Origin of the sequence: Corallococcus interemptor (assembly GCF_003668875.1) — a bacterium.
GTDB lineage: Bacteria > Myxococcota > Myxococcia > Myxococcales > Myxococcaceae > Corallococcus > Corallococcus interemptor.
Genome location: NZ_RAWM01000062.1, coordinates 1 through 48,882, shown reverse-complemented (window position 1 = coordinate 48,882; position 48,882 = coordinate 1). Strand labels below are relative to the sequence as shown.

The window sequence follows — 48,882 nt, the reverse complement described above, 5'->3', positions numbered from 1 at the left end:
CCCCTCTCCCCCCGTCCGACGCCACCCCCGAGGACCTGCGCGCCGTCGAGGAGCTTGCCCAGGCCCGCAACGCCATCGTCGAGCAGATTGAAAAGCGCGTCGTCGGCCAGCGGGACGTGGTGGAGCACCTGCTCATCTCGCTCTTCAGCCGCGGCCACTGCCTCTTCGTGGGCGTGCCGGGCCTGGCGAAGACGCTGCTCATCTCCACGCTGGCGGACGTGCTCAACCTGTCCTTCAACCGCATCCAGTTCACGCCGGACCTGATGCCGTCGGACATCACCGGCACGGACATCCTGGAAGAGGACAAGACGACGGGCCGCCGCTCCTTCCGCTTCATGCAGGGCCCCCTGTTCGCGAACATCATCCTCGCGGACGAGGTGAACCGCACGCCGCCCAAGACGCAGGCCGCGCTGCTGCAGGCCATGCAGGAGTACCGCGTCACCGCCGGTGGCCGCACGTACCCGCTGGAGCTGCCCTTCCTCGTCTTCGCGACGCAGAACCCCATTGAACAGGAGGGCACCTATCCCCTCCCGGAAGCGCAGTTGGACCGCTTCATGTTCCTGGTGGACGTGGGCTACCCCACGGCGGAAGAAGAGGTGCAGATCGTCAAGAGCACCACCGCCGGCGCGCCGCCGAAGCTGGAGAAGATTTTGTCCCCCGAGCGCATCCTCGCCCTGCAGGAGCTGGTGCGCCGCGTGCCGGTGCCGGACCACGTGGTGCGCTTCGCCGTGGAGCTGGTGCGCCACACGCGTCCCAAGGAGCCCGGCGCGCTGGACTTCGTGGCGAAGAACGTGGGCTGGGGCGCGGGGCCTCGCGCGAGCCAGTACCTGGTGCTCGCGGCCAAGGCGCGCGCCATCCTCAACGGCCGCTTCGTGGCCACGGTGGAGGACGTGCGCGCGCTGGCGCGGCCCGTGCTGCGCCACCGCGTGCTGCCCAACTTCACCGCGGAGAGCGAAGGCATCACGTCCGTGAAGCTCATCGACCAGCTCCTCACGGTGGTGAAGGGCTAGGGACCTCCATCCCATGTCGCTGCTCGACGCCCAGACGCTGTCCCGCCTCCAGGGCGTGAAGCTGCGCGCCCGCGCCGTGATGGAGGGCGTGCTGTCCGGCCTCCACAAGAGCCCCCATCAGGGCCAGAGCGTGGAGTTCGCCGAGCACAAGGAGTACGCCCCCGGCGACGAGCTGCGCCACCTGGACTGGAAGGCCTACGGCAAGTTCGACAAGTACTACGTCAAGCGCTTCGAGCACGAGACGAACCTGCGCTCGGTGATGGTCGTGGATGCGTCCGCGTCCATGGGCTACCAGAGCGGCCCCCTGTCCAAGCTGGACGTGGCCAAGACGCTCGCGGGCGCGCTCAGCTACCTGCTCGTGCGCCAGCAGGACGCGGCGGGCCTGGCCGTCATGGTGGGCGGCGCGTTCAAGGACGTGCCGCCCCGCGCCTCCGCCGGTCACCTCAACGTGCTGCTGGACGCGCTGGAGCACACGCAGCCCAAGGGCCCCACGGACCTGGGCAGCGCGGCGGATCATCTGGCCGAAGTCCTGCCCCGGCGCTCCACGGTCATCGTGCTGTCGGACCTGCTGGATGAACGGCAGGAGGCGCTCAAGCGCATCCTCGCGCTGCGGCAGCGCAAGAACGACGTGGCGGTGTTCCACCTGGTGGACCCGGCGGAGCTGACGTTCCCCTTTGACGACCCCACGCTCTTCCTGGACATGGAGGGCGAGGGCCGCATCGAGGTGAACCCGCGCGAAATCAAGCAGAGCTACCTGGAGGAGTTCGGCGCGTTCCTCGCGGACGTGAAGGCGAAGTGCGCGGAGGCCGACGTGGACTACGAGTTGGTGCGCACCGACGAGCGGCTGGATGAGGTGCTGCTGCGCTTCCTGGGCCGCCGAGGGAGGCGCCGGTGACGTTCGGCAATCCGTGGTTCCTCCTGGGCGCGCTGGGTGCGCTCATCCCCGTGCTGGTGCACCTGTTCGACCGGCGCCGGCCGAGGGCGCATCCCTTCGGGCCGCTCGCGTTCGTGCTGCGCAGCCAGAAGCGCACGGCGAGCCGGCTCAAGCTGAAGCGGCTGCTGCTCTACACGCTGCGCACGCTCATCCTGCTGGCCATTCCCATCGCGCTGGCGCGGCCGGAGTTCACCCGCGACGCGCAGGCGGCCACGGTGACGCGCGGGCCGGCGGCCACGGCGGTCATCCTGGATGCGTCGCTGTCCATGCGCTGGTCGGACGGCACGTCCAACTTCGAGAAGGGCCGCGACGAGGCCCGCGACGCGCTCAAGGACCTGCTGCCGGAGGAGCCCGCCACGGTGATGGTGTGCACGGGCTCGCCGGAAGAGCCTCCGCCGCCGGGCTTCGACCGGGCGCGGTTGCGCGCGCTGGTGGACGAGGCGAAGCCCACCTACGGCACGGCGGACCTGTCGCGCTGCCTGGACATGGCCGCGCGGTCACTGGAGGAGAACCCGATGCCGGGCAAGCGCCTGGTGGTGGTCTCCGACATGACGGTCTCTGGCTTCCGGCTGGAAGCGCCGCCGCCCACGGTGAAGGGGCCCACGGGCGCCATGGTGAAGCCGGAGGTCGTGCTGCGCGACGTGGCGTCCGGGCGCGAGTCGCTGGACAACCACGCGCTGGTGGACATGCGGGTGGAGCCCGCGCTGCAGGCGGGGCCGCGCGCGTACCAGTTCACGTTCACGGTGCGGAACTTCGGCACGAAGCCGGCGAAGGACCTGGAGGCCGCGGTGCGCGTGGGCGAGTCCACGCTGGCCAAGGGCTTCGTGGACGTGCCCGCGGGCGGCACGACGCAGAAGACGCTGACGGTGCGCTTCCCGCAGGGCGGCACGGTGGTGGGCCAGGTGACGCTCGCGCCGGACGCGCTGGCGGAGGATGACCGGCGGTCGTTCGTGCTGCCGGTGCCGCGCGGGTTGAAGGCGCTGGTGGTGAACGGCTCGCCGCATGCGACGCGCTACCGGGACGAGGCGTTCTTCGTGGACGCGGCGCTCACGTCGCCGGGCTCGCCGGTGGACGTGGCGGTGCGCGACGCGGAGGTGGGGCTGCGCGAGGACTTCAGCGCGTACGACCTGGTGCTGCTGCTCAACACGGCGGCGCCGTCGGAGGACGAGGCGCGCAAGCTGGCGACCTTCGTGGAGAACGGCGGAGGCCTCTTCGTGAGCGTGGGCGACCACGTGAACCCGGAGGCGTACAACTCACGGCTGGGCACGCTCCTGCCGCGTCCGCTGCGCCTGGTGCGCACGAGCGCCGAGCGCGAGGACCCGGACGCGGAGACGAAGACGGCGAAGCTGGCGCAGGTGAAGGTGGACCATCCGCTGTTCGCGCCGTTCACGGGCCGCGCGGAGGAGGGGCTCATCGGGGCGCGCTTCTACAAGTACATGCTGCTGGAGGCGGACAGCCCGTCCGCGCCGGGCACCAGCCAGGTGCTGGCCACGTACGAGGACGGAGCGCCCGCGGTGGCGGTGGCGCGCCGGGGCAAGGGGCGCGTGGCGCTGTTCACCAGCACGGTGGACCGCGACTGGAGCGACTTCGCCATCCGCACCAGCTTCCTGCCGCTGATGCAGCGCTTCGCCGCGTACCTCACGGGCTCGCTGGAGGAGCGCGAGGAGGTGCGCGTGCGAGTGGGCGAGTCCGTGACGCTGCGCCCGGAGGGCACGCAGAAGGTGGCGGGAGTGCGCGCGCCGGACGGCAGCGAGTTGCCGGTGAAGGCACAGCCGGACGGTTCGTTCGTGGCGGGCCCCACGGTGGAGCCGGGCGTGCATTCCGTGCTGGGCGCGGACGGGAAGCCCGTGGCCGCGCTGGACTTCGCGGCCACGCTGGACCCTGCGGAGAGCGACCTGACGCGCGTGCCGCAGGACACGCTGACGGCCTACTTCGGTGAGGACACGGTGAAGGCCTCCACGGGAGACGCGGACAAGCCCTCGGTGCCACTGTGGACGTGGCTCATCCTGGCCGCATGCCTGGCGTTCTTCTTCGAAGGCACCCTGCTCCGGAAGTAGCCCCGCCCCGGGCGCGCTTTTCCAAAACCTGTCCGACTGTCGGACAGGTTTCCACAGCTCGGCTCGGCTGGAGCCCCATCCCCGCCGCGGCCTCTCAACCTGTCCAACTGCCCGACAGGTTTCCGACGCCCGGCCGTGACGAGCGCGGTCTCAGCCACGGTCCTCCTAACCGGGCCGACTGTCCGACAGGTTTCCGCAGCCCAGCTGGACCGGCCGTCCATCCCGGCTTCGGTCCATCAAGACCTGTCCGACTGTCCGACAGGTTTCCGCAGCCCAGTCGGACCGGCGTCGGTCCTTCAAAACCTGTCCGAGTGTCGGACAGGTTTCCGCAGCTCGGCTGGACCGGGCTGCCCACCCGGCCATCGGCCTCCACCAACCGGTCCGGCTGTCGGACAGATTCGGGTGGTGTGCCGCGGGCGGGGGCTCTGCCTGGAAGACCGGGAGCCGGCCCGCTTCGCGCCCTGACAGGCAGCCGACGCTCGGGATGCGCTCGCAGTGCCCCATGGGCGGCGGGCTCTGCCACACTGCGCGGCCGTGAGCCCTGCTTCCGCCCTCTATCGCGACTGCGCCCGCCTCTTCATGGTGGGCTTTCCTGGCACCCGCATCGACGCCGACCTCGCGTCGCTGATGGACGACGGCATCTACGGCGCCATCCTCTTCAAGCGCAACGTGGGCACCGCGGCGGAGACCGCGGCGCTGTGCCGTGACATCAAGACGCGCGCGGGCCGCCCTTTCATCCTGTCCGTGGACCAGGAAGGCGGCCGCGTGGCGCGCCTTCGCGGTGAGCCCTTCACGTCCCTGCCTCCCATGCGCGAGCTGGGACAGCGCGGCGACGAAGCCCTGGCGGAGCGCGTGGGCCGGCTGCTCGCGCACGAGCTGCGCGCCGTGGGCTTCGACTGGGACTTCGCGCCCGTGCTCGACGTGGACACCAACCCGGCCAACCCCGTGATTGGCGACCGCAGCTTCAGCCGTGACCCGGTGGAGGTGGGCCGTCTGGGCGTGGCGCTCGCGAAGGGCCTGGAGGCCGGTGGCGTGGCGTCGTGCGGAAAGCACTTCCCCGGCCACGGCGACACGACGACGGACAGCCACCTCACCCTGCCGAAGCTGCCGCACGACCTGGAGCGCCTGCGCCGCGTGGAGCTGGTGCCGTTCCAGGCCTTCGCGAAGGCGGGCCTCGCGTCACTGATGACCGCGCACGTGCTCTTCGACGCGCTGGAGCAGGGCGTCCCGGCCACCATGAGTCACCGCGCGCTGCACGACCTCTTGCGCAAGGAGCTGGGCTTCGACGGCGTGGTCGTCTCCGACGACCTGGAGATGAAGGCCATCGCGGACCACTACTCCGTGGCGGAGGCCGCGGTGCAGGGCACGCTCGCGGGCGTGGACCTCTTCCTCGTGTGCCACAAGGCGGACGTGCAGCGCGCCGCCATCGAAGCGCTGGTGAAGGCGGTGGAGTCCGGCCGCGTCCCGCGCGAGCGCATCACCGAAGCGCACCGGCGCCTGGACGCGCTCGCCGCCCGCTTCGCGCACCCCGCCGAGGACCGGCTCGCCACGCTGGGCGACGCGGAGCACCGCTCGCTGGCCGAGGGCCTCGCCAGTGCCTTCACCGACAAGGACCCCACGGAGGTCATGCTCGCGTCGCGCTAATCGACGGCGTGCCTGGAGCCCAGCTGGGAGCCCTGCCCCATGGGGCCCTGGAAGCGGTCCGCGCCGCCCCGGTCTCCGGGCACTGGCTCCTGCGGCGTGGTGAAGCCCGGCGCGCCAATCTGGTTCTGCTGGCCCTGGTGGGCTCCGCGAGCCTCCGCCTCCGGCTTCAGCGGCAAGCCCTTCGCGTCCGTGGGCGTGGCCGCTCCGGAGCCACCCGTTCCCGGCGGCGCGGGCTGCTGCGTGTTGGCGACGCCTTCGTAGGCGCCTCCCGTGCGCGGCATCGTGGGCTTGTCGCGGTTGCAGCCGGGGCCGACCAACGCGGCCGTCGCGGCGCACACCGCCACCAGCGTCCAGTGATGAAGTCTCTTTGAGTGCATGGCCTGCTCCCTCCAGAAGCCGTCATGGCCTCGACAGAAGGAGTGGCCACCCCAACGCCCCACCGGGAGTGGCGGGGCTGGAGCACGGACGCCCGCTGGCACGCTGGCCGGCGAGCGTCCCTGTACCGCCGTCCAACTACCGGTTCTGCAGGTAGATGGGCGGGCTGACGTAGGCGTAGGGCGCGTCGAAGCCGCGCGTGCCCTCGTTCGCCGTGGAGACGTTCCAGCCGCCCAGGCCGTCCGCCGCGGGCGAGTACATCGCCCCGCCCAGCACGCCATAGCGGTGCGCCATCATGCCGCCCGAGTCGTCCCACTTGGAGTTGTTGGACTTGCCCGCCGTGGCCGGCGTGCGCGGGTCGATGCTGGAGCCGATCTTCCCGATGGTGGAGTTGTAGCCCCGGTCCACCGTCAGCACGTGGGCGGGCAGCTTCGCGGCCGCGTCGCCGTGGTGCGCGTCAGCGGGGTTCTCATGCCCCTGCTGCTCGGCCACGTTGTAGACGGCCTCCGGCTGCGTCCCACGCTGCGCGAAGGCATTGCCTCGCGGCTCATCCGGCTGCCTGCCACCCGTCTCCGGCAGCCCACCACAGGCCGTGCCCAGCAGCACGCCCGCCGTCAGCGCCGCCGTCGCCATCCACCGCTGAATGCCTCGCTCGCGCATGTTCATCGTCTCCGCCATTCCTGAGGAATGGTCATGCCGTCCTCGCCAACCACCGGGCATCCACCCGGGGGCTGGCCCTGCCGGCCGCCCGATGTCCGGCCCGGAGGCCGGCAGGGCTTCATGGTGAACGGCCAGCCCCGCTCGGGGAGAGAGAGGCCAGCCACGGGCGCAGGCATACACGGTCCCGGCCTCCCTGTCCTGCCAGGAGTGCACCGGCGCCCGCCACCCACGCTCCCCGTCAGGCGCGAGTCCCCTTCCGGGCCGCGCTCTTCGCCGCCGGGGCCTTCTTCGCCGCCGGTTTCTTGACAGCCGCCGGCTTCGGCTCGGCCGCGGGGCCGCCCTGGAGCGTGGACAGCACCTCCGCGACGTGGCCGGCCACCTTCACCTTGGGCCACACGCGGACGACCTTGCCGTCCGGGCCAATGAGGAAGGTCGCGCGGATGAGCCCCATGAACTTGCGGCCATAGAGCGACTTCTCCCCCCACACGCCGTACGCGTCCGCCAGCGCGTGGTCCGGGTCCGCCAGGAGGGAGAACGGCAGCCCCTGTTTCGTGGCGAACTTCTGGTGGGACGCGACGCTGTCCGGCGACACGCCCAGCACCACCGCGCCAGCCTTCACCAGCGCGGAGTGCTCGTCGCGGAAGTCGCACGCCTCCGTGGTGCAGCCGGGGGTCGCGTCCTTCGGGTAGAAGTAGAGGACGACGTGCCGCCCCTTGAACTGCGAGAGGGAGACGGTGGCGCCGCTCTGGTCGGGGAGCGAGAAGCCGGGGGCCTTGTCACCTGCTTGGGGCATGGGCATGCGTCGGCTCCATACCCAGACCCCGAGGGCTTCTCAACTCCACGCGCGCCGCGGGGACGTCAGTGCGCGGCCTCGCCCGGCGGATGGACCTCTTCGCCCGGCGGGTGACTGTTGGCCTCCAGCTTCACGAGCTCCGCCTGGCACTCATCCAGCGCGCCGCGCAGCAGCTTGCGCGTGGGCTCCGAGCGGGACTCGCCCATCTTCTTCGCGAGCGCTTCACACGCGGCGCGCTTGGCCTCCACGTCGCTGGCGCCCTTCCCCGTCGCGCCGGGCCGGGCCAGGGGCCGGGGCGGAATCTCCTCGCGCGCGGCCTTCAGCGCGGCCAGGCGCTTCTCGGCCTCCGGGCGGGCCTTGGAGTCCTTGGGGACGGCCTCGAACTGGGCGGAGACCTCCGTCCACGCCGGGTCCTGGGCGGAGAGCTTCTGGTTGATCAGCTCCTGGTAGCGGTCCTCGGCCTTCTTCAGCTGCTCCGGACCGGGGTCATTGGAGCAGCCCGACAGGGCGAGCAGTCCCGCGAGCAAGAGCGCGGCGGAGTGTCGGCGATGGGCAATGCGCATGGTGTAGGACGTCCTCCTGCTGGCCACAGGGTTAAACCACGGCTAGGGTGCGCCGTCGTGGCTCCCATCCTGCTCGCCTTCCTGCTCGGTCTGACCCAAGGCATGCTCCATGCGTTGGGGCCGGACCACTGCGCCGCCATGGCCACGCTCGGCACCCTGGGCGGCGGCAGGCGCCGTGTCGCCCTCATGACGGCGCTGCGCTTCGCGCTGGGTCACGCGGCCATGCTGGGCGGCATCGCGGCGGTGTGCCTCTTCGCGGGCGTGGGCCTGTCGGAGACCTTCGAGCGGTGGGCGGAGGTGTTCGGCGGCGCGGTGCTGGTGGCGCTGGCCGTCACCGCCCTGCTCTTCCCGCACAGCCTGGACCACGGCCACCCGCACCTGCCCGGCCACGACCGCGAGCCGCACGAGCACGTGCACACCGTGAGCACCGCCGCCGGCGCCTTCATGGCCGTGAGCGGTGTGCGGTCGCTGCTCATCGCGCTGCCGCCGCTCCTGGTGGGCGGAAGCATGAGCCTGTCCGCGTGGACGTACCTGCCCGGCTTCGCGCTGGGCATCCTCATCGGCATGGGCGCGGTGGGCCTGCTCTTCGCCGAGGGGCTGTCCCGCGCCAACGCGCGCATCAGCCTGTGGATCCAGCGCGGCGTGGCGCTGGGCTCCGGCGCGCTGGGCCTGTTCTGGATTGGCTCGCGGCTCGTCTGAAGTGACGCCGCGGCGCTCGTGCTACGAGCGCTTGTCCAGGATGCCCAGCGCCATCATGGACACCAGGAAGCCGTAGACGACGTGCTCCGGGCGGTTGGCGAACGCGAGCAACTCCGCCACCACGCGGTTGCCGTCAATCTTGGGCAGCAGCTCCGCCTCCCAGCGCTCCAGCTCCACCTCGTTGAGGCCATAGGCGGGGGCGACGGCGGGGATGAGCCGGTCCTCGGGCTGGAGCAGGCGGCGCAGGCGCTCCGGCTTGTAGAGCTTCTTGATGCCCCGGACGATGAGGTTCGCCGGGTGCACGTCCAGCTTGATGGACTCCGCGGAGGCCTTCTCCTTGAAGCTCATCACGTACGTGCCCTCCTCCCAGGAGAAGACCGAGTAGATGATGGCCTTCACCTGCTGGCCCACGTAGTACAGCCGCTCCGTGTCCTTGAGCAGGCCGCGCTCCACCAGCACGTCGCCGGTGCGCCGGTGGCTCTGCGCGGCGACGGCGGACGCGTCCTGGAGCTGCTCGGGTTTGATCTTCCCCACGCGCACCAGGAACTGCCCGAAGCGGTCCGCCAGCAGGTTGGAGAGCGCGAACACCGGGGTGCCGTTCTCGAAGTAGACGACCTTCTTCACCTTGCCGCGCTGCACGCCCAATTCGCCCGTCTCGCGGGACAGGTAGAAGGCGGTGAGCAGCGACGGGAGGTTGTCCCTCAGCTCACCCCGGCGGCTGCCCGGAGCGCCCGCGCCCACGGGCAGCGGATCCGGCGGGCGGCCCGGCGTGGGGGGCCGCACCTGGGTGGTGGACACCTTCTGCATGGGCGTGGCGGTGAGGTTGGCGCCGCGGATTTCGGCCGTGAGGTTGCCGCCGCCGGTGACCTTGATGCGGCCGGTCAGCTCCATGACGTCCTGCGGGCCCTCCTCCTCCACGTCGATGTCCAGCTCCACCTCGAAGGCGTCCTGCATGGAGGCGGCGGGGACCTTCTTCTCCGCGGGCAGCACCTTGGCCACCGCTTCCAGCAGCTTCTGGGCCTCGAAGGGTTTCTCGAAGTAGCCGGCGGCCTGGTACTTCTGGCGCGCCTCGGTGGCGTGCTTGCCGCCCTTGAAGACGCCGGTGATGAAGAGCAGCGGCAGCTGGGGGTTGTCCTTCCGCAGCGTGTCCGCCAGGTGGTAGCCCATCATGTCCGGCAGCAGGATGTCCAAAACGGCACAGCCGGGCGGCTGGGCGCGGGCCGCCTCGATGGCCTGCTTGCCACGGCTGGCGCCCACGACCTCATACCCGGCGTCCTCGAACAGCTGCGTGAGGAGGGAGAGGAGCTCCTGGTTGTCGTCCACGACGAGGATTCGAGGCGCCATCGCGGGGGGACCGTAGCAGATTCAGGCCCCTGGGCGGCCAGCGTTTCCAGGGAACCCCGGAAGGCCGCCCGCTTCAGACGGTGGATGCAAGCGCCCCGCTGGGGCGTTAGGGTGGCGCCCGCCTCATGTCCTCCCTCTTCTCCCGCATCATCCCCCCGGCAGGACTCCTGGCCGGGCTCCTCCTGTTCTCCCCCCTGACGGTCCTGGCGCAGGAGGGCCCGCCGCCGGACGCGGGCCAGCCGGACGATCCCAACTCCCCGGAAGGGGACGACCAGACCGGGCGCGTGCCCACGGACTGCCGCAGCACCAGCGACTGCGCGCCGCGCTTCAGCTGCAACTCGGGCAAGTGCAAGTACACCGGCATCCGCCAGGCGGAGACGCAGGGCTGTCTGCTGGGGCCACAGGCGGCGCTGATGGTGCTGGGCGTGGCCGCCGTGGCAGGCTCGCGGCGCCGCCGGTAGCCGGCGGGGCCATCAGACCCACACTCCCCACTCCCCCTCTCCACGGAGCGACGCGCGATGCGGCTGGGCCTGAAGGCGGACAACCTCCTGGAGCGGGTGGCGGACTTCCTCAACCTGGCGCCGCAGCCCTTGGCGCATGCGTTCTTCGGGATGATGGCGTCGCGCACGCTGATGGCCGGGGCCCGGCTGGGCGTCTACGCGGCGCTGGCGGACGGCGCGGCGACGGCGGAGGCGCTGGCGGCGCGGCTCAAGACGAGCACCGAGGGCATGCGGGCGCTCCTGGAAGCGCTCATCGCCTGCGAGGTGGTGGAGCTGCACCGGGGCCGCTTCCGGCTGGCACCCCGGGCGCGGCGGTGGCTGGACCCGCGTTCGCCGCAGTCCATCACGGCGTTCCTGGAGTTCAACTACGCGCAGTGGGACTGGTGGGGGCAGCTGGAGAACGCGGTGAAGAGCGGGCAGTCGGTGGACATCCACCAGTTCGCTCCGGACGACCCGCGCTGGCGCGACTACATCCAGGCCATGTACCAGCTGGCGCGGCTGGCCTCGCCGGAGGTGGCGGCGAACATTCCCCTGCCCCGCGGGGCGCGTCACCTGCTGGACCTGGGGGGCGCGCACGGCTGGTACGCGGCGGAGCTGTGCCGGATGCACCGGGGCTTGAAGGCCACGGTGGTGGACCTGGAGGGCAGCGTGCGCGTGGGGCGGGACATCATCGCCCAGGCGGGGCTGTCGCACCGGGTGACGCACAAGGAAGGGGACGTGCTGCACGCGGAGCTGGGCGGGCCGTATGACGGCGTGCTGCTGTTCCAGGTGATGCACCACCTGACGCCCGCGCAGAACGTGGCGCTCCTGAGGCGCGTGCGCGGCGCCATGGTGTCGCGGGGCACGCTGGCGGTGCTGGAGTACCTGCGCGAGGAGCGGGAAACGGCAGGCACGTCCGCGCCGCTCATCGGGCTGCACTACTTCCTGACCTCCGGAGCGGCGTCGTACACGCCCGCGGAGGTCGAGGGCTTCCTGGATGACGCGGGTTTCAAGGTGCAGAGCACGCGGCCCATCCGGCATCTGCCCCTGCAGACGTTGATCATCGCGCAGCCGGACTGACGGTCCGGAGGCCTGCTTGTCAGACGGTGCTGCTAACCCCACACTTCGGGCATGGCCTATGGCGCGAAACCCCTCGAAGGTCCGGCGACCTTCGCTGACATCGAGGCCCTGCCCGAGGGCGTGGTGGGCGAGATCATCGATGGGACGCTGTATACGCAGGCACGGCCGCGTGCCGCGCATGGCTATTTCGAGTTCAGGCTCCTCCGGGAGCTTGATGAGCCTTTTCAATTAGGTGAGGACGGACCGGGCGGCTGGTGGATCATGTCCGAACCCGGCATCCGGGTGGGTGGCTCTCCGGAGTTCATCCCGGACCTCGCGGGTTGGCGGCGCGAACGGGTACCCCTGATGCCCAATGGGCAGTGGACGGATGTCCCGGACTGGGCCTGCGAGATCCTGTCGCCGTCCACGCGGGCGTACGACACGCGCATCAAGCGGCCGTTCTATGCGCGCATCGGCATCAAGCACCTGTGGTTCGTGGACCTGGACGCGCGCACGCTCACCGTCAGCGAGCTGCGGGACGGGCTCTGGGTGGAGGTCGGCGTCTACGCCGAGGAGGATGACCTCATCCGCGCCCCGCCCTTCGAGGAGCGGGACCTGCGGCTGGGCTGGCTCTGGAAGTCACTTCCGCCTCCGGGCTGACGCGGCCCGCTCGCGCTCCAGTTGGAGTTCTCGCTCGACGACCTCGCGGTGGAACTTCGCGAAGTTCACGGGCTCCATCAGACGCAGTCCCGGGTTCGGACCCGCGTGTTCGAGGATGGCGTCCAGCGCTCCCAGCGCCTCCGGCAGGAACTCCTCCTGGAGCAACACGAGCGCTCGCCCCATGAGGGCGGTGGACACCAGGGCGCGGATCCTCGGGTCCGGGTCCTCGCAGTGGCGCACGTCCACTTCGTCGAATGCCTCCAGCGCTTCGTCCACGTGCCCCAACCCCTGGAGCGCGATGGCCCGCCCCAGCATCACCGCCGCGGTCTGCTCCACCAGGAAGGGCTCGGGGCTTCCGTCGTATTCCTTCAGCAGCGCCTCGGACTGGCTCAGCGCCTCCTCGAAGCGCTGCCCCTGGTTGTGCGCGGCGATCACCGACGTCCGCGCCATCTCCACCGGGATGCGCAGGTCGGGCCGCTGCTGCGCGGACGCCTTGAAGCGGCTCAGCATCCGCTCCAGCCAGTTGCTGGCCATCTGTTCCCGGTCCAGCTCCAGGAGGACGCGCGCGCGGTACAACATCGCCCACGCGACGCCCTCCCACAGCTCGGGCCTGCGCGGACTCCAGAAGCGGCGCTCCACTTCATCGAAGTGGACCAGCGCCTCCTGGAGCATCCCCTTCTCTCCAATCGCCGCGCCCCGGTGCCCCAGCGCCCGCGCCACCTGGAGCTGGAGCTCCGGCACCTTCGACAGCGTGAAGCGCCGGTACACCTCGTCACAGAGCGGAATCGCCTCCTCCAGCTCCCCCGAGCGGATGCACGCGCGCGCCCGGTCCATCTTCGCCTTCGCCTCCTCAACGTCCGGCATCGGCCCGCCCATCCGTCCCCGGCGCCAACGGCGGCACGTCCCGGCCCTCGCCGAAGCCCAGCGCCCAGAAGCGCGGCCGCATCTCCTCCTTCAAGAGCAGCCGCAGCAGCAGGTACTTCGCTTCGTCCTGGCCGTCCCACGCCATGGGGAAGGTGCCGTAGTGCATCGCCACGGACGTGTTCGAATTCAGCACGCGGTGCGCCTTCAGCGCGTCCTCCGGCCCCATGTGCACCGGGTGCAGGACGCGCGGACGGAACGCGCCAATGGGCAGCACCGACAGGCGCATGGGCCCGAAGCGCTCGGCGATGCGGTCGAAGTGTGGTCCCAGCCCCGTGTCACCCGCGAAGAGCACCGGGCCTCCGGACGTCTCCAGCACGTAGCCCGCCCACAGCGTCTCCTCCTGGTCCGTCAGCCCCCGGTTGGACCGGTGCTGCGCGGGCACCGCCCACACCTTCAACCCCTGTGGTCCGCCCTTCGCGGCCTGCCACCAGTCCAGCTCCTCCACGCGCTGGAAGCCCTCGTCCAGCAACAGCTCGCGGTTGCCCAGGCCCACGAGGAAGAGCGGGTGGTGCGCGGCCTCCAGTCGCCGCAGCGTGGGCAGGTCCATGTGGTCGTAGTGGTTGTGGCTCACCACCACGACGTCGATGGGCGGCAGGTCCTCGAAGCGGATGCCCGGGGGCCGCACGCGCCTGGGGCCCACGAAGGACACGGGGCTCGCCCGCTCCGAATAGATGGGGTCCGTCAACACGTTCACGCCGTCCGCCTGGAGCAGCACCGTGGCGTGGCCGATGAACGTCACGCGCAGCTCGCCCGGGCCCACGCGCTCCGGCGGCTTGGGGCCCGCGGGCTCGTCCGCGGAGTCACGCCACGGGCCGCGCTTCTCCTCCATCACGGCGGCGATCAACGTGAGCGGAGAGAGCTTCGGCGCGTCGCCGATGTTCTGGAACGACTCGCCGTCGAAGTGGTCCGTCACCGGGCCTCGGTGCACGGTGCCGGCGAAGCAGCCGGTGAACAGCGCCAGGGCCAGCACGGGCCACAGCCGCCTCACTTGATGACGATGGTCCAGTCGCATTCGAAGGGCTCTCCGTCGAGGGTGGGCAGCGTGTAGCGCGAAGCCTGGATGCTGCCGAGCGCCTGCGCCAACAGGTCCGGAGGTAACGTCGCCTCGCGCACCTCGCACTGCTGGGGCACGCCGCCCTGCACCAGCCGGCACGTCACGCGCACGTGGTGCTTGCGGCCCTCGCGCCAGTGCTCGAAGGCCTCCTGGAACACGGGGTCGTCCGGCGGACCGCCGCGCACGCGCCGGGGTTCCCTCACGTGCTGGGCCAGCCACGAGCAGGCGTCCTTCACCTGTCCGTCGCACGCCTTGCCCATCAGGGACAGCGCGCGCAGCCGCTCCGGGCCTCGCGCGTTCGTGGCCAGCAGGGTGAGCGCCTGGTCGAAGCACGTCTTCGCCGTGCGCACCGTGCAGTCCTCCGTGGCGGCCGGAGGCGTGCCCGAGGCGAAGGCGCCCACGGGCGCGGGGCGCATGCGGTCCTCCGTCACTCGCGCGGGGTCGCTGCGCCGCGGCCCGCATGCGGACAGCAGCACCAGCGACAGGAGGAGGGAGCGCCAGGTCATGGCGCCATCGTAGACGGCTCGCGCCCGGGAAGGGATGCCGGTGCTACCAGGCGGCCTCCAGGGCCCGGGCCAGGGTGCGGGTGCCTTCCCGGAGCGCGTCCGGACGCACGCCACCGAAGCCGAACACGAGGCCTGCGTCCCTGCGCCTGCCCAGGAAGTAATCGGACAGGGCCGCGACCTCCACGCCCAGGCGCGCGGCCTCGTCGCGGACGCGCAGGTCGGACAGCGGCGCGGCGAGGGACGCGCACAACTGCATGCCCGTGTCACACGGACGTGGCGCCAGGACGCCCGAACATTCAGAGACCAGCGCATCCACCAGGGCTTCACCGCGCTCGCGGTAGGCCGCGCGCATGCGGCGCAGGTGACGGGCGAAGTGCCCCTCCGCGAGGAACACGGCGAGCGCGGCCTGTTCCATCATGGAGGCCGGCGCGGATCCGGCGGCGCGCGCGGCGGAGAAGAGGTCCACGAGCGAGGGCGGCACGACGAGGAAGCCCAGGCGCAGGCCGGGGAACATCGACTTGCTGAACGTGCCCACGTAGACGACGCAGCCCGCGTCATCCAGTCCCTGGAGCGCGGTGAGCGGGCGGCCCCGGTGCCGGAACTCGCTGTCGTAGTCGTCCTCGATGATCAGCGAGCGGGTGCGCCCGGCCCACTGGAGCAGCGCCATCCGCCGCGCCAGGCTCAGCGTGACGCCCAGCGGGTACTGGTGCGAAGGAGCCACCAGCGCCACCCGCGCCCGAGGCGCACGCGCAAGGCCCGCCGCCACGTCGAGCCCGTCCCCATCCACGGGGATGGGCACCGGACGTCCTCCAGCGGAGAGCACGGCGCGACGGACGCCGGGATAGCCGGGGTCCTCCACCCAGACGGAGTCACCCGGGTTCAGCGCGAGCCGGAGGACTTCATCGAAAGCCTGCTGGGTGCCCGTCGTGATGAAGACCTGCTCCGGGGAGCAGCGCACGCCTCGCGACACGGACACATGGGTGGAGATGGCTTCGCGCAGTGGCGCATGGCCCGAAGGGTCCCCGCCGTCGAGCAGGCCCGTGCTCGCGCGAGCATGGACGCGGGACACCGTGCGGGCCCAGAGCGCGGTGGGGAACAGGTCCAGCGCGGGCACACCGGGCCTGAAGGCACGAGGCGCGGCGCCCAGACGCGGTGCACCGACTGGCGCGGCCTTCGGCATCCGAGTGGAGGCAGCGAGCCGCGGCCCTCGCGACGAACGGTTCATCAGACTCCGGCTCCGGTCTTCGAGCAGGCCGGGCAGCTCCGGCGCGACGCGGGTGCAGGAGCCCGCGCGGGCCACGAGGTAGCCCTCCGCCGTGAGCGCATCCAGCGCCTGGAGGACGGTGCTCCGGGCCACGTCCAGCTCGGTGGCGAGCTGCCGGGAGGACGGAAGCCGCAGCCCGGGCGCCAGCGCTCCGGCGAGGATGCGCGCGCGGATGCCCTCGAAGAGCTGTTCGTGGAGCGGCGTGGGGCTTCGCGCGTCGAGCCGCAGAAGGAGCGAGGACGCGACGCCGGTGGAGGTCTTCAACTGGTAGGTCCGACTCTGGTCGAAGTGGTCTTCATGACCCTACCAGTTCCCTGGCAAGGATGGGCCTCATGCCGCCCCAGCCCCCCTGCTGCTCGGTCTTCGAGCTGCGCCAGTACACGCTGCATCCCGGTCAGCGGGACGTCCTCATCTCGCTCTTCGACCGGGCCTTCATCGAGTCGCAGGAAGCCACCGGCATGCACATCGCCGGTCAGTTCCGCGACGAGGACCGTCCGGACCGGTTCGTGTGGATGCGAGGCTTCCGCGACATGGACTCACGGCGTGAAGCCTTGAGCGCGTTCTACGGCGGCCCGGTGTGGAAGGAGCACCGGAACGCGGCGAACGCGACCATGGTGGACTCCGACAACGTCCTGCTGCTGCGGCCCATTACCCGCCTCGCGCATCCCGCCACGCCCCGGCCACCGCCCGGTGCGGACACGCGTCCCAGCTCCCGGGTGGAGGTGACGCTCTGCTACCTGAAGACCCCGGCCGACAAGGCCCTCACGGCCAGCTTCGAACACCACGTGCGTCCGGTGCTCACGGAGCTGGGCGCCCCGCCCAAGGCCCTGTTCCAGACCGAGCCCGCGGAGAACACCTTCCCCGCCCTGCCCGTGCGCACGGGCGTGCACGTCTTCATGTGGCTCACCGTGTTCCCGGATGCCGGACACCACCGCGAACACCTTCGACGCCGGGCCGCGACGAAGGGCTGGGTGGAGCCGCTCCAGCCGTGGCTGAGCGCTCCGCTCGAACACCTGACGTTGTCCCCCACCGCGCGCTCCGAGCTGCGCTGACCGCCTTTCCGAAAGGACTCACCCATGAAGCCTCTTCCTCCCCTGCCCACGGGCGACGTGCACGACTTCGACTTCCTCATGGGCGAATGGACGTGCGTGAACCGGAAGCTCAAGCAACGGCTGACGGGCAGTGACGACTGGGACGTGTTCACGTCCAGGATGCGCTGCCAGCCCCACCTGGGCGGCCTGTCCAACGTGGAGGAGACCGTCTTCGAACGGGGCTTCTCCGGCATGGCGCTGCGCCTGTTCGACGCGAAGGAGCGCCGCTGGTCCATCCACTGGATCGACAGCCGCCACGCGGTGCTCCAGCCGCCCGTGCACGGAGGCTTCACCGGCGACCACGGCCGCTTCTATGGCGAGGACACCGAAGGCGGCCGCCCGGTCCAGGTCGTGTTCCATTGGACGCGCCAGGGCCACGACAGGGCCCGGTGGGAACAGGCCTTCTCCCTGGACGGTGAGACCTGGGAGACCAACTGGGTGATGGATTTCACCCGTGTGCCGGACACTGTCTGAAGACTTCCACTCCCGGTCCTGGAATTCTGGTTGAATGCGCGCGAATTCGTCCGGTCCCGGGGGTTCGCTCCATGCGCCGTCTGCTCTTCGTCGCTCCGCTGTTCAGCCTCGTCGGCTGCTCGTATCTGGGCATCGCGTCCCCTCCGGGGACCCGGCTGGGCAGCACGTCCGGTACGCAGCCCGTGTCCATCCGGGTGGGCAAGACGGAGTCCGAGCCCCTCAAGACGCCGGAGGCCGAAGAGTCCTCCACCGCCGAGGCCTCCGACGATCCCGGCGCGACGCAGTAACCGGAGCCTTCGATGCGGCCCCACGTCATCTGCCACATGATCTCGTCCATCGACGGGCGCATCGTCGTCAAGCACTGGCCTGACGCGGCGTCGATGCGTGGTGAGTACGAGCGCACCGCCGACACCTTCGACGCGGACGCCTGGATGTGCGGCCGCATCACCATGGAGGACTTCGCCGCGGAAGGACCCGTGTCCAAGCCCGCGCCGGCGGCTCCCCTGCCCCGCACGGACTTCGTCGCTCGCAAGGACGCGGAGTCCTACGCCATCGCCCTGGATGCCCACGGCAAGCTGAACTGGGAGTCGGACGCCATCGATGACGACCACCTCGTCGTCGTGCTCACCGAGTCCGTTCCCGACGCGCACCTCGCCCACCTGCGCGAGCGCGGCGTCTCCTATCTCTTCGGCGGCAAGCAGGACATCGACTTCGCCCGCGTGCTGGAGAAGCTCGGGGACACCTTCGGCATCAAGACCGTGCTGCTGGAGGGTGGCGGCGGCATCAACGGGTCGTTCCTCGGCGCGGGCCTCATCAACGAGGTGAGCCTGCTCATCCATCCCACCGCCGACGGCCTGCCCGGCACGCCCACCCTCTTCGACCGGCCCCAGGGATCCACCGGCGCGGGCGCCGCACTGGAGCTCACGCACGTGGAGCGCCGCGACTCCGGCATCGTGTGGCTCCGCTACCGCGTGCGGCGCTGAGCCTCAGTTGCGCAGCAGCGTGGCGGACTCGTAGAGGCTCTGCTGCTGGAAGACGCCCGCGGCGGAGGTGTCCTTCTCCAGCTTCTCCTGCACGCCCTTGGGCAGCTGCGCGTAGAGGTCCTGGCCCAGCAGGCCTTCAATCTGGTCCACCGGCACGCGCGACTCCTGGAGCAGCGGGAGGATGTCGTCCTTCTTGGACGGGCCCTCCGCCTTGTTCGGCACCATGTACGCGAACATGGACAGGTTGCCGTTGGGCAGCTCCAGCAGCACCGTCTTGAAGTTGTGCGTGGGGACCGCGATGCGCCGGTCGTCCTTGGAGCCCGTCGTCTGGAGGGACTCGGGCGGCAGCGGCTTGCCCTTGTCGTCCAGGTACAGGTTGCCCGTGACGATGTAGGCCTTGCCGCCAGTCTCCTTCACCATCTCCGACACGCCGCGCTCCAGCGTGCGCCACACCTGCTGGTTGTGGTTGCCGTGCTGGGGCGCGATGTTGCTCATGAGGTGGCTTTCGTTCATCGCCGCCTGCGTGGGCGAGTCCTCGGCCGGCTTCATGTGCCCCCGGTCGAAACCGGTGTTGTTGTAGTCGGCGTCCACCACGCCGCCCTTCAGCTCGGGGTCGCGCACGAAGGTGCTGTCCAGCCGGCTGACGTCCGCGGGCGTCTCCTTCACGTCCGCCGCGGACAGGAGGTAGCTCACGAACGTGGGCACGTTCTTGTCCGTGTCCATCAGCGTGCGCGAGTACTCCTTCACCAGGTTCAACCCGGGCGTCGCGCCGCTTCCGCCCACGCCCTGGAGCGGATCCACTTCGCCGGCCACTTCCGCCACGCGGCTCTGGAAGACGGCCATCTGCTGATCCGGCACCCACTGCGTGTTCGCGGCGGTGCCCGTGCCCTTGGCCTGGTTCGCCTTGGACGCGTTGATGTAGGCCGTCAGCTCGTCCGCGGAGAGCTGCCCGTCGCCGTTGCCGCCCAGGAGGTCCGCGCGCTTCGCCACGGACTGCTGCCAGGGGCTGTCGAAGCTGTCCACGGACGCGGACTGCGCGCCGCCCTGGAGCTTCGCGTCGAGCGCCGCGCGCTGCTGCTGGAGCGCCGTGGAGGTGAGGAACTGCGCGTCGGTGGGCGCGGAGAGGTAGGACTCCAGCTCCGCCGCGGACACCTGGCCGTTCGCGGAGCGGCTTCCGTCCGCGCCCTCGTCCGCCGCCTGGAGCAGGCGCCCCTGCCAGCTCTCATCCGTCCAGCCGAACTTCTGCTGGAGGTCGGAGATGGCCACCTCCTTGGTGGCGGAGCGCTTCCAGCTTCCCCCCGTGGGCGCCACGACGTTGGCGGCGGGGGCGTCCGCTCCGGCGGGCACCGCGGTGTTCGCGGGCGCGGAGGTGGGGACAGCGGCATTCGCGAGCGTGGGGCGCGGGGTGGAGACTCGCGTCGGGATTCGCGGCGACATGCGGTGGACGTCCTCGGGGCCGGCGGGGGGGTGATGCACGGGGAGATGGCCCCTGTCCCTCATCGTCGGCGTGACCCGGCGCCCGGTTGCGTCACACCGCCCTTTTTCTCAGGGGTCAGGGCGTTTTTCGGTCCGGAGGGACCCGGCTGTCACTTAATGCCGGACCTGGCGTGCTGGACGGCGTGGACGATGCGGGCTTCCGCCTGGAGTTTTTCGACGACGGCGGCAGGCAGGCGGGCGCGCTCGGCGGCGACGGCGAGGGTGATCAGGAAGGCCTCGCTGACGGGCCCCTGCGTGGAGGTGTTGCGCGCGGCGGGGGTGAAGGCGTGGGCCTCCACCACGGTGCCGGAGGCGGTGCGCACCTTCACCGGGCGCTCCTCGGTGGCCAGGGCGAGCGCGGTCTCCAGGCGGGCGAGGACGGGCCAGGCTTCGGTGGCCACGGGGCGCAGGCGCCCGGACAGCCGGTGTCCCGGAGCTTCCACCAGCCGTGCGACCCGGCCGCCCCAGTTGGGCACGTGCACGTCGTAGACGACGTCCACGTCCAGGGCCTCGGCGAGCTCGCCCTCCGGGAAGTCGGGCACGGGGGGCAGGCCGTGCAGGTGCCGGCTCGCCGCGGCCGGGGCCAGGTCGAGGGAGAACGCGAACCAGGGACGTGACGCCGCGGGGCCAGATGCCATGGGCCGAGTGTCCCCGGCACACGGCACTGGAACAAGAGCCGGCGTTCTCAGAACCGCATGGCCTCCACGGCGGCCACCATCTTGCCGACGTCGTAGGCATAGAAGCCGGCCGAGTTCAGGTTGTTGAACTCACCGATGAACAGGCCGCCGTCGTGCATGAAGACGTCCAGCGCGTAGGCGCGGTCCGGGCCCCAGGTCTCCGCCATGCGCTGCGCGAAGGCGTGGACCTCCGGCTCCACCTGGGACGAGGCCACGACGCGGTCGCCCAGCTTGTAGAGCGAGCCGGTGATGACCTGGCCGTCCACGACGACCATGCGGTACTCGCGCTGGATGTGCTTGGGCACACTGACGGCCACCGGAGTGTCGGCGGTGACCGTGGCGTACGTGTCGAGCTTCAGGACCTGCTCGCGCCAGTGGGCGAACGCGTCCCAGGACGTGAGCATGCCGGAGAAGGCCTTGTCGTCCAGGCAGGGGCGGATGAAGAAGGGCCCCGGCTGCTCCGGCACGTCCGCGAACCGGTGCACGGTGGCGTCGGCGTTCAGCAGGTGCGGGCCCAGGTGCTGGCGCCAGACGCGGAAGTCGAACTGGTCGTTGATGAAGGCGCCAGGGGTCCAGCCCTGCTCGTGCGCGTAGCGGGTCAGCGACAGGGAGCCCATCACGACGACGGGGTCCGCTGGCCGCACGGCGGGCTCGATGCCGCCTCCGAACGGGATGACCTTGACCAGGGTGTGCGGGATGGAGCCGTGCGCCAGGACCTCCAGCAACGTGTGGAAGCCCTGCTCGTTGAAGAGGTTGTTCTGGACGACCCAGTGCATGCGCGGCTCCGTGGACGATGGCCGCCGCGCGGACGTGGGAGCGCGCAGGGGGCTGACAGGCGGCTTATGTCACCACGGCGGCGAGGATGCGCTCGAAGAGCCACGGGGCGCGGCCCAGCAGGCGCACCACGGGCCTTCGCAGGCGCGGGCGGCGCGCGAGCATCAGCAGGCCCTGCGTCGTCCAGGCGTACTTGCGGAACACCTGCTGGAAGGTGCGCTCGTAGGGCAGCAGCGTGTCGCGGCCCGCGCCCTTCGCCAGGGCGTCCGGGAGCACCGCGCCCAGGGACTCCGCGCAGGCGAAGGCCAGCGTGAGCCCTTCGCCCGTCACCGCGTCCACGTAGCCCGCGGCGTCTCCGACGAGGGCGAAGCGATCCGCGATGCGCGTGCGGGCCACGCGCGCCAGGGGACCCGCGCCGCGTGGATGGGAGTCCGGCTCCACGCCGGTGAGCTGTTCCGCCAGCCGGGGGAAGCGCTCCAGCAGCGCGTCGAAGCCCACGCGGCCCTCCACGGTGCCGTCCTCCCACAGGAACGCGATGCCCACGCGCTCCGCGCCCGCGGGTGTCACGTACGCTTCGACGCCGGAGGCGAAGTGCACCTCCACGTACGGCGTCCACGGCACGCGCCGGAAGTGGCGCCGCAGTCCGTAGCGCCGGGGCGCGTCCCGCTCCACGTCCAGGCCTTCAGCCTTGCGCAGCGGTGAGTTCAGGCCATCCGCCGCGACGAGGAAGCGCGCGGATACGCGGCCCACGGGCGTCTCCAGCGTCACTCCGTCCGGCGTGCGGACGTGCGACACGACGTGCGTGTGTTCGCGCAGGTCCACGCCCACCTCGCGCGCACGGGTCGCCAATGCGTTGGACAGCGCAAGCCTGCGGACACCGAGCCCACCGGGCGCGGGGAGTTTCCCTTCCGCCGTGCTGCCGTCCTCCTGCACGTAGCGGATGCCCACGAACGGAGAGCTGTCGCTCCGGTCCAGGTGCGCGAGCGCCCCCAGCCGTTCCAGCGCCGCGAGGCCGGAGGGCATCAGCCCTTCACCACACGCCTTGTCCACCGGCGTGGACGCGCGCTCCAGCACCACCGTGTCCAGCCCGCGCCTGGCCGCCGTGATGGCCACCGCGAGCCCGGCCGGGCCTCCACCAACCACGACCACGTCATGCTGCTTCACGCGTCCTGCCACGTCACGAGTCGTGCTCCGCGCGCACCATCGCCAGCGCGCTCTTGGCCATCTCCACCGCGAGCCCCACCGCCCCCACCTTCTTCGGCGCCGTCAGCTCTCCGGAGAGGTAGCGCCGCAGCGCCTCGCTCCTTCGCAGCTTGCCGCTGGACGTGCGCGGCAGCGTGCCCGGCTCCAGCAGCTTCACCGTGTGCGGCTGCACGCCCGTCGCGTCCACCACCGCCGCGCGGATGTCCGCCTCCACCGATGCCACGTCCGCGCCCCGCTCCGCGCGCTCGGCCAGGATGAGCAGCGCTTCGTCCTCGCTGCCCTCGGGCGTGAAGCCCAGCGCCACCGCGCAGCCCGTGCGCACGCCGTCCACCTTGAGCAGCGGATCCTCGAAGGCCTGCGGCGCGTGGTTCGCGCCCCGGATGATGACCAGGTCCTTCGCGCGGCCCGTCAGGTACAGCTCCCCGTCCGCGCTGAAGCCCAGGTCTCCCGTGTCCAGCCAGCCCTCCCCCACCAGCGCCCGCGCCGTTCCTTCCGCGTCCTCGAAGTAGCCGCGCATCAACGACGGCCCCTTCGCGAACACGCGCCCCACCCGGCGCTCCGGCAACTCCGCGCCGTCCTCGCCGCGCACCTGGACTTCGAAGCCCGCCACCGGCGCGCCCACGCTCACCAGCGTCCGCCTCCCCTCACGCGCCTGGTTCTCGCGCGCCAGCACGTCCGGATCCACGCCCAGCTCGCGCGGCCCCCGGCCCTCGGGCGGGAACGTCACCGCCAGCGACGCCTCCGACAGGCCATACACCGGCCGCAGCGCCCGAGCGGAGAAGCCCCACTTCTCGAACCGCTCCGCGAAGCGGCGCAGCGTGTCCGCGGACACCGGCTCCGCGCCGTTGAGCGCGTGCAGCCACCCGGACAGGTCCACGCCCTGCAGGTCCGCGTCCTTCACCCGCTTCAAGCACAACCCATAGGCGAAGTTCGGCGCGGGAGACACGAAGCCCCGGTGCCGCGACAGCGCTCGCAGCCACAGCGCCGGCTTCACCAGGAACGTTTCCGGCGGAATCAGCACCAGGCTGCCCGGGTAGTACAGCGCCGAGATGACACAGCCGATGAGCCCCATGTCGTGGTACAGCGGCAGCCAGCTCACGCCCACCGGCGTCACGCCCGGAGCCACCGGCATCGCCGCCTCCAGCGCCGCCACCTGCGCCACCAGCGCCCCGTGCGTCAGCGCCACCGGCTTCGGCTCCACCGTGGAACCCGAGGAGAACTGGATGAGCCCCAGCGCGTCGGGCCCCACCTCCACCTCCAGGTCCTCATCGCCGTGCATCACCGCGTCCACCGTGTGACAGCCCAGCCTCGGCCGCGCCTGCTCCATGCTCGGCCCCAGCAGGAGCCGCACGCGCGTGTCCGTCAGCACCGCCACCGCGCCCGTCAGCTGGAGCATGCGCGCCGTGGAGCGGTGGTACTCGTCCAGCCGTCCCAGCCGCACCGGCGGATACAGCGGCACCGGCACCGCGCCCGCCAGGAGCACGCCAAAGAACGCATCCATGAACGCGGGCGACGTGGGCAGGAGCAGCGCCACCCGGTCCCCCGGACGCACGCCCAGCCGCGCCAGGCCTCCCGCCGCGCGCCTCGCACGCCGGTACACCTGCGCCCACGGCAGGGACGTCTCGTGCTCCGCGGCGTCCACGAACACCAGCCCCAGCGACGTGTGCGACGTCGCCTTCAGCATCGCGTTCACCGTGGCGTGCTTCAGCGCGGGCAGGGCCGGCCCCTTCACGGGTGCGCCTCCACGTCCGGCTTCGTGGCCTGGACCCGCGCCGCCACCAGCCGCGCCAGGTCCTCCACCGTGCGCACGCCCTGCGCGTCCTCCTCCGACAACATCACCTGGAAGCGGTTCTCCAGCCCCACCGCCAGCACCGTCAGCCCCAGGCTGTCCAGGTGCAGGTCGCGCAGGAGGTCGTGCGCGGGCTCCACCGTGCCCTCGACCTCCAGCTCCTCCAGGGCGATGCGGCGGATCTCCGCCAGCGCCTCCGTCACGATGTCAGCCACGGCGAACCTCCGGAATGAAGCGGGGACGGTGGGCGAAGGCCTCGGAGTACATCGCCCCGAGCGCCGCCTCCTCCGCGCGGATGCGCACGTAGAGGAGCGCCGCGTTGCCCACCGTGAACACGACCGCCGTCACCCACGCCCCGTGGATGAGCGGCACGCACAACAGCTCCAGCACCACCGCCACGTAGTTCGGATGCCGCAGGAACCGGTACGGCCCGCCCGTCACCGGCGCCAGCCCCGGCACCACGATGATGCGCGAGTTCCACCGGTCCCCCAGCGTCCCGATGGCCCAGTACCGCAGGCCCTGCGCCACCCCCGCGCCCGCGAGCGCCGCCCAGCTCCACGCGCCCCAGAAGGGCCGCTGCAGGCCGAACACCTCCGCGACGCACGCGACCAGGAACAGCGTGTGGAACACCACCATGAACCGGTAGTGCCCCTGCCCTGTCTCCACGCCGCCGCGCGCGAAGGCCCGCTCCGCGTTGCGCTTGGAGAGCACCAGCTCCAGCAGCCGCTCCGCGACGAGCAGCCCCATGAAGCCCGCGAACAACGCCTGGGTGCCGGTCACCATCGCACCAGCACCATCTCCGCGCAGAAGCCCGGACCCATGGCCATCACCACACCCCAGTCGCCGGGCTTCACGTCCGCCTCCTCCAGCGTCTCGCCCAGCACGAAGAGCACCGACGCGCTGGACAGGTTGCCCACCTGCTTGAGCGACCTCCACGAGCGCTCCAGCGCGCCTGCTTCCAATTCCAGCGCGGACTCGAAGCCCTCCAGCACCTTGGGGCCGCCGGTGTGCGCCACCCAGTGCTTCACGTCCTTGCGCGTGAGGCCATGCTCCGCGAGGAAGCCGTCCACGTTGCCGCGGATGTGCTCCTTCACCAGCTGCGGCACCTTCGCGGACAGCACGACCTTGAAGCCCGTGTCCACCACGTCCCAGCCCATCACCCGCTCGGTGTCCGGATAGAACACCGACCGCGAGCCCACCACGCGCGGGCCGGTTCCTCCTGCTTCCGCGCCCCGCAGCACCACGCACGCCGCGCCGTCTCCGAAGAGGCCGGAGGCGATGATGTTGGGGATGGACAGGTCCTCGCGCTGGAGCGTGAGCGAGCACAGCTCCGTGGCGATGAGCAGCGCCGTCTGCTTGGGGAACGCGCGCAGGTAGTCCGACGCGCGCGCGAGCCCCGCCGCGCCCGCCACGCAGCCCAGGCCGAAGATGGGCGTGCGCTTCACGTCCTCACGAAAGCCCATCCGGTTGACCAGGCGCGCGTCCACGCTGGGCGTGGCGATGCCCGTCACGGTGACGAAGAAGACGTGGTCCACGTCCTTCGGCGTGAGCCCCGCGCGCGACAGCGCCTCGCGCGCCACCTGTTCCGACAGCTGCGTGGCCACGCGGATCCACGCGTCGTTGCGCTGCTGGAACGTCGCGAGCGACGGATACTCCTCCAGCGGCAGCGCCAGGTGCCGGCCGCCCACCTGCACGTTGCGGTGCAGGTCCTCCAGCCGCTCCAGGTTGAAGTGCTTCGTCGCCCACAGGTCGCGCAGCGCCGCGATGAGCTGCTCCTGGCTGGCGTAGTGCGGAGGAAGCGCGCGTCCCACCGCGCTCAACGAAGGGGATGGCGCGGGGTCGTGACGATTCGAGCTGGGCATGAAGTCCTGGAGGGTCCCACCCGGGGAGCCGGGTCCCCAGGCTTAATCCCCCGCAGGGCCGGATGCGATGGTCTATCGCCGGACCTGCCCGCCCCTGAACCCCAGGGGCGGCGCACACTGTTGCACACGCGACGCCCCGCGCGGGGCTACTGGCAGAGCCCCGTCGTGCTGTCGCAGCGCCCCTCGATGCAGGGGGAGTTCCACTGGGGGAAGCCCCCGTCAGCCGAGGGGAAGACGCAGCGCTCTCCCAGGCGCGGCTCCCGGGCGCAGGTGCCCCCGTTCTCTCCGCGCGCGCAGATGAGGTACTTCGCGCAGGCCAGGGGCGCGTCACAGGCCTCTCCCAGAGCCTTGCCCTCGGTGCAGTGCCCGTCCGTGCAACGCTGGGCCCAGGGGCACTCCACGTCGTAGCGGCACTCGCCCGGGCTCGCGGTGATGCACACCCCGGAGGTGCCGCTGCCCGCGTCCGGCTTGTCGCACAGCAGGCCCTCCGCGCACTGGCCGGGGCCACCGCAGGCCTCCCCTTCGACGAGCGAGGCGGGCTCGATGCACAGGCCCCTGGGGCTGGTGCAGATCTGTCCGGGGCCGCAGCCCTTGAGGTTGGCGTCGCAGCGCACACCGTCGGGTTCGCACTGCTGGGGTACGGAGGCGTCGGGGCTGATGGACGTGCACGTCAGGCCGGACTCACACGCCCCATAGTTGCAGGCACCGGGGGGCAGGGAGGAGCAGGGGTAGGTGGGGACCTGCCCACACACCTGCCCCAGGGTCCGGTACGCCCTGCAGGTGCCCTTGCCCGACATGTCCTCGATGGCCGTATCGCAATGGGACGACGTCGCCGTGTCACAGGGCTTGGGCTCGATGAGGCCAATCCTGCACGCCTCTCCCGGGTTGGGTCGCGGCACGCAGCACCCCTGCGAGCAGTAGCCGTGGCCGTCACACGGCGCGGCCCCCGGCTCGCCGCAGGCCATGCCCACGGGGCGCTTCTCCGGACACGCGACGCAGACGCCCGCGTCGCTTGAATCCTTGAGGCAGTAGCCCGCGCGGCAGTCCACATCCCTGCCACAGGCCCCGCCCACGGAGGAGCGCACGAACGCGCAGCCGCACACCGTGGAGGAGGGATTCAGTCCCCCCGTGAGGCACGCGGACGCGGCCTGGGGCCAGTAGGTGAGGAACCCCGCGTTCCGGTACACCCGCGGGAAGCGGCCCTCGCAGTTCAGCCGCTCCCGCTCGACACACCCGGCCTCGGCCGAGGCCTCCACCGTGCCGGCGTCCACTCCGGCCGCGCACAGCCTCTGGGCCGACTCCTGACACCAGTTCTCGGCGGAGGGCACCGGGCCTGCTTCCGGCAGCACCAGCGAGGCGCACAGGTCGGCCGCTGGCGGAGAATCACAGCGGCTGTTCCAGGGGGCTCCTGGGTTCTCGGGCGGCGCACAGGCGACGCTGGCGTCCGGCACGCTGGCGTCCGGCACGCTGGCGTCCGGCACGCTGGCGTCCGGGAGCTCCACGCTGGCGTCGGTGCCCGCGTCAGGCACCTCCACGCCCGCGTCCCCCGCGGGCGGTGGGTTCTTGTCGGGACAGCCGGTGCCCAGCGCGAGCACCGCGCTCAGGGCGAACAGCAGGAACGCATGGCGACGCGGCATGTTCTTCTCCAGGGGGATTCCGGACGCCGGCCCGCGCCCTGCCCCTGTCAGGGACCCACCATCCCTTCATACGGTCACGGAATGGATTCCTGGTCGCCCGCGGTCCAGCGCTCAGCCGAACGGATAGCCCAGCACGCAGTAGTAGCCCCGGACGTAGATGGTCATCGCCGCGAACATGTCCGGCGCGAACGTGGTGATGGCCAGCGTTCCGAACAGCAGCACCATCAGCAACAGGGTGAACTCCGCCGCGGCCTGCCCGCGAGAGCGCGGCCTGCGCAACCAGCGGTAGCTCCTGTGCATCCAGCCATCCATCGTGGAACCTCCCGAGCGCGCCCTTGCGCTCACGTGTCGTCATCCGGGCTCTGGAAGCCAGTGCAGGCATCCGACCCCGTGTTGAAGTAACCGGTGTCCCCGTTCTTCACGTACATGGCCTCGGGCATGCCGGACGTCTTCGCGCCCTGGAAGTACGGCCCCCGGCAGCGGTAGGCGCGCATGGGGAAGTTGTCGCCATAATTGTTGGCCTGGTCGAAGCCGCGCTTCGCCTGGACGGCCCGGGGCTCGCAGGAACCGAGACACCAGTTCGTGTCATCCAGCCAGTACGCCGCCTCCAATAGCTCCCCCGGCATCATCCGGGTGGCGGTGACGGTGGGCACGCCGTACGCCTCGACATGCCGCAGCCGGATGGAGTCGCGGATGTAGTTCGCGTCGAAGGGCGAGTCGAGCCGCAGGACCTGCAACGCGTTGCTGATGGCGTTGACCATGCCCGAATCCGCGGCGCCGGCGTAGACGATGGGCTGGACGCGGTCTCGCGTCAGCTGCTCCACGCGCGGGTAGGTCTGGGACGGCGCGTCCCCGGGGCGCCAGGCCCTCCAGGTGTCGTGGTAGACGTAGAACTGCTCACGGAAGACCAGGTCCAACCGCGAGTCGTCGAAGCCCGTGGTGTAGAGGCCAATGGCCTTGGGGATGATGTGGTTCACCAGGCGGACCTGCACGTCCACCTGGGCCGCGCCGACGCGGGTGTCCAACCCCATCCGCCGGGCCATCTGCTCCGGCGTGCTGCCCAGGGCCGCGAGCGTCGCCCCCACCGACCCGGATGCACCCGCCGCCCCCGCGACGTCCGCCAGGCCCACGCGCTTCAAGGGCGCGTCCGCGTCCGCCAGTGACGCCGTGAGGGTCACCTCGTTGCGGGAGGCGCTGCCCAGCTCGCCGTCCTTCGTGGCGCCATCCAGGTCCCGGTAGCGCTTCAGCGCGTCGCTCGTGATGCCTGACAGGTCCGAACGCGCGACGCGCTCGAAGGCGATGAAGCGCGCCAGCTCCACGGACTTGAGGCGCGCGCGCTGGACCTCCCAGAAGTAGTTCACCCACAGCAGGAGCGCCACGAAGAGGGGCGCCAGCAGCGCCAGCTCCACCGTGGAGGAGCCGCGCCGGCTCCAGGTGACGGAACGCTTCGCCATCGCGGTGCCCCTCCTCAGTACGTCAGGCCGTTGAACAGCCAGTTCGCGTCCCGGTAGGTGGGAATCAGGAATCGCAGGTGCTGCTCATCCCAGTGCGTCTGGATGGGCGCGAGGCGGGCGGTCCAGAGGGGGTTGAAGAAGTTGGGCTCCTCCTGCCATTGCCCCGGCCGGTGGTAGATGGCGCGCCCCACCGACATGGCCATCATCCCGCCCGTCCTCGCGCGAAACTCTTCGGCGAAGGTGTCCTGCTTGCCGCCGACGTACCGCCACGTCATGTCCAGCAGGGACTCCTGGATGCCCTCCTGCATGTTGGTCGTGCGCGGCCCGTAGGGCCCGTTCTGCGCGAGGTCGCTGTTGTACTTCCCGGATCCCCGCGTGCGCATGAAGGAGTTCCGGCTGAGGTTCTCCAATTGGAAGACCTCCTTGCCGCTCTCGTCCCCGCCATTTCCACGCATCGCCCCCATGTCCTTGCTCAGCACCACCATGTTGCAGGGGTAGCCGAAGTGGTTCTTCCAGGGATTGAAGAAGCTGGTGTCGGAGGTGACGAACGGCGTGATGCCCTTCCATGGATGGTGGGCGGACACCTTCTGGTTGCCATACTCCTGATGGAAGCCGTTGCGTGCGTCCGCCGCGACCCGGAAGCGCAGCTCGAAGACGGTGGACCAGTCCAGGAAGCCCAGCCCGCAGCCGGGGCGCACCTCCATCTTGATGTCGTCCGACGCGAAGAGCTGATCATTGCGGTTGCCTTCGAATTGCTCGGCGAAGCTCTTGATCTGGCTGTCGGCGGTCTTCTCCACGCGCAGCTCCCCCACGATGAGGCACAGGCGCAGGTTCCACCTGCGCCCGATGAGCACCGGGCCCTCGCCCTGGGCGGTCCAGTTCCTTCTCACCGCGTTGGCCATGCTGCCCATGAGCAGGCGGTACTTGGCCATGTCCGCGTCCGACAGCCGGTTCTGGTTGCGATTGAGCAGCCGCCCGCGCGTCGCCATGCCCGTGGGGTCCGCCCCCATCCAGGGGCTGGAGCTGCGGGGGCCGTCGTCCAGCACGTGGAGGAAGTTCTTGCCGTTGGAGTGATTGAGGGTCCCGGGGTCCGAGTACAGCGCGGGCAGGGGCACGTCCCGGAAGGGATCATTGTCGTCCATGGAGGGCTCCACCTCCGCCCGTGGGTCCGTCAGGTGGATGCTCTTGTCGCGAGCCGCGTCGCTGTAGAGGTCATACAGCGTGGCGGACAGCATGGCCTCCTGGCTGATCCAGAGGGAGACGTTCAACTCCGTGAGGACCCGCACCAGTGTCGGGACAAGCTCCTCCACCGTCTTCACCCACGCCTTGATCATCGCGGAGATGGCGGCGAACACCGGTCCGATGCCTGGAAGGACTTTCAAGTACTTCGCCGCGGCGCCAATGGTCCGGTCCAGGTACACCGCGTGGCTCACGTAGGACATCACCGTGAGCATGGCGCTGTAGTGAACGACCATCGCGCGGTTGGTGTAGGCCAGGAAGTTGTACGCGCGGGCCTCCTTCACCGCGAGGGAGTAGGCCTGCGCGTCCGCCGCGTCCTGGAGCTTCATCTTCTCATACACACCGTGCCCGATGCTGACGGACGACATCACCGCCACGGCCACCACCAGCATGCACACGGCCCCCAGCACCAGGGCCTGTCCCCGCTCGTCCCGGCGCAGCCGCCTGACCATGCCAAACATTGCGTGCTCCCTAGCCCGCCGGGCAGGCGCCGGGGCCCCAGGCGCCCTGGATGAGGTTGGACTGCATGCGCATGGTGGAGGTGGCCACGATGGGAATCGCATACGTCTGCGCCCCGGCGAGTCTGGCCAACTCCTTGAAATAGGCATTCCCACGGCTGGCCCCGTCCTGTTCCAGGTACTGAGAGGCCGACCCGCCGCCAGGAGCCTTCTGGGTGAGGAAGCCGACGCCCTTCAACTGCCCCAGCACTTCGCGCCCCATGTAGAAGCTGTGCAATTGCCAGTTCGCGAACGGGATGCGCAGCTCATAGAAGTACGTCACGCGCACCGACAGCAGGTTGGCCTCGATGACGGTGGCGTCGCGGTAGTCATCGAAGTCGATCTCCTTTCCCCCCAGGTGCGAGCCATAGGTGGAAAAGAGTCCATTGAGCTTGCCGGGCTCCGGGTTCAGGACCTCCACGAGCACCCGCTTCAGGGGCGAGCCGGGAAAGTACTGGTTCACGTCCGGGTGCCAGAGCGTATAGGCGTCATGGACATCCATGGCATTGACGAGCGTGTCCGCCCGCCCTCGCCCCCCGGTCCTGGGTGGCCCCAGCGTCGGCACGAGCGCCATGTACGCGGCGCGCTCCATGGTCGGGCAGTTGCCATGATTGACGATGCCGGTCCGGACCGCGCGGTAGGCGGCGTACTCGGTCATCAGCCTTGCGTGGTGCAGGGTGGTCAGCTGGAGGGTGCCCAGGATGAGGAACACCATCAAGGGCACCACCAGCGCGGACTCCACGGCGGCCTGGCCCGACTCCCCCTGGCGGCCCGACGTTTCCGTTTGCATTTGGATTCCCAGCCTCACACAGGCCGGGAGGAATTGACCAGTCCTTGCCAGCAATGCCTGCCAAAAGGCCCCCTCCCATGCAAGCATTTGTCAGCTGGCGGAAACTCGTCTGACCATTCCTTCCAAAACCCACCAGGCAGACAGCGCTTCCGGCCGAGCCCGGTCCCTGGCGCATGCCGGTAGCATCCGGGCCGTTCTCGAGCTGGGGGGATGTGATGAAGATGGTCTGTGTTGGCGGAGGCCCGGCCGGGCTCTACTTCTCGATTCTGGCCAAGCTGTCCAACCCGAAGCACGAGGTCACCGTCGTCGAGCGCAACCCCTCGGGCGTGACGTACGGCTGGGGCGTCGTGTTCTGGGATGACCTGCTGGATGACCTCTACCGGAACGACCCGCTGAGCGCGCGGCGCATCGCGGAGTCCGCGGCGCGCTGGGACACGCAGGAGGTGCACCTGCGGGGCCAGAACGCGACGCACATTGGAGGCTACGGGTTCGCGCTGGGGCGCGACCGGCTCCTGGACATCCTCATCCGGCGGGCGAGGGGCCTGGGCGTGGACGTGCGCTTCGAGCAGGACGTCACGGACGTCTCCGCGTTCGAGGACGCGGACCTCATCGTCGCCTGTGACGGCGTCAACAGCCGGCTGCGCCAGCGTCACGTCCACCACTTCCAGACGCACGTGGAGGAGGGGCGCAACAAGTACATCTGGCTGGGCACCAACAAGGTCTTCGACGCCTTCACCTTCGCGTTCGAGGAGACGCCCGCCGGCTGGCTCTGGTTCCACGGCTACCGCTTCAACGACGAGACGAGCACCTGCATCGTGGAGTGCCAGGAGGAGACCTGGAAGGCGCTGGGCTTCGACACGCTGGGTCCGGACGAGACGCTCCGGAAGCTGGAGGGCATCTTCCACCACCAGCTGCGAGGCCGGGCGCTGTTCAACCAGCTGAAGGGCATGGGCCGGGCGCCCTGGCTCAACTTCAAGCGCATCACCAACGAGCGCTGGTACCACGACAACATCGTGCTCATGGGGGACGCCGCGCACACCACGCACTTCTCCATCGGCTCCGGAACGAAGCTGGCCATGCAGGACGCCATCGGGCTGGCGCGGCAGCTGCGGGCCCATCCGGACGACCTGCCCGCCGCGCTGGAGGCGTATGACGAGGAGCGCAGGGCGGCCCTGCTCGCCATCCAGCTGGCGGCGCGCAGCAGCTCCCAGTGGTTCGAGAACGTCCCCAGCTATGTGAGCCAGGACGCGACGCAGTTCGCCTACGCGCTGCTGAACCGCCGGGGCAGCTCCGTGTGGAGCTACCTGCTGCTCATGGCCAGCCAGCAGCCCTCGCTGCGGGGCGCGCTGCGGAAGCTCCACGCCTCCAAGGCCTGGGTGCGCGAGCAACGCCGGGGCCGCGCCACGCTGGCTTTGAACGCCCCGCCTCCAGGTTAGGAATCCGCGGCGCGCAGGACTGTCAGACCTGACTGCTAATTCATTGCCAGTCAGGTCACAGTCCCTCCCACCAGGAGCATGCGTCCATGCGCGGTTCCGTCATCGTCTTCGCTGTCGGGCTCATGCTCTGCGCGACGAGCGCGCTCGCTCGCGCCGGGGCGCCCCCACCCGCCGGGTCTTCCCAGGCGGTCCACGGGCTGGAACATCCCCGGCAACGCATCCAGCCCGACGAGCGCGAGCCGGAGCTCGCCCCCGAGCCCGTGCGACAGAAGCACGCTCCGGTCACCCCGCCCCGGGCCCTGGTGGCTTGTGAGCCGGCGGCCTTCGCGTCCGCCAGTGGCGCCGAGCTTGTCTCGCGGGTGAAGGGCGCCACGGAGGCCTGCCTCAACTCGCTGTTCTCCGTGACGGCCCCCCAGTCCGGGCAGATCTTCAGCGAGAGCAAGATGGCCACCATCGCCAACGCTCTCACCGTGAGCGCTCAGCAGTACGTGGGCGACAACTCCGCGCAGACCCTCCAGCTCATCCTGTTCCTGCGCGCGGGCTACTACGTGCAGTTCTACCAGTCAGGCACGGTGGGCAGCTACGGCGCCCCACTGCGCGACGCCATCCGACCGGCGCTCGCGGCGTTCGTCGCCAACCCCCACTTCAATGACGTCAACGACGCGCACGGCGCGGTGCTGCGGGAGTTCGTCATCCTCATCGACAGCGCGGGGGAGACGCCCCGGCACCTGGGCACACTGCGCGGCCTGCTGGACCGCTTCAATGCCGCCGCCGAGGCCTCCTATTCCATGAGCAGCGCCACCAACAGCGTCTACTCCGGCCTCTACCGGGGCCAGTTCAACCCGGAGTTCGTCGCGGCCGTGCAGGCGGACCCGTCCATCATCGACTCGCTCGAGTCCTTCATCCCTCGCACAGAACACCTGCTGGGCACCTCCAGCCAGTACCTCACCCTCAACGCGGCGCGCGAGATGGCGCGCTTCCTCAAGCACACCGGAGCGCTGCAGACGCTGACGCGTCCCAAGGTGAAGGCGGTCCTGCTCAACCACTCGATGACCGGTCCCTCGGCGGGCCTCTGGGTGGGCACGGCGGAGATGGTCGACTTCTACGACAAGGCCCATTGCGCGTACTACGGCACCTGCGACTTCCGCCGGACGGTGGAGCAGGCGGTGCTCGGCATCACCCACACCTGTGGCGCCACCCTGCGCGTGCGCGCGCAGGACCTGACGGCGGCACAGCTCACGCAGACCTGCGACCAGCTCGCCACGCAGGAGGCGTACTTCCACGACACGCTGAAGACGAACCGCGTGCCCGTGGCCGGGGACAACAACACGTCCCTGGAGATGATCATCTTCGACAGCAGCATCGACTATCAGAACTACGCGGGCGTGCTGTTTGGCATCAGCACCAACAACGGCGGCATGTACCTGGAAGGGGACCCTTCCGCCTCCGGCAATCAGGCCCGCTTCATCTCCTACGAGGCGGAGTGGCTGCGGCCCGCCTTCGAAATCTGGAACCTGCGCCACGAGTACGTGCACTACCTGGATGGCCGCTTCAACATGAAGGGCGACTTCAACACGAGCATCAGCCAGCCCACCGTCTGGTGGATCGAAGGCCTGGCCGAGTACATCTCCAAGAAGAGCGACAACGCGAGCGCGGTGACGCAGGGGAAGGGCAAGGCCTTCAAGCTCAGCGAAGTCCTGCGCAACAGCTACAGCAGCAGCACCGACCGCGTGTACGCATGGGGCTATCTGGCCACGCGGTTCATGTTCGAGCGGCACGCGGACCAGGTGGGCGCCTTCCTCGAACAGTTCCGCGCGGGCAACTACACCCTCTACCGCCAGTCCCTGGACGCGCTGGGCACGGCGAATGACACGGAGTTCCACGGGTGGATCGACTGCGTCGCGAGGGCCACGGACCCGGGTGTCTGCGTGTCCCCCGGCTCCGACCCCGGGCCGACGCCCGCGTGTACGGCGTCCAACCCCCAGCAGCTTGAGAGCGATTGCTACCGGGGCCCGCTGGCCTCCACGGGCACGCCGCTCTACTTCTATCTCTACGTGCCTCCCGGCGCGCACGACCTGCGCTTCGTGGCAAGCGGAGGCACGGGCAACGCGGACCTGTATGTCCGCTCCGGCACCTGGCCCACGCAGACCGTGTATGACTTCCGGCCCTACCTGCCAGGCAATGACGAGACCGTGGAAATCCCCGCTCCCGCCACCGGTGGGTACTACTACCTCATGCTCGTGGCGCGCACGCCCTACTCGGACGTGAGGCTGGAGGCCCACTTCGACAGGAACTAGATGCAAAGGGTTGCGGCCTTCGTAGTTGGGCCGCCCGGTTCTGCATCACCGCCTCCGTGCCTATATCCTCCAGGCGTCCCACCTGACTCCTGGAGGCATCCATGTGGCGTTCCCTGATGGTCGCGGCGGTTTGTGTTTTCGGTCTCACGGCTTGCGGCGGTAGCGCCGACGTGGACGGGGACCTGGTCTCCCAGGAGCAGGGGCTCGCGTGCGAGGCCGGCACCGGCGCCTGCCCCGGCACCACGGTCTGTGCCTACAACGGCGCTGGTGGTGAGGGGCTCTGCCGCCCCGCCTGCGTCAACGGCCGGTGTTCCAGCGGCATCTGCTGCACCCAGCCCAACGGCGCGCCGTACTGCAACAGCTTCTGCTACTGATGGCCCAAACCCCACCGGCGGCGGAGCGCCCCACGACGCTCCGCCTCCGGCGGTCACCGCCGACGCTAATTGATGACGCCGATGGTCTCCGAGCGGTCCACGGCCTCGCCCTTGGTGGTGTAGCCGGAGTACCAGCCGGTCAGGTTGCTGCCGGACTGGTCATACTGCACGTGGACGTGGGGCCCCGTGGCGTTGCCCGTACCGCCCTCGTTGCCCACCTGGCAGCGGTTGCACGTGCGGTCATACGAGTCCGACGTCTTGATGAAGTGCCACAGGCGGAACGTCCTGCCGTTGGAGAAGGCGTGCTTCGCCTCGTTCTGCGTGCCGCTGCCCGTGCCGTTGCAATAGACGCCCGAGGTGCGGATGGTCACGTTCCAGGACAGGGACGCCATCACGCCCGTCTCCACGCCCCAGTAGTTGCAGCGGCCGCTGGAGATATCCAGCGCGCCGTGGAACGTGCCGCTGGAGTAGTACGTCGTCGCCGTCACCGTGCCCGGGAAGGGAGACTTCACCGTGTACGAGTACGCGGCCGCGACCGAGGGAACCGCGAGGGCCAGGATGACCGCGAGGGCCTTCTTCTTCATGTGACGCATCGGGGGTGTTCCTTTCGGGCCGGCGGGTCCGGCCCCATGAGGGGTGCCGCTCAACGGACCTGTTGCAGCCGCTGCTTCTCTCTCAGGAGCAGGCCCCACTCCTGAACACCTGATTCCAGTGCGCGGATCCACGCGTCGATCTCCGGCGCCATCGCCGGATCCACGCTCCGCAGCTTGCGCAACTCCGGCACGGCGTCCGCGAAGCCCAGCTCCGCGATGCCCTGCACCAGCGCCTTGCGCACGCCCGCGTCCCGCTCTCCCCGGTACATGCCCACCAGCGCCTCGCGCGCGGGCCCCATCTGCGCCGCCGGCACGCTGCCCAGCGCGAGCGCCGCCGAGCGCCGCACGTCCGCGCTCTCATGGCCCAGCATCCCGAGCAGCTTCTGCCCCGCCTCAGGCCCCATCTTGCGCGTGTCCAGGGACTCCAATATCCGCGCCGTCACCTTCGGGTCCGTGGACGCCGTCGCCGCGTTCACCGCCAGGTCCGTGGCCGGGCCGTGGTGCGCGGAATAGACGTACTGGTTGTCCTCGATGAGGTTCTGGGCGGCCTCCATGCGGACCTCCGGCGAGCCGTCCCGCATGAGCCGTTCGTACATGTCCCCCGTCTTCTCCAGCGCGCCCGTGCGGCGCATGGCGCGCACGGTGGCGGCGCGGACGGACGGGTCTCGGTCCTCCAGCGCGCGGCGGGCCACCGCTTGGATGGCGTCCTTCTCCGCCTCGCGCTCGCTGCGCGCCACCAGCGCCGCGGCCAGTTGCTCCACCATCGCCGGGTCCGTCTCCCGGTCGAACGCCGCGTGCAGCTCCCCGGAGGGCAGCGACACGGCGGCCTCGCGCAGCACGGCGTTGAGGTAGTCGCGGTAGGCCTTGGAGTTGGAGCGAAGTCCCTCGCGGAGCTGATCCATCAGCCCCCGCACGGAACAGCTCTCTGCCCTCAATGCCGGCAGCGCGGCGGGGGACGTGGACCACGCGGGCTGGGACGCGAGCAGCAGCGTCAGACCGCCGAACGCGCGAAGACCTTGGAGGAAGCGGGGCATGCGAAGGGCTCCTACTGGTGGCGGTCCATGCAGCCGAAGGGGTTCTGGTCCGGCAGCTCGTTCCAGACGCGGATGAAGTCGACATTGCCCTGGGCGTAGAGCGTTTCGAAGACGCGGTAGAGCGGCTGGAAGCGCGGATCCACCGTCGCCATGTTCGCCATCACGGGCAGGGCCTCGCGGCCCGCGACGCGCGCGGAGAAGCGGAAGAGCGCCCAGCGCACGCACACGGACTGCTCGCGCTGGAAGGAGTCCGTGAACAGCTTGAGCACCTGCTCCTTGTCGGAGGACATGGCCAGCACCTGCGCCGCCGCGTCGCGGCCGTCCTCGTTGCCCTCGCTCTGCAGGATGCGCGTGAAGCGCTCCGTGGCCTTCGCGTCCAGCACGGGCGAGTTGTGCAGGGGCGCCGTCTGCGCCAGGTGGCGGATCTGCTCGTCCGGCGCGTCCGTGGCGATGGTGATGAGCCGGTCGAGATACGGCGACGCGTCGCCATGGTTCTCCGACTCGCGCGCCATCACGCGGCCCAGCGTGCGCGTGGCGGCCCAGCCCGCCTCGGTGGAGGCCGGGTCGCGCGCGAAGTCCGCCATCCGGTCCATCGCGGCCGGCGGCAGGTGCTTCTGCGTGTCCAGCGCGGACAGCATGCCCGCGCGCCGCTCGATGGACAGCTTCGCGTCCATCCCCGCCTCCAGCAGCCGCGCCGCGACCTGGGGCTTCTGCACCGCGTCCGAGGCCCGCAGGCCCGACAGCAGCACCTGGAACTCCGCGCCCTGCGCGTCCCGGGCCCAGTCCACCACCTGCCCCGCCTTCCCCGCGTCGTCGCCAATCAGCTCCGCGAGCTTCGCCTTGAGGTAGTCGCGGACCAGCGCGTCCTTCGACGCGAGCAGCGGCGCGGCCTGCTCCCGGAACGTCTCCAGCGTCACGCCGTCGTTGAAGCGCCCCAGCTCCGGGAAGCACGTCTGGTCGGAGAAGCGGCGCTCCGCGGCCTCTGCCTCCTCCACGCCGGCAGGCGCCGCGCCCGTGCCCCCGCCGCCCGCGTGCGAGCCCTGGGACCGTGAGGCCTTGACGGGGGCCGCCGTCGCCGAAGGGGCCTGTGCGTCATCACCGCCACGCCACACCAGCCCCACCGCCGTCAGGACGGCCACGAGCCCCGCGCCCGCCAGGCCCCAGGGCACACCCCGCCCTCGCGAAGGACCGGAGCCGGGCGTCTGGGTCGGATTGGATGAGTCCATGGGAATCCAAAGCAATCATGGATTCCATGTTTCAATCAAGTAAAACAGATTGATTGGATTTTTACTGGATATGTCTCGTTCCTCCTCTGGGGGCAGCCGTTTCCGACGGCATGCGTCACCAGAACCGTCCGCGCGTTATGGAATGACAGACGGCAGGGCGCGGGCCGCGCTCGGGCCCCGGGTGAGCATGACGCGCCGGGCCATGTCGTGCGTCGTACGAGAGCGGGCCCGGGCGCTGGGATGGGGGGCCGTGCGGTTGACTTCACGGTCATGGGGGTGGTGAACCGGATGCCCCCGGGCAGTCGCGGGTCCGGTGGCGTTGCAGCGGTCGCAAACCCTGATTGCCGCGTCTGGAGCCACATCCATGATGACCCCTCCCCGTCGTCACCGCCGGAGCCCCTGGCTTGCGCGGTGGCATCCCCTCGTCGCCGCGGGTTTCGCCTCGGCGCTGGTCTCCTGCGCCGCGTCCGAAGCGCCTGAGGAGGCCCCCGCGCCCGCCGTGGAGGACACCGCGCAGCGCGAGCAGGAGCTGCTCACCTGGACGCTGGGCGCGAAGTACGACGCCACGCAGGCCAACATCAACTTCAACGTGTACTCGTCGCGCGCCGAGCGCATCGAGCTGTGGATCTACAAGACGGCCCAGGGCGCGCAGGAGGTCGTCAGCTACGTGATGACGAAGAACGCGACGACCAACGTCTGGTCGAAGACCGTCTCCGTCTCCACGCTGAAGAACACCTACGGCGTCACCGGCACCGTCTATTACGGCTACCGCGCGTGGGGTCCCAACTGGCCGTACAGCTCCGCCTGGAGCAAGACGAACAACACGGTGGGCTTCCTGTCGGACGTGGACGCCTCGGGCAACCGCTTCAACCCGAACAAGCTCCTGTGGGACCCGTACGCGCTGGAGCTGTCGCACGACCCGGTGAACATGACCAACGCGGACGCCACGGTGTTCGCGTCCGGCCCGTCGCACCGCTACAAGGACAGCGGCCCGTTCGCGCCCAAGGGCATCGTGCTGGCGCCGGACTCCACGCCCACCGGCACCAAGCCCACGCGCGCCTTCAAGGACGACATCGTCTATGAGGTGCACCTGCGCGGCCTGACGAAGCAGGACACCGGCTCCGGGTTGGATGCCGCCTGTCTGGGCACCTACAAGACGGCGGGCCAGAAGGCCGCGCAGCTGGCGGCGCTGGGCGTGACGGCGGTGGAGTTCCTGCCGCTGCACGAGACGGACAACGGCCGCAACGACGCGGTGGCCAGCACCGCGGGCGACAACTACTGGGGTTACATGAACCTCAGCTACTTCGCGCCGGACCGCCGCTACGCGTGCGACCAGACGCCGGGCGGGCCCACGCGTGAGTTCAAGACCATGGTCAAGGCGTTCCACGACGCCGGCATCAAGGTGATGGTGGACGTGGTCTACAACCACACCGGCGAGGGCGGCGCGTGGACCAGCGGTGACCCGAACACGTTCAACGTCATGTCGTACCGGGGCCTGGACAACCCCACGTACTACAGCCTGACGAAGGACATGAAGTTCAACTGGGACAACACGGGCGTGGGCGGCAACTTCAACACGTTCAATCCCACGGCCCGCAACGTCATCCTCCATTCGCTGTCGTACTGGAAGGACACGCTGGGCGTGGACGGCTTCCGGTTCGACCTGGCGTCGGTGCTGGGCAACATCTACGAGCACGAGACGGACACGCACAGCGGCTACGAGTACAGCCGCGACAACGCGAACACGGCGCTCAATCAAATCACCACGCAGCTGGACCCCCGGCCGGAAGGAGGCGGCGCGGGCACGGACTTCGTCGCGGAGCCGTGGGCCATTGGTGGCAATTCCTACCAGGTGGGCAACTTCCCGGCGAAGTGGCGCGAGTGGAACGGCGCGTTCCGCGACACGTTCCGCAAGGACCAGAACCAGATGGGCGTGGAGAACGTGACGCCGGGGCAGTTGGCCACGCGCTTCGCGGGCTCGTCGGACCTGTACCAGGATGACGGCCGCAAGCCGGCCGCGTCCGTGAACTTCATGGTGGCCCACGACGGCTTCACCCTGAAGGACCTGTACTCGTGCACCAGCAAGAACAACAGCCAGCCGTGGCCCTACGGCCCGTCCGACGGCGGCGAGGACAGCAATCACAGCTGGGACCAGGGCGGCAGCGCAACGGCCCAGCGGCAGGCGGCGCGCAACGGCCTGGCGTTCCTGATGCTGAGCGCGGGCGTGCCCATGATCACGGGCGGCGACGAGTTCCTGCGCACGCAGTACTGCAACAACAACGTGTACAACCTGGACTCGAACAAGAACTGGCTGGACTACGCGTGGAGCCCGGACCAGTCCAACTTCCGCCTGTTCACCCAGAACCTCATCGCGTTCCGCAAGGCGCACCCCGCGCTGCGCCCGGCGGCGTTCTACGCGACGACGGACGGCAACGGGAACGGGCTGCCGCAGCACGCCTGGTTCAAGCCGGACGGCTCCACGCCGGACGCGGCCTACTTCAACAACGCGGGCAACCACGCGCTGGCCTACCGCATCGACGCGTCGGAGTTCTCCGGTGAGACGGTGAACGCCATCTACGTCGCGTACAACGGCTGGTCCGGCACCGTGAACTTCCTGCCGCCCTCGCCCGGCGCCGGCAAGAGCTGGTACCGGGTGACGGACACGTGCTCCTGGATTGAGAGCCGGGGCGCGAACCAGGTGCTGCTCAACCCGGGCAGCTCGGACCAGATCACCGCGGGCTACGACCTGTGCGGCCGTGGCGTGCTGGTGCTGGTGGCCAGGTAGCGTGAAGTCCGTGGAGGACCCGGTGCGCTGTCGCCGGGTCCTTCGCGGGCCGGTATAAGGCCGGCATGGTCCGGGACGACAGCGCGGTGGTGAAGCGGCTCCAGCAGGAGGACTCCTTCGAGAAGGAGACGTTCGAGGGACTGGACCTCCAGGGCGTCGACCTGGGAGACAAGGAGTTCTACCGGTGCACCTTCCTCAACTGTGAGTTGCAGGAGGGCCGGTGGAAGGAGGCGCTGCTGGAGGCGTGCGTGTTCCAGGGCTGCAACCTGACGCGCGCGAACTTCAACGCCATCCGGCTCCGGGACGTGCGGTTCGAGGGCTCGAAGTTGATGGGCATCGACTGGACGGGCGTGGCGGCGAACCCGGAGGTGAACTTCGAGGAGTGCGCCATGCCCTACAGCTCGTTCGTGGGGCTGAGCCTGCGCCAGACGTCGTTCGTGCGCTGCGTGGCGCGCGAGGCGAACTTCTTCGACATGGACCTGACGGACGCGGACTTCACCGGCGCGGACCTCACCGGCAGCAACTTCCGGGGCTGCGTGCTGACCCGGACGGACTTCTCTGGCGCCACGGGCCTGGTGCTCGACCCCGCGCGCAACAAGCTGAAGGACACGCGCATCCCGCAGGACACGGCGATGTCCGTGGTCCATGAGCTGGGCATGCTCGTGGAGGGCTACCACGCGAAGCCGGCTGGGCGTGGCGGCGCGAAGAAGGCGGGGGCGAAGCGGTGAGGGAGGGCACCCCGTTCGACCCGGTCGCCGTCGTGCGGATTCGCACGATGCTGGAGATGGGGCTCGTCGGGCTCAAGGAGATCATCGCCTGGGCGGATGCCTGGGTGATGAAGCTGGATGACCCACCGCTGTGGTTGCTGGAGATGTGCACGGCGCCGGATGTCGCCACGGCCAAGGGGCTGCTCTACGACATCCCGATGCTTCCTCTCCCGGCCACCCCCGAGGAGCGTCGCGCGGAGGACGCGGACCATCTGGCGTGCCTGTTCCTCCGCCACCGGCGCGGGGAGCTGTCCTGGGGAGAGTTCCTTTTTCAAGGGGGCCAGTACCTGGATCGCGCGGGCGGCCCCTGGCCGTGCGAGACGTTCTTCATGCAGCTCAACTTGCTGGAGCGCATGGGGTTTCCGGAAGACCTGATGCGGTCCCAGCGCGAAGACATCGAGCGCGAGCTGCGGGACGCACTGGAGCGGATGGAGGCCGCGCATCGGCGGTTCGAAGCCAAAGCGCGCGGGGACTAAACCAAAGGTCACGATTCCTGGACGTCTGGTCTGCCGCTGAGGCTGAGTTTTCGGCCCTGGATGCCACTTGCCGATCGAGAATCGTGAGCGGCCGTTTAGCGTGGCTGATAAGGCGGGGCTCGAAATGCCTGTGGCTCCGCCTTGTCGGACTGCTAGATGCCTTCCGAACCTCGTAGAGTCCCGTGGACTCGAGATGAAGGCCGCCATCGGGCGACCGTAAGCCTGGGCGCCGGCGCAGGTGGCGTCGCACACTCTGGGCGCGCAGACTGGAGTGCACTATGCCCTTGGATAAGGCGTCCCTGCTCCGCACCGGCGAACTTGTCGTCTCGGCCATCGCGAGCGACGAGGAACTCTTCGACAAGCTCGTTCTCAAGGGCGGCAATGCACTGCAGCTCATTCACAAGATTGGCGCGCGCGCGTCCATCGACTACGACTTCTCCATGCAGGACGACGTCGAGGACTCGGCTTGGCTCGCAGCCAGGCTCGAGCGAGCTGTTCAGCGGCACTTCGAACTCGAGGGTTACCGCGTCCTCGACTTCAAGTTCACGCCCCGGCCGGCGCGCCGCCCGATCGTCGGCCAGACGAACCCCAGGTGGGGTGGCTACAACGCAACGTTCAAATACATGTCAGCCGAGGACTGGGCCGCTGCGGAGGGAGTAGGGAGTCAACGGTTCATGAAGGGGCAGAGGGCAGCGCTCGCCCACGGCGATGGTGCCCGCCACGACCCGACGTCTGAGGCGGACGAGGCCCTCACGTATCGACGCAACATCGGCAAGAAGGTCGAAGTCGAGATCAGTAAGTATGAGTACACCGAAGGCAAGCAGGAGGTCGAAGTCGACGGCTACCCGGTGTACGTCTACACGCTGCCCATGATCGCGGCCGAGAAGCTGCGGGCCATCTGCCAACAGATGGCCGCGCACGGCCAGCGGCGGAACCCAGCGCCTCGGCCTCGAGACTTCTACGACATCCACGCTTGCGTGCAGTCCGGCCAAGTGGACCTGACGCAGCACTTGGCGACAGTGCGTGGGATGTTCGCTGCAAAGGAGGTTCCTCTTTCGCTCCTCAACCACATTCCCGAGTACCGGTCGTTTCACGCCAATGCGTGGGGCGAGGTGGTGAGTACTGTGACGGGTGAGAAGCTGGAATTCTTTGACCACTACTTCGACTTCGTGTTGAACGAAGTCGCACGACTACAGGCCGCGGGGGTGGAATAAGCGCCACTCCTTGCTGTACTCGGCGTCCCTCATCCCGTGCGTGAGGTAGAAGTCGAAATTGAGGCCCATGGTGCGCAGCCGCTCTAATTGAGTCGGTCTATAGCCAGCGCGCTCCATGTAGAAGCCGATGGCTTGGTGGTACGGGTACACGTAGTCGAGCTTTTTGAGCATCGCGACGAGCGTCGGCACCGCCACTTCATCCCGCGCACGGCGGAAGGCCTCCACGACCTCGAACACGCTGCCCGCGTAGTTGGGGCGGACCGTGATGTCGATGAGCGTGCGCTCTATTGCTGTCACATCGACCTGCGTGGCTCGGTTGATTGGGCGGGAAACTACGCCCAACCGGCCCGTCGACTTCCCGTTGAGAAGTACGACTTGGTAGATGTCCAGATGAAAGACGTACTTGGAGGTGCGCGGCGCGTTGCTGAAGGCACGGTCGAGCCCCTCCTGCGTCAACCCGCCCGCCGGCTTCGGCTTGGGACTCTGCTCCTTGTTGACGTAGATGACCTTTGGAACCTGATTCGTCAGGCCATGCACCACCAAGGCAGAAAAGTGCGAGAGGTAAGCACCCGGCCTGAGAGAGAGCGCGAGGCTATACGGCTCGACCTCGTCCCATACGTACCGGACCGCGCCCGGGTATCCATGTTCAGCTGCAAGCTCAATCTGCTTTAGCTTCCCTTCCGACTGGAGCAGGGAGGTCATACGGGCCGGTGTAGCGGTTTCCGGAAGCTGCAGCTCCTCACGAGCGCGACGTAGGAAGTCCCGTAGCTGGGGCGCGTTGAAGACACGGAAGGGCTGCGCCATGACGTATGCGGCGAGCTTGGGACCGGAGGTGACCTCCCATGAGCGGCGGGGCATATTTTCTCTTCTCCCTGCTAGGTATATATACCTAGCAGGGAGAAGAACTCCATGGTTAATTCGTGTGATGGCACTAGGTATATATACCTAGTGCCATCAGGGGAATAGGACGAGAGCATACGCATCGGAACCTAGGTATATATACCTAGGTTCCCCTTCAGGGATCGGCCTTGAGATAACCCGGAAATAGCAGGTATATATACCTAAGCAGCTTTGGCCATGGCTAGCCGAGCGAAGAAGCGGGAAAGTGGTCGGGTTACGCGTCGGCCGCGCGCACTGGCGCTAGAACGCATCCCACAACCGAAGAAGCAGGATGAGGGCGCAGGCGAGCTGAAGGACGCTTTGCCGCGCCGAGTCCGACTAACCAAAGCGCCCCCTTTTTGCCCCTGCGTGGGAGCCGTCGATGTGCGCCTCGGTCAAATCGAGCTTCGCGACTTCTCAAGTCTTCCGCCAGCGCTCGCAGAATCCGGTCCAGCCCCCCCGCCTTCACCCAGGCCTGAAATCTCCGGTGGCACGTTTAGTAGGGCGGGTAGCGCCCTGGCAGGTCCGCCGAGGGCGCTCCGGTGCGCAGTACCCACAGAATGCCGTTGAGTACATCCTGCGGATCGCGCCAGGGCCTTCCACCCTTCGCGCTCGTACGCTGCCGCTCGGGCCCCGGCACATGCGGACGAAGGACTTCCCACTGCTCGTCGGTCAGCTCTATCCAACAGGGTCGAGCACACTCCCTGCTCGCTGTCGCCCCTTCCGTGACCGGTTATGAGATGCATTCTAGCCCACGAGCACGAGTCTTCGTGGGGCGACGTTCCAGAGCGCAGGCAGGTCCGCGTCGCAGAACGCGCAGACGAACCACTGTTCCTTCACCAGATTGAACTCGCCGCAGCGGGTGCACCGCCGGAAGGTGATGGCATGGGTGAAGCCCGGGGGACCTCGGATGCCGGCCCGGGTCAGCGCGAGCGACAGTGCGTCCCAGCAGTCCGTGTCCGGGCAGTAGCCCATGGATTGGTTCGAGGCTCCCGCGATGTCCCACCCCGTTGCGGTTCGCTGGAAGTGGAACTCGCCCGCCGCCAGCACCTCCTCGCCTCCCGCGCACGCGACGTGTTCCGACCGGCGTGGCGCCAATCGCAGACAGCCGGTGAGGTCCACGACCCAGGTCGCGCCCTCTTCCATGGCATCCGGGTGAGCGTGGAGCCAGCGGTCCAGGTCTTCGCGGGCGCGGATGGAGACGCCGGCGGGATGCGCCATCACGGCACGGCGGATCTCCTCGGGTCCGACATAGGTGTAGGCGTTCAGCTCCATGACGGTGTGACGTCAGGTCGCGGCAGAACCAGACAACAGCCGGCGGCAGGCGGAGGACTTCACCGCGAGGTACACGCGCTGGCCCGGTGCGATGGACAGCTCACGCACGGCGGCGTGCGTGAGGCGGACCACCCAGCGGACGCCCGCCACGTCCACATGGGTCGCGCACTCTCCTGCCCCCGCCTCCTCCAGCTTCGCCACCGTGCCTTCGAGCACGTTGCGCGCGGAGACGCCGGTCAGCGGACCGGTGGACAGGAGGATGTCCTCGGCGGGCACGGCGTAGGCGGCGCGGGTGCCGTGCGGCAGCTCCGGTGCGTCCGGCACCCAGAGCGACAGGGCCTCCGTCACACGCAGCCGTGTGCCTCCGGCTGGAGGATGCTCCAGCGTGCCTTCGAGGATGTTCTCCTCGGGCTCACCGGTGAGCAGCCCGCGCGCCACCGTGCCCAGCACCGTGTCCGCGGGCCCCACGGCCTTCACCGTGCCTCCGTCCAACACCAGGGCCTCGCGAGCCAGGGCCCTTGCTTCACCGAGTTGGTGGGTGACGTAGAGCAGGGGCACGCGGGCTTCGTCGCGCACGCGCAGGAGGTACGGCAGCACGCGCTCCTTCAAGGCGATGTCCAGCGCGGCCAGGGGTTCATCCAGCAGCAGCAACGCGGGATCCGTCGCGAGCGCCCGCGCCAGGGCCACCCGCTGCTTCTCGCCTCCGGACAGCGTCACCGGGTAGCGGTGCAACAGCGGCTCCAGCTCCAACAGGTGCACGGCTTCGTCCACGCGAGACGGCCGCCCGGCGCGCACACCGAAGCGAATGTTCTGTCCGGCGGTGAGGTGAGGGAAGAGCAACGCGTCCTGCGGCACGTAACCCATGCGACGCGCTTCGGGCGGAACATCGACCCGAGCACCCGTGTCGAGCAGCACGCGGCCATCGACGACGACGCGTCCCGTGGCGCCGCGCCGCAGGCCCGCGAGCACCTCCAGCAGTGACGTCTTCCCAGAGCCCGAACGCCCCAGCACGGCGATCGAAGCGGAGGTGAAACGCGCTTCGACCTCCAGCGTGAAGCGCGCCAGCGGCAGCCGGAGTGCCAGCTCCATCACGCGAGCCCCCGGGCCCCGCGCCGCCGCGTCACCACTTCCGTCACGTACATGGCCCCGAACGCGAGCACGACGGAGACGCCCGCGAGCCTCAGCGCCTCCGCGTCCTGCCCCAGCTGCGTGCGCTGGAAGATGGCCAGGGACAGCGTCTGCGTGCTTCCCGGGATGTTGCCCGCCACCAGCACCGTCGCGCCGAACTCACCCAGCGCCCGTGAGAACGCGAGCAGCGCGCCCGTGAGCACTCCGCGCCACGCCAGCGGCAACGTCACCCGGAAGAACGCCCGCGTGCGCGTGTCTCCCAGCGTGCGCGCCACGGCCACCAGCCGGGGGTCCACTTCTTCAAAGCCCGCGCGCGCGGAGCGCACCAGCAGCGGGAACGCCATCACCGCGCTGGCCAGCACGACGGCCTTCGGCGTGAACACCACCTCCACGCCCAACGTGTCCAGCAGCCGTCCCAGCACCGAGTCGCGCGCCAGCAACTCCAGCAGGACCAGGCCCACCGCTGTCGGAGGCAGCACCAGGGGCAGGGCCAGCAGCGTCTCCACCACGCCGCGCCCCGGTCCCTTCCAGCGCGCGAGCGCGTACGCCGCCGCCACGCCCGGCACCAGGATGAGCGCCGTGGACAGGGCCGCCACCGCCACCGTGAACAGCACCAGCCCTGTCAGCCCTTCATCCATCACGGAGCGGGGGTCCCCTTCCCTGCATCCGGCACCGCCTTCGCGTCCAGGAAGCCCAGCCGGTGGAACTCCTTCCGCGCTCCTTCCGTCTGGAGGAAGCGCACGAACGCGAGCCCTCCCTCCCGCGCCTTGCCCTGCGTCAGCGCCGCCGCCGGATACACGATGCGCGGCGCATCCCCCTCCGGCACCGTGAACGCCACCCGCGCCTTCTTCGATTGCGCCGCGTCCGTCGCGTACACCACGCCCGCGTCCACCCTCCCCGCCTCCACCGCCGCCAGCGCGGCGCGCACGTCCACCGCCGGCACCACGCGCGGCGCCACGTCCGCCCACACGCCCGCCTTCGTCAGCCAGGCCTTCGCGTACACACCCGCGGGCACCGCCGCCGGCTCCGCCAGCACCACCCGCTTGAGCCCCTTCAGGTCCGCCGGCCCCGCGACCTTCAGCGCCGACTTCACCGGCACCACCACCACCAGCCGGTTCGACAGCAGGTCCACCCGCGAGCCCGCCTGCACGAGCCCCGCCCGGTCGACCGTGTCCATCTTCGCCGCGTCGGCGGAGAGGAACGCATCCGCCGGAGCCCCCGCCACCACCTGACGGGCCAGGTCGCTCGACGCCCCGAAGGCGAAGCGGACCCGGTGCCCCGATGCCTGCTGGAACGCGGGCGCCAGGGCCTCCAGCGCATCCGTCGTGCTCGCCGCCGCGAACACCAGCACCTCTTCCGCACGCGCCGTGGACACCGACAGCCACACCAGCAGTAAGCCCCACCCCGCACGCCGCATCGTCCGCTCC

At 69.8% G+C, this 48,882-nt stretch carries 50 protein-coding genes; 19 read left to right on the top strand and 31 right to left on the bottom strand.

Features of this window, described 5'->3' with window-relative positions; translation table 11 throughout:
* The 4 genes from D7X96_RS22005 to nagZ form a co-directional block, all read left to right on the top strand.
* A partial coding sequence (locus D7X96_RS22005; protein WP_208647354.1) for an AAA family ATPase occupies window positions 1-1,010 on the top strand: 1,010 nt, incomplete at its 5' end.
* Between the two features lie 13 nt (window positions 1,011-1,023).
* Entirely contained in the window at window positions 1,024-1,905 is an 882-nt protein-coding gene (locus tag D7X96_RS22000) for a DUF58 domain-containing protein (protein ID WP_120549391.1), read from the top strand.
* Window positions 1,902-4,001 carry a BatA domain-containing protein gene (locus tag D7X96_RS21995; RefSeq protein ID WP_121770632.1) on the top strand — a complete coding sequence of 700 codons (2,100 nt, stop codon included), beginning with the start codon at window positions 1,902-1,904 and terminating at the stop codon, window positions 3,999-4,001. The genes D7X96_RS22000 and D7X96_RS21995 overlap by 4 nt, the downstream gene beginning before the upstream one ends.
* Window positions 4,002-4,580: 579 nt before the next feature.
* Window positions 4,581-5,645: a beta-N-acetylhexosaminidase gene (gene nagZ / locus D7X96_RS21990; RefSeq protein ID WP_370450136.1), complete on the top strand. Its 1,065-nt coding sequence runs from the start codon at window positions 4,581-4,583 to the stop codon at window positions 5,643-5,645.
* Here nagZ and D7X96_RS21985 read toward each other — a convergent pair.
* The 4 genes from D7X96_RS21985 to D7X96_RS21970 form a co-directional block, all read right to left on the bottom strand.
* Window positions 5,642-6,022, bottom strand: a complete 381-nt coding sequence (locus D7X96_RS21985) for a hypothetical protein (protein WP_147442785.1) — start codon at window positions 6,020-6,022, stop codon at window positions 5,642-5,644. The genes nagZ and D7X96_RS21985 overlap by 4 nt on opposite strands.
* Window positions 6,023-6,158: 136 nt before the next feature.
* Window positions 6,159-6,680, bottom strand: a complete 522-nt coding sequence (locus tag D7X96_RS21980) for a hypothetical protein (protein ID WP_121723598.1) — start codon at window positions 6,678-6,680, stop codon at window positions 6,159-6,161.
* A 238-nt stretch (window positions 6,681-6,918) separates the two neighbouring features.
* On the bottom strand, window positions 6,919-7,473 hold the full coding sequence (bcp, locus tag D7X96_RS21975) for a thioredoxin-dependent thiol peroxidase (protein WP_244219680.1): 555 nt from the start codon (window positions 7,471-7,473) through the stop codon (window positions 6,919-6,921).
* Window positions 7,474-7,538: 65 nt separating this feature from the next.
* Window positions 7,539-8,036, bottom strand: a complete 498-nt coding sequence (locus D7X96_RS21970) for a hypothetical protein (RefSeq protein WP_199746991.1) — start codon at window positions 8,034-8,036, stop codon at window positions 7,539-7,541.
* A 57-nt stretch (window positions 8,037-8,093) separates the two neighbouring features.
* Between D7X96_RS21970 and D7X96_RS21965 the strand changes: the two genes are divergently transcribed.
* Window positions 8,094-8,735 (top strand): hypothetical protein, encoded by a 642-nt coding sequence (locus tag D7X96_RS21965; protein WP_120549386.1) that lies wholly within the window; start codon window positions 8,094-8,096, stop codon window positions 8,733-8,735.
* Window positions 8,736-8,756: 21 nt separating this feature from the next.
* Here D7X96_RS21965 and D7X96_RS21960 read toward each other — a convergent pair whose 3' ends face one another.
* Complete coding sequence (locus D7X96_RS21960; protein ID WP_120549385.1) at window positions 8,757-10,079, bottom strand: response regulator; 1,323 nt, start codon at window positions 10,077-10,079, stop codon at window positions 8,757-8,759.
* 125 nt (window positions 10,080-10,204) lie between these two features.
* On the opposite strand from D7X96_RS21960, the gene D7X96_RS21955 reads away from it, so the two are divergent.
* From D7X96_RS21955 to D7X96_RS21945, 3 genes are read left to right on the top strand one after another with little or no spacing between them, the layout of a single operon-like run.
* Entirely contained in the window at window positions 10,205-10,540 is a 336-nt protein-coding gene (locus D7X96_RS21955) for an MXAN_6627.5 family MYXO-CTERM protein (protein ID WP_120549384.1), read from the top strand.
* Between the two features lie 57 nt (window positions 10,541-10,597).
* Window positions 10,598-11,638: a class I SAM-dependent methyltransferase gene (locus tag D7X96_RS21950; protein ID WP_120549383.1), complete on the top strand. Its 1,041-nt coding sequence runs from the start codon at window positions 10,598-10,600 to the stop codon at window positions 11,636-11,638.
* Window positions 11,639-11,689: 51 nt separating this feature from the next.
* Window positions 11,690-12,277, top strand: a complete 588-nt coding sequence (locus D7X96_RS21945) for a Uma2 family endonuclease (RefSeq protein ID WP_121770629.1) — start codon at window positions 11,690-11,692, stop codon at window positions 12,275-12,277.
* Here the strand turns inward: D7X96_RS21945 and D7X96_RS21940 are convergent.
* Genes D7X96_RS21940 through pdxR form a run of 4 tightly spaced genes read right to left on the bottom strand, consistent with a single transcriptional unit; the run spans window position 12,257 to window position 16,289 of the window.
* Complete coding sequence (locus D7X96_RS21940) at window positions 12,257-13,141, bottom strand: tetratricopeptide repeat protein (protein WP_121723594.1); 885 nt, start codon at window positions 13,139-13,141, stop codon at window positions 12,257-12,259. The genes D7X96_RS21945 and D7X96_RS21940 overlap by 21 nt on opposite strands.
* Entirely contained in the window at window positions 13,128-14,213 is a 1,086-nt protein-coding gene (locus D7X96_RS21935; RefSeq protein ID WP_121770627.1) for an MBL fold metallo-hydrolase, read from the bottom strand. The genes D7X96_RS21940 and D7X96_RS21935 overlap by 14 nt, the downstream gene beginning before the upstream one ends.
* Window positions 14,186-14,761, bottom strand: coding sequence for a hypothetical protein (locus D7X96_RS21930; RefSeq protein ID WP_120549379.1), 576 nt, complete (start codon window positions 14,759-14,761; stop codon window positions 14,186-14,188). The genes D7X96_RS21935 and D7X96_RS21930 overlap by 28 nt, the downstream gene beginning before the upstream one ends.
* Before the next feature lie 43 nt (window positions 14,762-14,804).
* The gene (pdxR, locus tag D7X96_RS21925) at window positions 14,805-16,289 is read right to left on the bottom strand and encodes a MocR-like pyridoxine biosynthesis transcription factor PdxR (RefSeq protein ID WP_121770626.1); all 1,485 of its coding nucleotides are present in this window, start codon (window positions 16,287-16,289) and stop codon (window positions 14,805-14,807) included.
* A 68-nt stretch (window positions 16,290-16,357) separates the two neighbouring features.
* Here pdxR and D7X96_RS21920 point away from each other — a divergent pair, with 68 nt between their 5' ends.
* From D7X96_RS21920 to D7X96_RS21905, 4 genes are all read left to right on the top strand, one after another.
* A complete protein-coding gene (locus tag D7X96_RS21920) occupies window positions 16,358-17,077 on the top strand; it encodes an NIPSNAP family protein (RefSeq protein ID WP_121770635.1) in 720 nt (239 codons plus the stop codon).
* Between the two features lie 24 nt (window positions 17,078-17,101).
* Window positions 17,102-17,590: a hypothetical protein gene (locus D7X96_RS21915; protein WP_121770625.1), complete on the top strand. Its 489-nt coding sequence runs from the start codon at window positions 17,102-17,104 to the stop codon at window positions 17,588-17,590.
* A 71-nt stretch (window positions 17,591-17,661) separates the two neighbouring features.
* Window positions 17,662-17,877: a hypothetical protein gene (locus D7X96_RS21910; RefSeq protein ID WP_121770624.1), complete on the top strand. Its 216-nt coding sequence runs from the start codon at window positions 17,662-17,664 to the stop codon at window positions 17,875-17,877.
* A gap of 12 nt (window positions 17,878-17,889) precedes the next feature.
* A complete protein-coding gene (locus D7X96_RS21905) occupies window positions 17,890-18,573 on the top strand; it encodes a dihydrofolate reductase family protein (protein ID WP_121770623.1) in 684 nt (227 codons plus the stop codon).
* A 3-nt stretch (window positions 18,574-18,576) separates the two neighbouring features.
* Here D7X96_RS21905 and D7X96_RS21900 read toward each other — a convergent pair whose 3' ends face one another.
* The 13 genes from D7X96_RS21900 to D7X96_RS21840 all read right to left on the bottom strand — a co-directional run bounded on the left by D7X96_RS21900 (window position 18,577) and on the right by D7X96_RS21840 (window position 31,971).
* A complete protein-coding gene (locus D7X96_RS21900) occupies window positions 18,577-20,010 on the bottom strand; it encodes a DNA/RNA non-specific endonuclease (RefSeq protein WP_121770622.1) in 1,434 nt (477 codons plus the stop codon).
* A gap of 149 nt (window positions 20,011-20,159) precedes the next feature.
* Window positions 20,160-20,687, bottom strand: a complete 528-nt coding sequence (locus D7X96_RS21895; RefSeq protein ID WP_121722884.1) for a gamma-glutamylcyclotransferase — start codon at window positions 20,685-20,687, stop codon at window positions 20,160-20,162.
* A 47-nt stretch (window positions 20,688-20,734) separates the two neighbouring features.
* Window positions 20,735-21,502, bottom strand: coding sequence for an ATP-grasp domain-containing protein (locus D7X96_RS21890; protein WP_121770621.1), 768 nt, complete (start codon window positions 21,500-21,502; stop codon window positions 20,735-20,737).
* 64 nt (window positions 21,503-21,566) lie between these two features.
* Window positions 21,567-22,664 carry an NAD(P)/FAD-dependent oxidoreductase gene (locus D7X96_RS21885; protein ID WP_121722882.1) on the bottom strand — a complete coding sequence of 366 codons (1,098 nt, stop codon included), beginning with the start codon at window positions 22,662-22,664 and terminating at the stop codon, window positions 21,567-21,569.
* A gap of 13 nt (window positions 22,665-22,677) precedes the next feature.
* Entirely contained in the window at window positions 22,678-24,387 is a 1,710-nt protein-coding gene (locus D7X96_RS21880) for a fatty acyl-AMP ligase (protein ID WP_244219681.1), read from the bottom strand.
* Window positions 24,388-24,431: 44 nt separating this feature from the next.
* Window positions 24,432-24,707, bottom strand: coding sequence for an acyl carrier protein (locus tag D7X96_RS21875; RefSeq protein WP_121770619.1), 276 nt, complete (start codon window positions 24,705-24,707; stop codon window positions 24,432-24,434).
* The gene (locus D7X96_RS21870; RefSeq protein WP_120549369.1) at window positions 24,700-25,275 is read right to left on the bottom strand and encodes an isoprenylcysteine carboxyl methyltransferase family protein; all 576 of its coding nucleotides are present in this window, start codon (window positions 25,273-25,275) and stop codon (window positions 24,700-24,702) included. The genes D7X96_RS21875 and D7X96_RS21870 overlap by 8 nt, the downstream gene beginning before the upstream one ends.
* Window positions 25,269-26,354, bottom strand: a complete 1,086-nt coding sequence (locus D7X96_RS21865; protein WP_121770618.1) for a type III polyketide synthase — start codon at window positions 26,352-26,354, stop codon at window positions 25,269-25,271. The genes D7X96_RS21870 and D7X96_RS21865 overlap by 7 nt, the downstream gene beginning before the upstream one ends.
* Window positions 26,355-26,500: 146 nt before the next feature.
* Window positions 26,501-27,991 (bottom strand): hypothetical protein, encoded by a 1,491-nt coding sequence (locus D7X96_RS21860; protein WP_121770617.1) that lies wholly within the window; start codon window positions 27,989-27,991, stop codon window positions 26,501-26,503.
* A 111-nt stretch (window positions 27,992-28,102) separates the two neighbouring features.
* Complete coding sequence (locus D7X96_RS21855) at window positions 28,103-28,291, bottom strand: hypothetical protein (protein ID WP_233609753.1); 189 nt, start codon at window positions 28,289-28,291, stop codon at window positions 28,103-28,105.
* Window positions 28,292-28,332: 41 nt separating this feature from the next.
* Window positions 28,333-29,445, bottom strand: coding sequence for a pilus assembly protein (locus tag D7X96_RS21850; protein WP_121770616.1), 1,113 nt, complete (start codon window positions 29,443-29,445; stop codon window positions 28,333-28,335).
* Window positions 29,446-29,459: 14 nt separating this feature from the next.
* A complete protein-coding gene (locus D7X96_RS21845) occupies window positions 29,460-31,145 on the bottom strand; it encodes a pilus assembly protein TadG-related protein (RefSeq protein ID WP_121770615.1) in 1,686 nt (561 codons plus the stop codon).
* A gap of 10 nt (window positions 31,146-31,155) precedes the next feature.
* The gene (locus tag D7X96_RS21840) at window positions 31,156-31,971 is read right to left on the bottom strand and encodes a TadE/TadG family type IV pilus assembly protein (protein WP_120549363.1); all 816 of its coding nucleotides are present in this window, start codon (window positions 31,969-31,971) and stop codon (window positions 31,156-31,158) included.
* Between the two features lie 215 nt (window positions 31,972-32,186).
* Between D7X96_RS21840 and D7X96_RS21835 the strand changes: the two genes are divergently transcribed.
* From D7X96_RS21835 to D7X96_RS21825, 3 genes are all read left to right on the top strand, one after another.
* A complete protein-coding gene (locus D7X96_RS21835; protein ID WP_233609749.1) occupies window positions 32,187-33,407 on the top strand; it encodes an FAD-dependent monooxygenase in 1,221 nt (406 codons plus the stop codon).
* An 86-nt stretch (window positions 33,408-33,493) separates the two neighbouring features.
* The gene (locus D7X96_RS21830; protein ID WP_121770614.1) at window positions 33,494-35,704 is read left to right on the top strand and encodes a M9 family metallopeptidase; all 2,211 of its coding nucleotides are present in this window, start codon (window positions 33,494-33,496) and stop codon (window positions 35,702-35,704) included.
* A 101-nt stretch (window positions 35,705-35,805) separates the two neighbouring features.
* Window positions 35,806-36,078: a hypothetical protein gene (locus D7X96_RS21825; protein ID WP_120549360.1), complete on the top strand. Its 273-nt coding sequence runs from the start codon at window positions 35,806-35,808 to the stop codon at window positions 36,076-36,078.
* Window positions 36,079-36,143: 65 nt separating this feature from the next.
* Here D7X96_RS21825 and D7X96_RS21820 read toward each other — a convergent pair whose 3' ends face one another.
* The 3 genes from D7X96_RS21820 to D7X96_RS21810 are packed head-to-tail and all read right to left on the bottom strand — an operon-like array spanning window position 36,144 to window position 38,931.
* The gene (locus D7X96_RS21820) at window positions 36,144-36,671 is read right to left on the bottom strand and encodes a hypothetical protein (protein WP_120549359.1); all 528 of its coding nucleotides are present in this window, start codon (window positions 36,669-36,671) and stop codon (window positions 36,144-36,146) included.
* A gap of 50 nt (window positions 36,672-36,721) precedes the next feature.
* Complete coding sequence (locus tag D7X96_RS21815; RefSeq protein WP_120549358.1) at window positions 36,722-37,705, bottom strand: HEAT repeat domain-containing protein; 984 nt, start codon at window positions 37,703-37,705, stop codon at window positions 36,722-36,724.
* A gap of 11 nt (window positions 37,706-37,716) precedes the next feature.
* Window positions 37,717-38,931, bottom strand: a complete 1,215-nt coding sequence (locus tag D7X96_RS21810) for a hypothetical protein (protein ID WP_167510869.1) — start codon at window positions 38,929-38,931, stop codon at window positions 37,717-37,719.
* Between the two features lie 364 nt (window positions 38,932-39,295).
* On the opposite strand from D7X96_RS21810, the gene D7X96_RS21805 reads away from it, so the two are divergent.
* The 4 genes from D7X96_RS21805 to D7X96_RS21790 all read left to right on the top strand — a co-directional run bounded on the left by D7X96_RS21805 (window position 39,296) and on the right by D7X96_RS21790 (window position 44,173).
* Window positions 39,296-41,716: an isoamylase gene (locus D7X96_RS21805; protein WP_120549356.1), complete on the top strand. Its 2,421-nt coding sequence runs from the start codon at window positions 39,296-39,298 to the stop codon at window positions 41,714-41,716.
* 65 nt (window positions 41,717-41,781) lie between these two features.
* Window positions 41,782-42,444: a pentapeptide repeat-containing protein gene (locus D7X96_RS21800; RefSeq protein ID WP_121770613.1), complete on the top strand. Its 663-nt coding sequence runs from the start codon at window positions 41,782-41,784 to the stop codon at window positions 42,442-42,444.
* Window positions 42,441-42,959: a hypothetical protein gene (locus D7X96_RS21795; RefSeq protein WP_121770612.1), complete on the top strand. Its 519-nt coding sequence runs from the start codon at window positions 42,441-42,443 to the stop codon at window positions 42,957-42,959. The genes D7X96_RS21800 and D7X96_RS21795 overlap by 4 nt, the downstream gene beginning before the upstream one ends.
* A gap of 278 nt (window positions 42,960-43,237) precedes the next feature.
* Window positions 43,238-44,173, top strand: coding sequence for a nucleotidyl transferase AbiEii/AbiGii toxin family protein (locus D7X96_RS21790; protein WP_121770611.1), 936 nt, complete (start codon window positions 43,238-43,240; stop codon window positions 44,171-44,173).
* Here D7X96_RS21790 and D7X96_RS21785 read toward each other — a convergent pair.
* From D7X96_RS21785 to modA, 6 genes are all read right to left on the bottom strand, one after another.
* Window positions 44,150-45,031: a type IV toxin-antitoxin system AbiEi family antitoxin domain-containing protein gene (locus D7X96_RS21785; RefSeq protein ID WP_121722873.1), complete on the bottom strand. Its 882-nt coding sequence runs from the start codon at window positions 45,029-45,031 to the stop codon at window positions 44,150-44,152. The genes D7X96_RS21790 and D7X96_RS21785 overlap by 24 nt on opposite strands.
* Before the next feature lie 517 nt (window positions 45,032-45,548).
* Entirely contained in the window at window positions 45,549-45,728 is a 180-nt protein-coding gene (locus tag D7X96_RS41775) for a transposase (protein WP_368666503.1), read from the bottom strand.
* Between the two features lie 71 nt (window positions 45,729-45,799).
* The gene (locus tag D7X96_RS21775) at window positions 45,800-46,327 is read right to left on the bottom strand and encodes a hypothetical protein (RefSeq protein ID WP_121722871.1); all 528 of its coding nucleotides are present in this window, start codon (window positions 46,325-46,327) and stop codon (window positions 45,800-45,802) included.
* A gap of 12 nt (window positions 46,328-46,339) precedes the next feature.
* Window positions 46,340-47,416: a molybdenum ABC transporter ATP-binding protein gene (gene modC / locus D7X96_RS21770; protein WP_121770634.1), complete on the bottom strand. Its 1,077-nt coding sequence runs from the start codon at window positions 47,414-47,416 to the stop codon at window positions 46,340-46,342.
* Window positions 47,416-48,093, bottom strand: coding sequence for a molybdate ABC transporter permease subunit (gene modB, locus D7X96_RS21765; protein WP_120549352.1), 678 nt, complete (start codon window positions 48,091-48,093; stop codon window positions 47,416-47,418). Before modB ends, modC begins: the two co-directional genes overlap by 1 nt.
* Window positions 48,093-48,872, bottom strand: a complete 780-nt coding sequence (modA, locus tag D7X96_RS21760; protein WP_121770633.1) for a molybdate ABC transporter substrate-binding protein — start codon at window positions 48,870-48,872, stop codon at window positions 48,093-48,095. Before modA ends, modB begins: the two co-directional genes overlap by 1 nt.
* Between the last annotated feature and the right edge of the window lie 10 nt (window positions 48,873-48,882).

Excerpts from the sequence above, each read along its gene's own strand:
- D7X96_RS21860 (WP_121770617.1), bottom strand. The coding sequence starts at position 27,991 with ATGCCGCGTCGCCATGCGTTCCTGCTGTTCGCCCTGAGCGCGGTGCTC.
- D7X96_RS21840 (WP_120549363.1), bottom strand. The coding sequence starts at position 31,971 with ATGCAAACGGAAACGTCGGGCCGCCAGGGGGAGTCGGGCCAGGCCGCC.
- D7X96_RS21900 (WP_121770622.1), bottom strand. The coding sequence starts at position 20,010 with ATGTCGCCGCGAATCCCGACGCGAGTCTCCACCCCGCGCCCCACGCTC.
- D7X96_RS21980 (WP_121723598.1), bottom strand. The coding sequence starts at position 6,680 with ATGCGCGAGCGAGGCATTCAGCGGTGGATGGCGACGGCGGCGCTGACG.
- D7X96_RS21895 (WP_121722884.1), bottom strand. The coding sequence starts at position 20,687 with ATGGCATCTGGCCCCGCGGCGTCACGTCCCTGGTTCGCGTTCTCCCTC.
- D7X96_RS21915 (WP_121770625.1), top strand. The coding sequence starts at position 17,102 with ATGAAGCCTCTTCCTCCCCTGCCCACGGGCGACGTGCACGACTTCGAC.
- D7X96_RS21880 (WP_244219681.1), bottom strand. The coding sequence starts at position 24,387 with ATGCTGAAGGCGACGTCGCACACGTCGCTGGGGCTGGTGTTCGTGGAC.
- D7X96_RS21955 (WP_120549384.1), top strand. The coding sequence starts at position 10,205 with ATGTCCTCCCTCTTCTCCCGCATCATCCCCCCGGCAGGACTCCTGGCC.
- D7X96_RS21805 (WP_120549356.1), top strand. The coding sequence starts at position 39,296 with ATGATGACCCCTCCCCGTCGTCACCGCCGGAGCCCCTGGCTTGCGCGG.
- modB (WP_120549352.1), bottom strand. The coding sequence starts at position 48,093 with ATGGATGAAGGGCTGACAGGGCTGGTGCTGTTCACGGTGGCGGTGGCG.
- D7X96_RS21810 (WP_167510869.1), bottom strand. The coding sequence starts at position 38,931 with ATGGACTCATCCAATCCGACCCAGACGCCCGGCTCCGGTCCTTCGCGA.
- D7X96_RS21920 (WP_121770635.1), top strand. The coding sequence starts at position 16,358 with ATGCCGCCCCAGCCCCCCTGCTGCTCGGTCTTCGAGCTGCGCCAGTAC.
- D7X96_RS21935 (WP_121770627.1), bottom strand. The coding sequence starts at position 14,213 with ATGCGACTGGACCATCGTCATCAAGTGAGGCGGCTGTGGCCCGTGCTG.
- D7X96_RS21950 (WP_120549383.1), top strand. The coding sequence starts at position 10,598 with ATGCGGCTGGGCCTGAAGGCGGACAACCTCCTGGAGCGGGTGGCGGAC.
- nagZ (WP_370450136.1), top strand. The coding sequence starts at position 4,581 with ATGGTGGGCTTTCCTGGCACCCGCATCGACGCCGACCTCGCGTCGCTG.
- D7X96_RS21790 (WP_121770611.1), top strand. The coding sequence starts at position 43,238 with ATGCCCTTGGATAAGGCGTCCCTGCTCCGCACCGGCGAACTTGTCGTC.
- bcp (WP_244219680.1), bottom strand. The coding sequence starts at position 7,473 with ATGCCCCAAGCAGGTGACAAGGCCCCCGGCTTCTCGCTCCCCGACCAG.
- D7X96_RS21865 (WP_121770618.1), bottom strand. The coding sequence starts at position 26,354 with ATGCCCAGCTCGAATCGTCACGACCCCGCGCCATCCCCTTCGTTGAGC.
- modA (WP_121770633.1), bottom strand. The coding sequence starts at position 48,872 with ATGCGGCGTGCGGGGTGGGGCTTACTGCTGGTGTGGCTGTCGGTGTCC.
- modC (WP_121770634.1), bottom strand. The coding sequence starts at position 47,416 with ATGGAGCTGGCACTCCGGCTGCCGCTGGCGCGCTTCACGCTGGAGGTC.
- D7X96_RS21905 (WP_121770623.1), top strand. The coding sequence starts at position 17,890 with ATGCGGCCCCACGTCATCTGCCACATGATCTCGTCCATCGACGGGCGC.
- D7X96_RS21775 (WP_121722871.1), bottom strand. The coding sequence starts at position 46,327 with ATGGAGCTGAACGCCTACACCTATGTCGGACCCGAGGAGATCCGCCGT.
- D7X96_RS21835 (WP_233609749.1), top strand. The coding sequence starts at position 32,187 with ATGAAGATGGTCTGTGTTGGCGGAGGCCCGGCCGGGCTCTACTTCTCG.
- D7X96_RS21815 (WP_120549358.1), bottom strand. The coding sequence starts at position 37,705 with ATGCCCCGCTTCCTCCAAGGTCTTCGCGCGTTCGGCGGTCTGACGCTG.
- D7X96_RS21855 (WP_233609753.1), bottom strand. The coding sequence starts at position 28,291 with ATGCACAGGAGCTACCGCTGGTTGCGCAGGCCGCGCTCTCGCGGGCAG.
- D7X96_RS21850 (WP_121770616.1), bottom strand. The coding sequence starts at position 29,445 with ATGGCGAAGCGTTCCGTCACCTGGAGCCGGCGCGGCTCCTCCACGGTG.
- D7X96_RS21970 (WP_199746991.1), bottom strand. The coding sequence starts at position 8,036 with ATGCGCATTGCCCATCGCCGACACTCCGCCGCGCTCTTGCTCGCGGGA.
- D7X96_RS21945 (WP_121770629.1), top strand. The coding sequence starts at position 11,690 with ATGGCCTATGGCGCGAAACCCCTCGAAGGTCCGGCGACCTTCGCTGAC.
- D7X96_RS21845 (WP_121770615.1), bottom strand. The coding sequence starts at position 31,145 with ATGTTTGGCATGGTCAGGCGGCTGCGCCGGGACGAGCGGGGACAGGCC.
- D7X96_RS21985 (WP_147442785.1), bottom strand. The coding sequence starts at position 6,022 with ATGCACTCAAAGAGACTTCATCACTGGACGCTGGTGGCGGTGTGCGCC.
- D7X96_RS21825 (WP_120549360.1), top strand. The coding sequence starts at position 35,806 with ATGTGGCGTTCCCTGATGGTCGCGGCGGTTTGTGTTTTCGGTCTCACG.
- D7X96_RS21910 (WP_121770624.1), top strand. The coding sequence starts at position 17,662 with ATGCGCCGTCTGCTCTTCGTCGCTCCGCTGTTCAGCCTCGTCGGCTGC.
- D7X96_RS21960 (WP_120549385.1), bottom strand. The coding sequence starts at position 10,079 with ATGGCGCCTCGAATCCTCGTCGTGGACGACAACCAGGAGCTCCTCTCC.
- D7X96_RS21890 (WP_121770621.1), bottom strand. The coding sequence starts at position 21,502 with ATGCACTGGGTCGTCCAGAACAACCTCTTCAACGAGCAGGGCTTCCAC.
- D7X96_RS22000 (WP_120549391.1), top strand. The coding sequence starts at position 1,024 with ATGTCGCTGCTCGACGCCCAGACGCTGTCCCGCCTCCAGGGCGTGAAG.
- D7X96_RS21800 (WP_121770613.1), top strand. The coding sequence starts at position 41,782 with ATGGTCCGGGACGACAGCGCGGTGGTGAAGCGGCTCCAGCAGGAGGAC.
- D7X96_RS21940 (WP_121723594.1), bottom strand. The coding sequence starts at position 13,141 with ATGCCGGACGTTGAGGAGGCGAAGGCGAAGATGGACCGGGCGCGCGCG.
- D7X96_RS21930 (WP_120549379.1), bottom strand. The coding sequence starts at position 14,761 with ATGACCTGGCGCTCCCTCCTCCTGTCGCTGGTGCTGCTGTCCGCATGC.
- D7X96_RS21820 (WP_120549359.1), bottom strand. The coding sequence starts at position 36,671 with ATGCGTCACATGAAGAAGAAGGCCCTCGCGGTCATCCTGGCCCTCGCG.
- D7X96_RS21870 (WP_120549369.1), bottom strand. The coding sequence starts at position 25,275 with ATGGTGACCGGCACCCAGGCGTTGTTCGCGGGCTTCATGGGGCTGCTC.
- D7X96_RS21830 (WP_121770614.1), top strand. The coding sequence starts at position 33,494 with ATGCGCGGTTCCGTCATCGTCTTCGCTGTCGGGCTCATGCTCTGCGCG.
- D7X96_RS21785 (WP_121722873.1), bottom strand. The coding sequence starts at position 45,031 with ATGCCCCGCCGCTCATGGGAGGTCACCTCCGGTCCCAAGCTCGCCGCA.